This window comes from Neobacillus cucumis (assembly GCF_016908975.1).
GTDB lineage: Bacteria > Bacillota > Bacilli > Bacillales > Cytobacillaceae > Neobacillus > Neobacillus cucumis.
Genome location: NZ_JAFBEX010000028.1, coordinates 1 through 52,509, shown reverse-complemented (window position 1 = coordinate 52,509; position 52,509 = coordinate 1). Strand labels below are relative to the sequence as shown.

The 52,509-nt window shown below is 39.5% G+C and carries 46 protein-coding genes, 1 tRNA gene and 2 pseudogenes; 12 read left to right on the top strand and 37 right to left on the bottom strand.

The window, feature by feature from the left end; genetic code table 11:
* From JOC76_RS25490 to JOC76_RS25475, 4 genes are all read right to left on the bottom strand, one after another.
* Positions 1 to 212: hypothetical protein (locus JOC76_RS25490; RefSeq protein WP_205181614.1), on the bottom strand; the 212-nt coding region annotated here is incomplete at its 3' end.
* A gap of 166 nt (positions 213 to 378) precedes the next feature.
* Positions 379 to 564 carry a hypothetical protein gene (locus tag JOC76_RS25485; protein ID WP_205181613.1) on the bottom strand — a complete coding sequence of 62 codons (186 nt, stop codon included), beginning with the start codon at positions 562 to 564 and terminating at the stop codon, positions 379 to 381.
* 502 nt (positions 565 to 1,066) lie between these two features.
* Positions 1,067 to 2,077 (bottom strand): LacI family DNA-binding transcriptional regulator, encoded by a 1,011-nt coding sequence (locus JOC76_RS25480; RefSeq protein ID WP_205181612.1) that lies wholly within the window; start codon positions 2,075 to 2,077, stop codon positions 1,067 to 1,069.
* 220 nt (positions 2,078 to 2,297) lie between these two features.
* A complete protein-coding gene (locus JOC76_RS25475; RefSeq protein ID WP_205181611.1) occupies positions 2,298 to 3,920 on the bottom strand; it encodes a DUF1593 domain-containing protein in 1,623 nt (540 codons plus the stop codon).
* A 597-nt stretch (positions 3,921 to 4,517) separates the two neighbouring features.
* Between JOC76_RS25475 and JOC76_RS25470 the strand changes: the two genes are divergently transcribed.
* Complete coding sequence (locus JOC76_RS25470) at positions 4,518 to 5,393, top strand: YsnF/AvaK domain-containing protein (RefSeq protein ID WP_205181610.1); 876 nt, start codon at positions 4,518 to 4,520, stop codon at positions 5,391 to 5,393.
* A 230-nt stretch (positions 5,394 to 5,623) separates the two neighbouring features.
* Here the strand turns inward: JOC76_RS25470 and JOC76_RS25465 are convergent, their stop codons facing one another.
* Positions 5,624 to 6,925, bottom strand: coding sequence for an alpha-glucosidase/alpha-galactosidase (locus JOC76_RS25465; RefSeq protein WP_205181609.1), 1,302 nt, complete (start codon positions 6,923 to 6,925; stop codon positions 5,624 to 5,626).
* A 181-nt stretch (positions 6,926 to 7,106) separates the two neighbouring features.
* On the opposite strand from JOC76_RS25465, the gene JOC76_RS25460 reads away from it, so the two are divergent.
* The 3 genes and pseudogenes from JOC76_RS25460 to JOC76_RS30260 all read left to right on the top strand — a co-directional run bounded on the left by JOC76_RS25460 (position 7,107) and on the right by JOC76_RS30260 (position 8,562).
* Positions 7,107 to 8,012, top strand: coding sequence for an AraC family transcriptional regulator (locus tag JOC76_RS25460; protein ID WP_239557967.1), 906 nt, complete (start codon positions 7,107 to 7,109; stop codon positions 8,010 to 8,012).
* 67 nt (positions 8,013 to 8,079) lie between these two features.
* Positions 8,080 to 8,229, top strand: a pseudogene (locus JOC76_RS30625) (alpha-galactosidase); the annotation flags it as partial.
* Positions 8,230 to 8,295: 66 nt separating this feature from the next.
* Positions 8,296 to 8,562, top strand: coding sequence for a GH36 C-terminal domain-containing protein (locus JOC76_RS30260; RefSeq protein ID WP_239557971.1), 267 nt, complete (start codon positions 8,296 to 8,298; stop codon positions 8,560 to 8,562).
* A gap of 468 nt (positions 8,563 to 9,030) precedes the next feature.
* Here the strand turns inward: JOC76_RS30260 and sdaAA are convergent, their stop codons facing one another.
* From sdaAA to pdxR, 6 genes are all read right to left on the bottom strand, one after another.
* The gene (gene sdaAA, locus JOC76_RS30780; protein WP_205181608.1) at positions 9,031 to 10,593 is read right to left on the bottom strand and encodes an L-serine ammonia-lyase, iron-sulfur-dependent, subunit alpha; all 1,563 of its coding nucleotides are present in this window, start codon (positions 10,591 to 10,593) and stop codon (positions 9,031 to 9,033) included.
* Between the two features lie 82 nt (positions 10,594 to 10,675).
* On the bottom strand, positions 10,676 to 12,079 hold the full coding sequence (locus JOC76_RS25445; RefSeq protein WP_205181607.1) for an amino acid permease: 1,404 nt from the start codon (positions 12,077 to 12,079) through the stop codon (positions 10,676 to 10,678).
* 65 nt (positions 12,080 to 12,144) lie between these two features.
* Positions 12,145 to 13,122: an L-threonine 3-dehydrogenase gene (locus JOC76_RS25440; RefSeq protein ID WP_205181606.1), complete on the bottom strand. Its 978-nt coding sequence runs from the start codon at positions 13,120 to 13,122 to the stop codon at positions 12,145 to 12,147.
* Between the two features lie 108 nt (positions 13,123 to 13,230).
* Positions 13,231 to 14,421, bottom strand: coding sequence for a glycine C-acetyltransferase (locus JOC76_RS25435; RefSeq protein WP_205181605.1), 1,191 nt, complete (start codon positions 14,419 to 14,421; stop codon positions 13,231 to 13,233).
* Positions 14,422 to 14,624: 203 nt separating this feature from the next.
* Positions 14,625 to 16,952, bottom strand: coding sequence for a helix-turn-helix domain-containing protein (locus tag JOC76_RS25430; protein ID WP_205181604.1), 2,328 nt, complete (start codon positions 16,950 to 16,952; stop codon positions 14,625 to 14,627).
* 22 nt (positions 16,953 to 16,974) lie between these two features.
* A complete protein-coding gene (gene pdxR, locus JOC76_RS25425) occupies positions 16,975 to 18,393 on the bottom strand; it encodes a MocR-like pyridoxine biosynthesis transcription factor PdxR (protein WP_205181603.1) in 1,419 nt (472 codons plus the stop codon).
* A gap of 106 nt (positions 18,394 to 18,499) precedes the next feature.
* Between pdxR and pdxS the strand changes: the two genes are divergently transcribed.
* Positions 18,500 to 19,384, top strand: coding sequence for a pyridoxal 5'-phosphate synthase lyase subunit PdxS (gene pdxS / locus JOC76_RS25420; RefSeq protein ID WP_205181602.1), 885 nt, complete (start codon positions 18,500 to 18,502; stop codon positions 19,382 to 19,384).
* Between the two features lies 1 nt (position 19,385).
* Positions 19,386 to 19,985 carry a pyridoxal 5'-phosphate synthase glutaminase subunit PdxT gene (pdxT, locus tag JOC76_RS25415; protein ID WP_205181620.1) on the top strand — a complete coding sequence of 200 codons (600 nt, stop codon included), beginning with the start codon at positions 19,386 to 19,388 and terminating at the stop codon, positions 19,983 to 19,985.
* Positions 19,986 to 20,052: 67 nt separating this feature from the next.
* Here pdxT and JOC76_RS25410 read toward each other — a convergent pair whose 3' ends face one another.
* The 5 genes from JOC76_RS25410 to JOC76_RS25390 form a co-directional block, all read right to left on the bottom strand.
* Positions 20,053 to 21,810 (bottom strand): CocE/NonD family hydrolase, encoded by a 1,758-nt coding sequence (locus JOC76_RS25410; protein ID WP_307784773.1) that lies wholly within the window; start codon positions 21,808 to 21,810, stop codon positions 20,053 to 20,055.
* A 102-nt stretch (positions 21,811 to 21,912) separates the two neighbouring features.
* Positions 21,913 to 23,313, bottom strand: a complete 1,401-nt coding sequence (locus tag JOC76_RS25405) for a purine-cytosine permease family protein (protein WP_205181601.1) — start codon at positions 23,311 to 23,313, stop codon at positions 21,913 to 21,915.
* 169 nt (positions 23,314 to 23,482) lie between these two features.
* Positions 23,483 to 24,565: a tartrate dehydrogenase gene (locus tag JOC76_RS25400; protein ID WP_205181600.1), complete on the bottom strand. Its 1,083-nt coding sequence runs from the start codon at positions 24,563 to 24,565 to the stop codon at positions 23,483 to 23,485.
* A gap of 2 nt (positions 24,566 to 24,567) precedes the next feature.
* Positions 24,568 to 26,013, bottom strand: coding sequence for an aldehyde dehydrogenase family protein (locus JOC76_RS25395; RefSeq protein WP_205181599.1), 1,446 nt, complete (start codon positions 26,011 to 26,013; stop codon positions 24,568 to 24,570).
* Positions 26,010 to 27,092, bottom strand: coding sequence for an aromatic ring-hydroxylating oxygenase subunit alpha (locus JOC76_RS25390; protein WP_205181598.1), 1,083 nt, complete (start codon positions 27,090 to 27,092; stop codon positions 26,010 to 26,012). The genes JOC76_RS25395 and JOC76_RS25390 overlap by 4 nt, the downstream gene beginning before the upstream one ends.
* Before the next feature lie 396 nt (positions 27,093 to 27,488).
* On the opposite strand from JOC76_RS25390, the gene JOC76_RS25385 reads away from it, so the two are divergent.
* Positions 27,489 to 28,847, top strand: coding sequence for a sigma-54 interaction domain-containing protein (locus JOC76_RS25385; protein ID WP_205181597.1), 1,359 nt, complete (start codon positions 27,489 to 27,491; stop codon positions 28,845 to 28,847).
* Between the two features lie 505 nt (positions 28,848 to 29,352).
* Here JOC76_RS25385 and JOC76_RS25380 read toward each other — a convergent pair.
* From JOC76_RS25380 to JOC76_RS30955, 8 genes and pseudogenes are all read right to left on the bottom strand, one after another.
* Complete coding sequence (locus JOC76_RS25380; protein WP_205181596.1) at positions 29,353 to 29,982, bottom strand: fumarylacetoacetate hydrolase family protein; 630 nt, start codon at positions 29,980 to 29,982, stop codon at positions 29,353 to 29,355.
* 213 nt (positions 29,983 to 30,195) lie between these two features.
* Positions 30,196 to 30,498, bottom strand: a pseudogene (locus JOC76_RS30965) (hypothetical protein); the annotation flags it as partial.
* A complete protein-coding gene (locus JOC76_RS30960) occupies positions 30,434 to 30,685 on the bottom strand; it encodes a hypothetical protein (protein WP_372442008.1) in 252 nt (83 codons plus the stop codon). The gene JOC76_RS30960 and the pseudogene JOC76_RS30965, both read right to left, overlap by 65 nt.
* A gap of 1,151 nt (positions 30,686 to 31,836) precedes the next feature.
* Positions 31,837 to 32,799 (bottom strand): carbohydrate kinase family protein, encoded by a 963-nt coding sequence (locus JOC76_RS25370; protein WP_205181595.1) that lies wholly within the window; start codon positions 32,797 to 32,799, stop codon positions 31,837 to 31,839.
* Between the two features lie 76 nt (positions 32,800 to 32,875).
* A complete protein-coding gene (locus JOC76_RS25365) occupies positions 32,876 to 33,853 on the bottom strand; it encodes an ABC transporter permease (RefSeq protein WP_205181594.1) in 978 nt (325 codons plus the stop codon).
* Positions 33,850 to 35,412 (bottom strand): sugar ABC transporter ATP-binding protein, encoded by a 1,563-nt coding sequence (locus JOC76_RS25360; protein ID WP_205181593.1) that lies wholly within the window; start codon positions 35,410 to 35,412, stop codon positions 33,850 to 33,852. The genes JOC76_RS25365 and JOC76_RS25360 overlap by 4 nt, the downstream gene beginning before the upstream one ends.
* 104 nt (positions 35,413 to 35,516) lie before the next feature.
* On the bottom strand, positions 35,517 to 36,485 hold the full coding sequence (locus JOC76_RS25355; protein WP_205181592.1) for an ABC transporter substrate-binding protein: 969 nt from the start codon (positions 36,483 to 36,485) through the stop codon (positions 35,517 to 35,519).
* Positions 36,486 to 36,836: 351 nt separating this feature from the next.
* A complete protein-coding gene (locus JOC76_RS30955; protein ID WP_372442007.1) occupies positions 36,837 to 36,959 on the bottom strand; it encodes a hypothetical protein in 123 nt (40 codons plus the stop codon).
* A 401-nt stretch (positions 36,960 to 37,360) separates the two neighbouring features.
* Here JOC76_RS30955 and JOC76_RS25345 point away from each other — a divergent pair, with 401 nt between their 5' ends.
* Complete coding sequence (locus JOC76_RS25345) at positions 37,361 to 37,738, top strand: site-specific integrase (protein ID WP_205181591.1); 378 nt, start codon at positions 37,361 to 37,363, stop codon at positions 37,736 to 37,738.
* Positions 37,725 to 38,171, top strand: a complete 447-nt coding sequence (locus tag JOC76_RS25340) for a site-specific integrase (protein ID WP_205181590.1) — start codon at positions 37,725 to 37,727, stop codon at positions 38,169 to 38,171. The genes JOC76_RS25345 and JOC76_RS25340 overlap by 14 nt, the downstream gene beginning before the upstream one ends.
* Positions 38,172 to 38,351: 180 nt before the next feature.
* Here the strand turns inward: JOC76_RS25340 and groL are convergent, their stop codons facing one another.
* Positions 38,352 to 39,980: a chaperonin GroEL gene (gene groL, locus JOC76_RS25335; RefSeq protein WP_205181589.1), complete on the bottom strand. Its 1,629-nt coding sequence runs from the start codon at positions 39,978 to 39,980 to the stop codon at positions 38,352 to 38,354.
* Positions 39,981 to 40,051: 71 nt separating this feature from the next.
* Positions 40,052 to 40,339 carry a co-chaperone GroES gene (groES, locus tag JOC76_RS25330; RefSeq protein ID WP_205181617.1) on the bottom strand — a complete coding sequence of 96 codons (288 nt, stop codon included), beginning with the start codon at positions 40,337 to 40,339 and terminating at the stop codon, positions 40,052 to 40,054.
* Between the two features lie 378 nt (positions 40,340 to 40,717).
* On the opposite strand from groES, the gene JOC76_RS25325 reads away from it, so the two are divergent.
* Together JOC76_RS25325 and JOC76_RS25320 are read left to right on the top strand one after the other, a co-directional pair.
* On the top strand, positions 40,718 to 41,440 hold the full coding sequence (locus tag JOC76_RS25325) for a CPBP family intramembrane glutamic endopeptidase (RefSeq protein ID WP_205181588.1): 723 nt from the start codon (positions 40,718 to 40,720) through the stop codon (positions 41,438 to 41,440).
* On the top strand, positions 41,437 to 41,637 hold the full coding sequence (locus JOC76_RS25320; RefSeq protein WP_205181587.1) for a YdiK family protein: 201 nt from the start codon (positions 41,437 to 41,439) through the stop codon (positions 41,635 to 41,637). The genes JOC76_RS25325 and JOC76_RS25320 overlap by 4 nt, the downstream gene beginning before the upstream one ends.
* A gap of 49 nt (positions 41,638 to 41,686) precedes the next feature.
* On the opposite strand, the gene JOC76_RS25315 is transcribed toward JOC76_RS25320, so the two are convergent.
* The 6 genes from JOC76_RS25315 to moaC form a co-directional block, all read right to left on the bottom strand.
* A complete protein-coding gene (locus JOC76_RS25315; protein ID WP_205181586.1) occupies positions 41,687 to 43,198 on the bottom strand; it encodes an MDR family MFS transporter in 1,512 nt (503 codons plus the stop codon).
* A 13-nt stretch (positions 43,199 to 43,211) separates the two neighbouring features.
* Positions 43,212 to 43,922 carry a cytoplasmic protein gene (locus tag JOC76_RS25310; protein ID WP_205181585.1) on the bottom strand — a complete coding sequence of 237 codons (711 nt, stop codon included), beginning with the start codon at positions 43,920 to 43,922 and terminating at the stop codon, positions 43,212 to 43,214.
* A gap of 16 nt (positions 43,923 to 43,938) precedes the next feature.
* The gene (locus JOC76_RS25305) at positions 43,939 to 44,661 is read right to left on the bottom strand and encodes a polymer-forming cytoskeletal protein (protein ID WP_205181584.1); all 723 of its coding nucleotides are present in this window, start codon (positions 44,659 to 44,661) and stop codon (positions 43,939 to 43,941) included.
* A gap of 12 nt (positions 44,662 to 44,673) precedes the next feature.
* Positions 44,674 to 45,297, bottom strand: coding sequence for a YhbD family protein (locus JOC76_RS25300; RefSeq protein WP_205181583.1), 624 nt, complete (start codon positions 45,295 to 45,297; stop codon positions 44,674 to 44,676).
* Between the two features lie 106 nt (positions 45,298 to 45,403).
* On the bottom strand, positions 45,404 to 46,057 hold the full coding sequence (locus tag JOC76_RS25295; RefSeq protein WP_205181616.1) for a redox-sensing transcriptional repressor Rex: 654 nt from the start codon (positions 46,055 to 46,057) through the stop codon (positions 45,404 to 45,406).
* Between the two features lie 31 nt (positions 46,058 to 46,088).
* Positions 46,089 to 46,586 (bottom strand): cyclic pyranopterin monophosphate synthase MoaC, encoded by a 498-nt coding sequence (moaC, locus tag JOC76_RS25290; RefSeq protein WP_205181582.1) that lies wholly within the window; start codon positions 46,584 to 46,586, stop codon positions 46,089 to 46,091.
* Positions 46,587 to 47,372: 786 nt separating this feature from the next.
* Between moaC and JOC76_RS25285 the strand changes: the two genes are divergently transcribed.
* A complete protein-coding gene (locus JOC76_RS25285) occupies positions 47,373 to 49,289 on the top strand; it encodes an ABC-F family ATP-binding cassette domain-containing protein (RefSeq protein WP_205181581.1) in 1,917 nt (638 codons plus the stop codon).
* Positions 49,290 to 49,619: 330 nt separating this feature from the next.
* On the opposite strand, the gene tsaD is transcribed toward JOC76_RS25285, so the two are convergent.
* From tsaD to JOC76_RS25260, 5 genes are all read right to left on the bottom strand, one after another.
* A complete protein-coding gene (gene tsaD / locus JOC76_RS25280) occupies positions 49,620 to 50,645 on the bottom strand; it encodes a tRNA (adenosine(37)-N6)-threonylcarbamoyltransferase complex transferase subunit TsaD (RefSeq protein WP_205181580.1) in 1,026 nt (341 codons plus the stop codon).
* Positions 50,642 to 51,091 carry a ribosomal protein S18-alanine N-acetyltransferase gene (gene rimI / locus JOC76_RS25275; RefSeq protein ID WP_205181579.1) on the bottom strand — a complete coding sequence of 150 codons (450 nt, stop codon included), beginning with the start codon at positions 51,089 to 51,091 and terminating at the stop codon, positions 50,642 to 50,644. Before rimI ends, tsaD begins: the two co-directional genes overlap by 4 nt.
* Positions 51,092 to 51,112: 21 nt before the next feature.
* A complete protein-coding gene (gene tsaB, locus JOC76_RS25270; protein WP_205181578.1) occupies positions 51,113 to 51,811 on the bottom strand; it encodes a tRNA (adenosine(37)-N6)-threonylcarbamoyltransferase complex dimerization subunit type 1 TsaB in 699 nt (232 codons plus the stop codon).
* Entirely contained in the window at positions 51,812 to 52,264 is a 453-nt protein-coding gene (gene tsaE / locus JOC76_RS25265; RefSeq protein ID WP_205181615.1) for a tRNA (adenosine(37)-N6)-threonylcarbamoyltransferase complex ATPase subunit type 1 TsaE, read from the bottom strand.
* A 151-nt stretch (positions 52,265 to 52,415) separates the two neighbouring features.
* A tRNA-Asp gene (locus JOC76_RS25260) sits at positions 52,416 to 52,492 on the bottom strand.
* Between the last annotated feature and the right edge of the window lie 17 nt (positions 52,493 to 52,509).

Genomic DNA, 52,509 nt, shown 5'->3' with positions numbered 1-52,509 from the left:
ACGGATACAAGAAAGATAAAGACAGTAACGGATACAAGAAAGATAAAGACAGTAACGGATACAAGAAAGATAAAGACAGTAACGGATACAAGAAAGATAAAGACAGTAACGGATACAAGAAAAATAATAAGTATAAATAGGGATATCGAAGACATTAGCAAACGAAGTAAGATTTTTGAAGCGTCTGTCATCCCAAACGTCTTGATATGCATATTATAAAAACACAAAAAACCACTCCCTTATTTTTATAGGAAGTGGTTATTGCTGTTGATATAAATTAAGTTAGCTTGGATCAGAACCTTTTAGAGAGACACCAGGTGAAAGAATGGTTTTTTTGTTTAATAAGAAAAGATTACATTCTTTTCTCTAAGTGTTTTTTCAAGTCTTTTCAAGTCTTTTCAACTTTTGAATCGATTCTTCTGATGACCGTTTACCAATTTCTATTACCAATGCCTCAATCAAAGCAATAGTAGGTACTACTGAAAATTGTTCTTTGCTGACTTCTACTTTCAGCGTTGCGGATGCATATGAAATAATTGGGCATGAGATATAGTCTGTTATCAATCCTATTGACTGAAAATTTTTTAGAATATAATCGCATAACTGTCTTTGTTTTTTAGGTAAGGAGTCTTTAATATCAACTATTTTATTAATGGTTGTTTTTGGATTACCTTAACTCATTTAAATTACCTTTTCACCTTTTGAATTGTTGTAAACCACTTTTTAAAAAAAAGGGAATTTTTATTTTTGATATTCTAAAATTATATTGGGTTCAAATAATAAGGTCGTTAATTCTTCTCTTAAAAATAACAAAGGAGATACTACAAAAACGTAGTATCCCCTCCTATAGTTCTTAATAGAAAAAATGACCTTATTTTAAAATCATTAGAACCTTTTAATCAAATGATTAATTAATTATTTTGCTTAACATAAATTAGGACTTTTGTATATTTTGGAGAAAAAGAGTATAGATGTTTACCAGGGAGAAGGTACCACAGCGTGTTAATTTGCTAACAATAGGGGCAGGAGATTTACCTCGACTTCGAGTATTTTATAAGTCTTTAGGTTAAACTTTACGCTTAACACTTTCTCTCTCAATGAGTTCAGTATTTATCTCCAGCTTTAACTTTAGTTGATCTTTGTTAGAAATCTTCTCTAATAATCTTTTAACTGCACTTTTACCTATATATTGTTTGTAAACTCTAACAGTGGTTAATCTTGGATTACTTATCTCACAAAATGGCATATCGTCAAATCCAACAATAGAAACTTCTTCAGGTATCTTAATCCCTTTTTCAGTCATAGCTCTCATTGCAACTAAAGCTATAAAATCATTAAAAGCAAAAAATGCAGTTGGAAGCCTAAAGTTCTTATCATTAAGTCTTTCCTTCATATCCCTGTAGGCACCATCAAGAGTTGTTTCAAGCTCTATTACATACTCGTGGTGAATAGGCAATCCTTGCTGAATTAGCGCCTCTTTGAATCCTTCATATCTATACCTGAAATTATTAATGGGCTTTGTACTGCCAATACATCCAATTTCTTTATGGCCGTTTTCAACTAAATATTTCACAGCCTGATAGGCACCTTGTTCATTATTTATAAGAACATGATCAAAGTTTACTCCATTAAAATAATTATCTAAAAGAATTACCGGAATATTGAGTTTCTCAAAAGGATGTATGTCTATCTCATCCATCTCAGTGGCTAGCAACAAAACTCCCGCTGTTTGGTCTTCTTTAATTATTTCTTGAATATCTTCATCAGTATGCTCACTATGAATGATATGGGACACGATCAGCTCATAACCTTCTGCCCTGCATTCCCTTTCTGTTCCCTCAATTAAAGCAGAAAAAAATGGTGTATCAGCATCAACATAGCCTTGCTTTTTAAAAATAATAAACCTGATTATATTGCACTCTTCTTTGCTGCTTCTATTGTAGCCCAACTCTTCAGCAATCTTTAAAATTCTCTCCTTTGTTTCCTTTCCAACACCTTTTCTGTTATTCAGTGCATTAGAAACTGTTCCCGGAGATACTCCCGCTAATTTAGCAATATCTTGCATGATGGTTTTCATTAATCATTCACCTTACCTCTATATATCAAAAATAATAATTCAAAAAAAGTGATCAATCAAGTTTTACTAAATATTTATCTCCTTTTTCGAAAACTTATTTCATAGCTAACGATAATGCACTTAAAATGAAAGAAGAACTCCGGTAGACTACTAATGTACCCAACCGGAATTCTTTTTGTATGCCTCATGTTTTGAACTGCTTTGTTCTGGTGTTTTTATTTTATTGAACTTTGACAATTACTTGTGCATAACGAGTCATTGGCGCTTTTGCATTGTCGGAAACTTCCAGAACTATGTTGAAATAATCTCCTGAAACTGCATCCTTTGGAACTGTATACTTGGTTGTTAATTGATTACTATCCCATACCTGAAGTCCAGTGGCTGCTCCAGAGTATTCACTTGCATCTTTATAAACCCACCACTTAATATTTAAAGCATTACCATCGGGATCACTGGCATTCCCTTCCAATGTTACCACATCACCGGCTTTAGCCGTTATATCCTTTACTTTGGCACTTACTACAGGGGCATGATTGGAATCTTCATAGGAATTGACAGCCCAATCACTACGTGCTGCCCAGTCTTGCTGAAGCTGCAAAAGAAAACGCTTTGCACTAAAATCATCCTTAGTGCCAGTAACATAATCATCCTCAAGATACGATCCCGCTTTATTCATTGCTTTATCATTTACTTTTATGCGACCACCCCATGTCCCATAATTGGGGTTCTCAAGCCCGCGTAACCCAACAGGAATCAGTGGAAACCATGTGAGACTATCACCTTCCCCAAGCCATTCGTATTTATCAAAGGTATAATAAGCATCAGGATAACCTAGAGGGCGCCAATCGAGAGCAGCAGTTAATCCATATTGGAAATTATCTGGCTCACCAGGATAGTAGGTTCCATCTCCCATGGTATGATAGTTTGACATCATCTTTCCATGATCAAATATTATATTTTTAGTCAGCCATTCTGGTTGAAACGTATAGCGAGTCTCTGCGTTAGCCGTTCTGGAGCCAAAATATGCATAATCATTATACGCTCCATCGTAGGTCACAAGCCCCGGATACAAACCTGGAATATCGTAGTCGGTCCACGTATTATCTTGCGCATGAGCAAGAATAATAACTTTATTAACAACCTTATCCTGAATCGATTTCCACTGAGGAGTATTCTTGTACTCATCTGCAATGGATAATAATGCACGGGCCGTAGTGTTAAAGCCACCCCAGGTTTGAATATAAAGCTTGCGTGGATCATTATCCAAAATGGCCTTCTTTATCAACTCTGAACCCTCAGTCGCGTTACGAACGTCACCTTCGAATTCAACATTACCAACCTTTACAACACTCATGAGAGCATCTGGAGAAGGGTATTTTGGGTCATTCTTAACGAGATTCTTATAGTCCTTTGCGTACTCATTTTTAATTACGTCTTCAATCCATCCCATTGGCTGAGGGCGATAGATTTTAAGGTCACCTTCATTTGGCACCTCAGACTTATAACTTTTTGCGATTTCCTTCAAGGTGTGAACACCATCACCTTGCCAATGATACATTGACGAAGAATATACTATTCCGGCTATATCGAAGTCGTCTGCGTATAGCAACAAATGACGTAATGAGTTCTGATCATCAACTTCACCATCTGTAGTGATAATCATTCTTGTTTGAGAGCTTTTATCAGGTTCAGCATATTTTTTCTGTTTTGCCTGCACACTAGCAGGCTGCTGTTTTTCCTGTGCACTAACTGGCTGAATTCCATGGATTCCTGGTGCGACAACACCTGCTGTCAGTGCTAAGCTGGCTGTAAGCACAATTCTCCTCATTCTTTTCGACTTCATAAAAATTCCCCCTAAATATCTTTTATTATCAACCCTTATGGGTATCGACCATGGTTAATAAATATGTAATACACGGATTTATTACCTTATTAAGTGAGATGACTTTCTTGGCTTCCGCTTTACTACTTATATAAAAATTTGAATTTTCCTATGAAAGGCCTTTCATTTGTACCATACTGCGATTATATTGTAATACTATGAATATTTCAATCATTTATATAAATATTTATTTAATTTCATATAATTATTTATATAAAATTCCTTAATTTTTTTCTCGAACTTTTCTTTTTTTTACTAAAAACTCGAATACCATCCAATACTTCGGTTATATTTTTAGACAGAATCAAATGAATTTAAGTTGATTTTATTTAAATATTTATAAGTCCATCTCAAAATTTATCATAAATTGAAGTTATTTTTAACGAATGGTTTTATTTGCACTATTTTTCATGGGGAACTTTTTATGATTTCTTGGCTAGAAAGAGTCATTTTTTTATTTCAATTTGTGACCATAAGGGGAAAATTGGTTTCCAATGTTGATAAGCCGGGTAAGTATGATTTGTAAGCAAACAAAAAAACGAAATGGAGGCTATAACTATGAGTAAAGCAGTTTTAGGTGTTTATAATTCAAATGATGAAGTCGTTCGAGCCATTGAAGAATTCCAAAACGAAGGATATTCTGTAAACGACTTGTCGATTATTGCTAATACAGCAGTTGTCCCTTCCTCCATCGAAGAGGAAACAGGAGTAGCTTCCCAGGAGATAAGCACAAGTAATAACAACTACCAAACAGAGGAACACCAAGGGCTCTTAGCCAGTCTGTTTTTCCCGTTTGCGAATAGTATGACTCAAAATGATGAAAGAACTAACTATTATGATCATTTGATCGCCGAGGGTATCAGTGAGGTAGATGCACTTAAATACGAAGAAGATATCAATGACGGTAAAGTTCTGCTTCTTACTAATAAAGGATTAGGGAATGCTAGTGCTAGCGGCGGTGTCTCCATAGAAACTATGGATCGTGAACAGACTAGTCTAGAAGATCTCGACTCAGATAAGCAACGCACACTAAAGCTTCGAGAGGAACAATTGGATGTTAATAAACACCGTGTTCAGACAGGTGCCGTTGAGGTTAAAAAGGATGTCGTCGAAGAACAGGAAACAGTAAATGTTCCAGTCAGACGTGAAGAGGTCTATGTAGAAAGACGGACAGTAGACGAAACTGATGCAGACACAACCACACCTATAGGTGATGATGAAACTATTCGTGTTCCAATTGTCGAGGAAAGAATCGAAGTTAACAAGAAACCTGTCGTTACCGAAGAACTGGTGATTAACAAAAAGCAAGTTACAGAAAATCAAAAGGTAACAGAGAATGTGAAGCGCGAGGAAGCAAAAGTAAAGAAAAAGGGCGATGCTTCTATCAATGAAACTACTACTGACAGCGAGCGTGTGGATTCCGATAGATTTTAACATTTTTAAGATAAGGATGTAGTAAGCGTTTATTTTATAACACCTTTATTTATGTAGGGAAAAAAATTAAGATGATTTTTGTAAAACTGCTCATCCTTTTGCTTACTAGAGCTAAGGATGAGCAGTTATCTTTCTATATTGCAGGTGAAAATCCTATATTTAGGCATTATGATATTTATTACCTCATACCGCCCATTCATTAACTGCAACGTTATATGAACGATATTTGTTTACGAAAATTTTGGAATCCAATCACCATGTGCTTCAATTAAATCATCGCACATCGCAATGATGTCATTCATCGATAATTCAGCAGCCGTATGAGGATCGAGCATTGCTGCCTGATAAATGTGTTCCCTCTTTTTCGTAACCGCTGCTTCAATTGTTAAAAGCTGTGTATTAATATTTGTACGGTTAAGGGCTGCTAACTGTTCTGGAAGATCTCCTACATAGCAAGGATTGATTCCGCTTCGGTCAGCCACGCATGATACTTCAACAACAGCTTTTTCTGGTAAATTGCTAATTAAGCGCCCCGTATTTAAAATGTTTCCGCCAAATTTAAATGGAACATTCGTCTCAATCGCTTCAATAATACGCGAACCATATTCGTGAGAACGGGTATGATTAAGCTGCTCATTGTTGACAATCTCGTCACGCATTTTGTCCCAGCGTTCAATTTGCTCTATACAACGACGCGGATACTCATCAAGAGGGATATTGAATTTCTCGATTAATTCCGGATAATTGCGTTTAATGAAGTACGGATGGTACTCGGCATTATGCTCAGATGATTCTGTTACGTAGTATCCGAATTTGTCCAATAATTCAAAGCGGACCATATCATCATGCTTTGTTTGTTGTTTTTCTCTCGCACGGCGTTTAATTTCCGGATATAAATCTTTGCCGTCGCGTTTGATCTCAAGGAGCCAGGCCATATGGTTGATGCCGGCGATTTTTTCTTCCACTCCTTCATGATTCATTCCTAATGCTTTGAACAGGTGCTCGCTGCAAACTTGTACGCTGTGGCATAATCCGACTGTTTTAACATTTGTATAGCGCAGCATTGCTCCTGTTAATGTTGCCATCGGATTTGTGTAGTTTAAAAACAGGGCATTCGGACAAACCTCTTCGATATCCTTGGCGAAATCCCACAAAACCGGAATGGTGCGAAGTGAACGGAAAATTCCGCCAATCCCGATTGTGTCAGCAATCGTCTGACGAAGACCATATTTTTTAGGAATTTCAAAATCAATAACAGTACTCGGCTTATATCCCCCCACTTGAATAGCATTGATTACGTATTTAGCTCCAATTAATGCTTCTCTCCTATTTAAATAGGCTTTAATACTGATCGTTTTATTATAACGATCTCTTAGATTAGTCAGCATTGCTTCTGATTCTTTCAAGCGCTGTTCATCGATATCATGTAAGGCAAACTCAAATCCATCAAGGGCAGGCACCATCAAGCAATCTCCCAATACATTTTTAGCAAAGATGGTACTTCCAGCTCCAATAAACGTAATTTTTGACATAAGTTTCCCTCCTATAAAGTGAAACCGGGACTGCCTATCGAATTTTGAAATAGGATAAAAAATTGTTCCAAAAAACAATTGATGTCCCGTATTCAGCTTTGTATTTTATGTTGTTATAATAATATTAAAATGTATATACAATAACCTCAATGGTAAGTTTGTGTGATTGGAGGGTAAAATATTGTCTTTGACTTATAGGGGGAAACATGAGAAGGATTATGGAACGTACGGTTTTCGCTTTCAAGATGTTCTTCCTAACGATGTAGCAAACATATTCGTGCTTGGCCGGGAAGAGAAAATACCCGGTGAATCTTATGATTGGCATGGGTTAAAGCGAAGAGACGTTGGCACGTTTGTGTTTCAATACACTCTGTCAGGATCGGGAAGATTTGACATAGAGGATAAAAGTTATACAGTGAGGTCAGGAGAAGCATTCATTGCCGAAATTCCTAGCAATCATCGTTATTACTTTCCAAAGGATAGCGAGGGATGGGAGTTTATGTTTATTACATTAGTGGGAAGAGAAGCCGCCGATTGCTGGCGGTTTATGAAAGAACAGAGTGGTCCTGTCTTGAAAGTTCCTCCGGATTCAAAGTTGATTCAGCTTTTGCTGAAAATCTATCAAGAAACATATGATGAAAAGATTACAGATGCATATTATGCCTCTGCAAAAGCTTATGAGTTTATTATGGAGTGTTACCGTTTCATAAGGAATATAGAAAAAGCAACGAAAGGTTTCTCTCTCCAGATTACAGAAGCATTATCCTTTATCCAAACACATTTTCATGAACCAATCACACTCGACGAAATAGCGGCCGTATCCGGTTTCTCAAGATATTACTTTATTAAGCAGTTTCAACACCAACTTAATATGACACCTGTGCAATACCTTACCAAAATCAGAATTCAAAAGGCAGCGGAGCTACTTCGTTCAACGAAATCCTCTGTTACAGACATTGCTGCCCAGGTAGGGTATGCAAATGCCAATTATTTCAACAAAGTATTCCGCAAAGCTGTTGGTGTGTCCGCCGGCAACTTTCGTGAAAGTAAAGACGTTGTCGGAATTGATCGTTTAATCATTGATTAAGTTTATGGCAATATGAATTGACTGATATAAAAAGAAATAAACTTTTAATAGAGGCACACCAAACCACCAGACAAGAAGAATCACAAGCTTAGAGACAAGAGCAAATGTTGCCTATTTCGGCATGTTTGGTTATGAACTCGATCTTACGAAAATGACGGAGCAGGAAAAACAGATCGTTCGGGCGCAAATTGATTTTTATAAGCAGAATCGCAAAATCATTCAAAATGGGATCTTTTATAGGCTGCAAAACCCCTTTGTAGGTGATGGAAATGAAACAAGCTGGATGGTTGTGTCACAAGATCAAAAACAAGCAATCGTCGGCCACTATCAGGTGTTATCACGTCCAAATCCGGGATTCTCAAGGCTGCTGCTTAAAGGGTTGAAGTCGGATACTGAATACATCGTATCCGGATTAAGCAGCACTCATTATGGTGATAACTTAATGTATGCCGGCCTCCCGCTAAAAAATGAACATACAGGAATCGAGATTCCCGGTGTGGAAGAAAGCGTAGAATTTTCATCCCAGGTTTTTGTTATAAAGGAAAAATAATTATTTTAGTGCCTTAATTGTGCGCTTTGGGCACTTTTTTGGGTCATCAAGAAAAACCTAGCACTAAAACCCCTGGTCGTCTTAAAAAAATTCAAATCATTTTTGAAAAAAACGCTGAATATTCTCAGCGTTTTTTTATTATATTACTGCTCAACCAATCTGCCTTTTGTATAAGTACTTTATTTTCACGATCTATATCTTAGCTAATAACCCTTTTAAAAAAATGAATGAGCTGAGTCTTCTTTAGTATTGCCTTCCTTGTTAATATATTTAAAAACTTCTTCACCCTCAGTATCTTTTGGGAGATTATTTAGCTCAGCTACTTTCTCAATCATTCTAAATGCAAATAAGAATATCCGCTATACTCTTAGCTGCTAGATTTTAGGCTAAGTGTCTAAGAAGTTAAACAAGCCTATAACCATCACACGGTCACAGGCTCGCCTTAAGTTGAGGATACCATAAACATATTTATTTAGTTTGGATTAATAAAATTTCATCAATGATGGGAATTTCTCTTTGCAATATGGTTAAGAGTTTTTCTTCGACTTGATTGTCGATTTCACAAATCGTTATCGCCGAACCATTGACTTTTGAACGTTCATTCGCCATACGGGCAATATTTAACCCTTTTTGATAAATAGATCCTGATAGCTCGGCAATAACCCCTTTTCGATCGGTATGACGGATTACAAGTGTTGGTCGGTCTCCGGAAAATTTTAATGGGTAATCATCCAACTCCTGAACTTCTACTTTGCCGCCGCCTAAGGAACTTGCCAATACCTTTACAGTTCGCGTTGCCCCTGATAATTCTACTAGCACCGTATTTGGGTGGTAACTTCCAAGAACCCGTTTCGTAAACTCGTATTGTAAGCCATTTTCTTCGGCAATGTGTTTCGCATTTGGAATGCCTTGATCCAATGTTGTTAACCCAAGAACCCCTGCTAATAATGCTAAATCTGTCCCATGGCCCTGATAGGTCTCGGCAAAGGAACCCATCAGGGAGAACTTTGCAAATAATGGTTTTTCATTTAACAGCTGAAAGGCAATGTTGCCAATTCGGACAGCACCTGCCGTATGAGAACTTGATGGCCCAACCATGACAGGGCCGATAATCTCATAAGCACTTTGATATTTAGCAGGACCGCCGCCGCTTGTCTTTTCGCTAAAAATCTGCGTTTTCAGTTTTTGACCTGTCGGGGTACCGGCCAAACCGCCAATTCCGGTTTCTCTTAACGATTCAGGCATTTGCTGCCCTACTTCATGCATCACATGGATGACTTCATCAGGAGGGATAATGCTGACTACCCCTGCTAACGCCATATCTGCCGCAGCCTGGGCGGTAATTGCATGCAATCCGTTCCGAAGGATACAAGGAATTTCCACCAGCCCGGCAACTGGATCACAAACTAGTCCCAGTGAATTTTTTAAAGCAATCCCTACTGCATTTCCAACTTGGGTAGGTGTTCCACCGGCAAGTTCAACTAAAGCGCCGGCTGCCATCGCAGTTGCTGAGCCGATTTCCGCCTGGCATCCCCCGGCTGCTCCTGATATGGAAGCCTTATTGGCAATTACCAATCCAAGGGCAGAGGCAGTGAACATCGACAGTACGATCAGCTCCCGTGGGAATTTTCCGCTGTCCAGCGCGTGAACGAGTACTGCCGGCAAGATTCCCGCCGATCCTGCAGTCGGTGTCGCCACAATCCGCCCCATTGCTGCATTGACCTCTGATACTGCCAGCGCATTAGCTGCGGCATCTAATGTCATGGGATTGACAAAGGATTTTCCACTTTCAGCATATTGGTGAAGGCGGTACCCATCGCCGCCGGTCAAACCGGTACGGGACATGACAGCACTTCTCTTCCCGTTATGGACGGCCTCTTCCATTACCATAAATTGCTCGGCCATTTTTTCAATAAGAACTTCCCGTGGAATGCTCTTTTGCTGTATTTCAGTTTGAATCATTAATTCTGCAATTGTTATGTGTTGCTGCTCGGCCAGTTCAATTATTTCTCTTAAACTCGTAAAAGACATACTATCACTCCCTCAAAGAAGACGGTCCCCATGCACGAAGCATTAGAACCGTCTCCCTGTTTTATCCTTTGTTTTGTTTTTATTATACTGCTTTCGTTTTTGTGCCTTTTTCGTTTTCGGCCTCGTCTAACGGTACGCGTTTTTCCATTTTTAACAGATAGAAAAGGGCTGTCATAATGGCAAGAAATCCAATTCCCACGATTAATGGGATGCGCGTGCTTGGATTAATAAACATTCCAACAAGGACGACCAATAAAAATACTATAGTAGCATAGTTGCTGTAAGGTGCAAAGGGCATTTTAAATGGATGTTTTTCCATTGCAACAGCATTTACTTTTCTAAATTTAATTTCACTGATGAGCAGTACAAACCATGGAATCATTCCAGGAAGTACACTCGCGCTGTAAACATACACGAAGATGGATGGAGGTGCAATATAGCTCAAAACAACGCCAAGGACCAAGCCCACTAAAACCGTTAAAGTTGAATAAACAGGTACTTTATTTTCCGATAGTTTGGCAAAAATCTTTGGTGCCTGCCCATTTTTCGCCAATGTGTAAAGCATCCTCGTAGCACTGAAGATACCACTGTTACAGCCGCTCATTGCTGCCGTGATCACGACAAAATTGATAATGCCTGCTGCAGCCGTAATTCCAATTTTGGCAAAAACCGAAACGAATGGGCTGCCAATTTGATTAAGCTGGTTCCAAGGGTAAACAGTTACAATGACAAAGATCGCACCAATATAGAAAATTAAAATACGCCAAACAGTTGTTTTTACAGCATGGGTGATCGTTTTTTTCGGATTTTCTGCTTCACCAGCCGTAATCCCAATTAGTTCCACCCCTTGATAAGCACCGATTACGATGGAAAGGGCAAAGAAGAAACCTTTAAATCCGCCAGTGAAAAAACCGCCATTTTTCCAGATGTTTGAAAATCCAATTGCATTGCCTCCATTTCCGAACCCAAAGAGAATGATGCCAATACCAGCAATAATCATGAAGACAATCGTTAATACTTTAATTAACGAGAACCAGAATTCAAATTCACCAAAGTTTTTAACCGAAATCATGTTGGCAACGCCAAGGATCACCATCGCGACCACCCCAGGGACCCATGTTGGCAGATGTGGGAACCAATAATGCATATACGCACCAACCGCAATGATTTCCGACATGCCGACAGTAATCCATTGGAACCAATAGCTCCAAGCCGTTAAATAACCGGCCAAAGGATGGATATATTTATTGCCAAGGTCAGCAAATGAACCGGAGGTTGGTTCCAAATAAAGCATTTCCCCCATCGAGCGCATGATGAAAAATAAGAAGAGGCCGGCAACTGCATAGGCAATCATAACCGATGGACCCGTCCATTTAATTGTACTGGTCGAACCCATAAATAAACCAACCCCGATCGTACCACCCAAAGCAATCATTTGAATATGACGCGATTTAAGCCCCCGCTTTAATTCTTGGTTTTTTGACATAGACTTCCCTCTTTCCCCTTTGCACTTTTATAAACCCTTTTTCTTCTTGATCTTTTACTCTTTCCTTAAACCAATACAGGTTCCCCAAATGGAATACCCATTTTTTCGGCCAAGTTTTCGAGCATAGATTTTGTCATACGGTCTAAATCGTACCCCGGATTAAAATCCCATTCCTCTTTGGCAGCGGTCGCATCAATACTGTTTGGCCAAGAGTCGGCAATCTGCTGTCGGACTGGATCCACCTGATAATCTATCGTAAATTCTGGTATCAATTTCCTGATGGAAGCAGCGATTTCTTCAGGTTCAAAACTCATAGCTGTAATATTAAAGGCATTTCGATGTTTTAACCTAGATGAATCCGCTTCCATTAATTTAATAATCGAATCAACCGCATCCGGAATATACATCATATCCATGTAAGTCCCTTTCGCAATATATGACGTGTATTTTTTGTTCTTTAACGCTTCATAGTAGATATCAACCGCATAGTCTGTCGTTCCTCCGCCCGGAAGTGTTTTGTAGGAAATTAACCCAGGGAAGCGGACCCCGCGGGTATCGACGCCAAATTTTGCAAAGTAATAGTCACATAGCAATTCGGCGCTGACTTTGGTAACACCGTACATCGTGTTTGGCCGTTGGATTGTGTCCTGGGGTGTATTGTCTTTTGGCGTGGATAGACCAAAGGCGCCAATCGAGCTTGGTGTAAAGAATTGTGCATGGGAATTTTTTGCCACCTCGAGCGCATTTACCAATCCGCCCATATTTAAATTCCAGGCTAGAAGAGGTTTTTTCTCGGCTGTTGCTGATAGCAGCGCTGCCAAATGGATAATCGTATCAATGTGATGGTCATTGACCAGCTTCTGCATTTTCTCGCCATCCAGCACATCCAATGTATCAAATAAACCATCTTCTACCACTGAGTTGCTGTTAACATGGCGGATATCAGTAGCAAGGACATTTTTCTCTCCATAAAGCTCCCTAAGTCTCAACGTTAACTCTGAACCGATTTGTCCTAAGCTTCCAGTCACAAGAATTTTTTTCACCGTAAATAGCCTCCTAAGTATTTCTCTTAAATAATGAACATGGTATCTGATTGTATCAGAGAGGACCTAGTCTAAGAAACGAGGCCCTGCCCTTTTTATCTTCTAAACTTAGATGACACCCAGTTCCTTTCCAACTTTTTCATATACAGAAAGCACTTGATCTAGCATTTCTCTTGTATGAGCCGCAGTCGGCATATTGCGCACTCTGCCTGTTCCCTTCGGCACCGTTGGGAAGGTGATGGCTTTGGCGTAAACTCCCTCTTCCATTAGACGGCGGGAAAATTGCTGTGTTAATGTTTCTTCTCCGATAATACATGGCGTAATCGGTGTTTCTGAGTGACCAATATCAAACCCTAATTTTTTCAAACCTTCTTTTAAATAGCGGCCATTTTCCCATAGTTGATCGACTCTCTCCGTTGATTCCGTCATGATGTTAATGGCTTCAATGCTGGCAGCAGCAGCTCCAGGTGTCAGCGATGTTGAAAATAGGAATGGACGGGCGCGCACTTTTAACCAATCAATTAATTGCTGAGTACCAGCCACATAGCCGCCTACAACACCAATAGCCTTGGAAAGCGTTCCAATTTGAAAATCAATTTTATCAGAAAGGCCAAAATGTTTAACTGTGCCGGCACCATTGCCCATGACGCCTGAACCATGTGCGTCGTCAATATATGTAAGCAATCCATATTCTTCTGCAATCTCCACGATTTCCGGAAGCTTCGCTACATCTCCATCCATTGAAAAAACTCCATCGGTGATATACATAATTTTTTCATAAGCACCGCTTTCGACCGCTTCTTTTGCAGCCCGCCTTAGATCGTCCATGTCCTGGTGTTTGACGCGGATGATTTTCGCTCCGGACAAACGGCAGCCATCAATAATCGAGGCATGGTTCAATTCGTCGGAAATAATCGCATCCTTCTTTGTCATCACCGCCGAGATTGCGCCCATATTGCAATTAAATCCTGATTGGAATGCAATTGCCGCTTCTGTATGCTTGAATTCGGCTATCTCTTTTTCCAATTCAGTATGGATGGTCATCGTTCCGTTAATTGTCCGAACGGCACCCGCACCCACACCGTACTGTTTCGTGGCTTCGTTCGCCTTCTGAATTAATCTTTCATTGTTTGCGAGCCCAAGGTAATTGTTGGACGACATATTGATGATTTCTTTGCCCTTGATTACCACAATTGGGCCATTGGCTCCCTCTACTGTATCAATGTCGTTATATAGCCCTTTCTCACGTAGCTCTTGCAGCTGTGGAGTTAATATATCTTCTAAAACTTTTCTAGACATCGTACAAACCTCCTCAATAAACTTATCAGTATAAATTTCTTATCCGTTTCCGATTAGGAAAGATTAATTTGAAAACGTTTCCATGCACTTAGTTTAAATCGAATTTAGTTGATTTACATTCCCATCTTTGTTGTATGTACCTCCCATATTTGCCCTCCTTCATATCTTTGTCACATTTAACCACAAAAAAAGACCATTAAGTTTTAACTTAATGGCTTTATTTCAAAGAGATGAAAAGCGTTAAAGGTCAGTGTAGATTGTAAATAAAGCTCTGCTTCCACTTTTTCCTCATAAATTTGCAAATCAGGGTGGGTTCCCTGCTTGATAAAGGAAATGACCTCCTGGTCGTAAATATCCTGATGCTGCAAATTGATCCAGTTAATATAAAATTCGCCGTTATTTTGATCAAGAATGTGCTTGCGAATTTGATACCGTCCAGGCGGGAGACCTGAAATCACGACTTTCTTTTCCTTTGTGATGGATTGCAGAAAGAAACTCTCGACCGAATAAGAGGGATTGATATAAGAGGGGTTATAAACGGCCAACTGATAGCCGCCTTCCCCCATTGCCATTACAAAATCCTCGCCTTCAGCTATAATCCTCAAGTCCATTTTTTCCATCAGTTGAAAGTTAAAATAAGCAGGGCGTTTAATTTGATAGTAATACAGGAGGGCAATTCCATTCATGGCAATATGGTCTTTATTCAGATTATTTTTTTCCAGTGAGTGGGTATCAATCCAGAGCCCCAAACCGGAAACTTCCTTCATCGCATCCAACATTTCTTTAAAAATAAGGGCTGAACGGAAGAAAGTGCCGCTTAAATCCATCGTATTTCCATAAAGTGTATTCCAATCCGTTAGGAAAATCGGAACCTCCTCCAAACCCGCAGTCGATAAACTCTCCTTTAATCTGTTGCATGCTTTCCTTACATAATTTTTTACTCCTTCAAAAGTAAGATTATCCATATCGGTAAAATCCACTTCTTCATTCGGATTGCAGGTGAAGCAGACCAACTCGCAACGATTGGAAATTTGGTTTAAAAAGTCAGCAACAGGAACGGGTATAGCCTTTCCTAAAGAAAACGGCACATGAAGACCGATTTTCGCGGCAGAAGCCCATTTTTTAACTGTTTGATAAAAATCTTGATAAAAGATTCTTGCTGTTTCACCCCATTCCGGGAAAACCAATTCAAACCGCCATTTGCCTACAAAGGAACTGCCAAAATAACTAAGACTGTGCCGTAAGAATTCATCCAGCTTCCTAAGATATTCAGAGCTGCTTACCACTTCCCTTTCAACTTCCACGCGAATGAATGGAACCAACCCTAATTGTTGAAAACGGGTAAACAAGGCATCCATCTGATAAAATTGTCCGCCTATTTGATAGAGGGGCGTTGTCATCGCAAAGCTGTCCGAAAATAGATTCGTAAAATAGATATATTCAAACCCAAGTTCCTCTTGGATTAACTTTAAGTCTGCCTGCACTTCTTCATGCAAAGCATATTCAAGCTGCCCAATCACCAGTAACTTTGAGGCTTTTTCTTTGATAAAAATGGGCTCCTGAGGCAAGTCCACATACACCGCTGAAGCAGCCGGTTCCAACAGCGTAGTGCTCTTCTCATTTCCTGAAATATATTTACTGATTTCCATTAAAAAGTTAGGCGATTGCAGTAATGTATATTGTTCCGTTTCATGTTGCACTTCCTCAACATCCATCGGTTCCACTTTATGAAGGATGCGATATTCAGTAGGCGTTTGCTGGTAACTTTCTCTAAAAGCTTTATTAAATGCCTTCACATTGGGAAACCCATTATTAAGTGAAATCTGGGTAATATTATGGTCGGTATACAGTAGCTCATGAACCGCTGATTTCAAACGGACATTTTTGACATATTGGGAGAAACTAACCCCAACTTCCTGCTTGAAATACCGCGACAAATAGTAAATAGACAAATACCGCTGTTTGGCGATTTCCTCCAATGATATCGGTTTGCGATAATTTCTTTCGATAAAAGTCAGGATCTCTCTAATTCTTTCATCCTTCATTTCGGTGAATTGGTGACTCCCGAGATGTGCTGTTTTAAAATTTCGAATCAACAGTGTAACTAACTGGAAAATCAGTCCGTTAATCTCGATTTCACTTCCATCCTGCTTTTGGTAATAGGCAATTAGAATTTTCGCCATTAGTTGGCGAATTTGATCAAAAAGCAGATACATCCTGTTCCCTTCTTTGGATGAATTGCAGTCAAAATAACACTCATGAATATTCGGATAATAAGGCTCGATTAAATCCAAAGGAATTTGTAACGATAATACGACATTCTCCTTATTCCCCTTAATAAAGCGCAAATCATTGGCGTTAATAAGCAGTAGATCGTTTTCAGCTAATTGGAAGGAATGTTGATTGACCGTAAGTTCAATTTCTCCCCTTATGACAAGAAGAATCTCCATTCCTAATTGGATATGGTGTGAGGAATATTCAATGTTTTGTAAACTTATTTGATACGAATTATCTTTTATTGGCCGGTTCATGAACATTCACCTCAGGACTAGATTAAAAATGTGCCGCGCATTTTGTTTTTGGGATATCCCAACATTGCATTAATTGGTGGATGCCTTTTTCAATTTGATCGAGTGGAATACTGCCAAACCCTAAAAGAAAGGTTGGATATTGATATTCAATTGGCTTTAATAGATAATCACTAACTGGATAGATGGCAATATTGTTATTGGCTGCAATCTGTTTTAACTGATCTTCACCTTTTGACAGGGGGACAGAAATTAAAATGTGCATTCCTGCTTGGTCTCCAGTAATGATGACATCAGGATAATGCGTTTCAAATATTTGAGTTAATTTTTCATGCTTTTTACGATAAATTTTCCGCATTCGGTTTAAGTGTTTGGAAAAATATCCATCTCTCATAAAGTTAGCTAAGATATGCTGATCAAATCTAGGTACAGTTGCTGAGTAAAAACTAAAGGTCTCTTTATATTTTTGTAGTAAGGTTGTTGGTAATATAAAATAAGCAACTCGCAATGAAGGCATTAATGATTTGGAAAAAGTACTCATATAAATGACTTTATTGTTTTGGTCTAATCCTTGTAATGCAGGAATCGGTTTTCCAATATAACGAAACTCACTGTCGTAATCATCTTCAATGATATAGCGATTTTCACCTTTTGCAGCCCAGTTTAACAGGTTCGTTCTTCTTGTTGCCGATAAAACCGCACCCGTAGGGAATTGGTGAGAAGGTGTGATATAAACAACATTGGCATTTGTTTTTTCAAGTTCATCCACTATTAAACCATCTTCATCTACCCGAATGGGGATGGCTCTATTTTGCAATTGTATTTTTGGAATTGCTGAATATCCAGGATTTTCAAGGGCAAATTTTGAATCATTTCCAAGTAATCTTAGAATCATGGGAAGTAGATGCTCCGTTCCCGAACCAATGACAATCTGTTCTGGTTTAGATACAATCCCCCTTGATTGATAAAGATATTTTGAAATTTCTCCTCTTAATGCGAATTCTCCTTGATGATCTCCAATTTGTAACAACTCATTTGAACTATGATCATATAAACTTTTTGCATATTTTCGCCACATTGAAAAAGGGAATGAGTCCGTATCAATTTTTCCTGGATGAAAGTCAAATTGATAGATCTTTTTCTTGTCCACCTCTACACGAATGTTTAAAGGCTCTTTTTCAATATAGGGTAAATCATCGATCTCTTCTACATAAAATCCAATCCGAGGTTTAGATGCTACATAACCTTCTGCAATCAGTTGGGTATAAGCAATTTCAATGGTTGTTTGACTGATATTTAAAAATTCAGCTAATTTTTTTTTTGATGGTAATTTGGTTCCAACTTCAATTTGTTTATGGATAATGGCATCTTTAATACCGTTATAAAGCTGTTCATATAAAGGCATTGCATTACTTTTATCCAATTTAAACATAAGCATATCCATTCCTAATCCCCCCACTGACCACATACTTTTTTAAAAAATTGAACCTTTTCATAAAGTCAATTTCTATTATACTAATAATCATCATCAAATCAATGGAGGTTTTATTATGAAACAGGTAGGGACGGAAACCGTAAAACGTGGAATGGCAGAAATGCAAAAAGGCGGCGTCATTATGGATGTCATTAATGCCGAGCAAGCAAAAATTGCAGAGGCTGCAGGTGCAGTTGCGGTTATGGCTTTAGAGCGAGTGCCATCAGATATCCGAGCAGCTGGAGGAGTAGCCCGTATGGCAGACCCTCGTATTGTAGAGGAGGTAATGAACGCTGTAACGATTCCAGTAATGGCAAAAGCACGTATTGGCCACATTGTAGAAGCACGTGTATTAGAAGCAATGGGCGTCGATTACATTGATGAAAGTGAAGTATTAACACCTGCAGATGAAGAATTCCATTTATTAAAAAGCGAATACACCGTACCTTTTGTTTGTGGTTGCCGCGATTTAGGGGAAGCTGCACGCCGTATTGGAGAAGGAGCTTCCATGTTACGAACAAAAGGTGAACCGGGAACCGGAAATATTGTTGAAGCGGTTCGTCATATTCGCAAAGTGAATGCACAAGTTAGACGTGTTGTGAGTATGAGTACAGATGAATTAATGACCGAGGCAAAAATTTTAGGAGCACCATTTGAATTATTATTAGAAATCAAAAAATTAGGCCGCTTACCAGTTGTAAACTTTGCTGCTGGCGGCGTGGCTACACCCGCTGATGCTGCTTTAATGATGGAACTTGGAGCAGATGGTGTATTTGTAGGATCAGGTATTTTCAAGTCTGATAACCCAGAAAAATTCGCACGTGCCATTGTAGAGGCAACAACTCACTATCAAGACTATAAACTGATTGCTGAAATTTCAAAAGAGTTGGGTACACCAATGAAAGGTATTGAAATTGCAACTCTAGATGCAAGCGAACGTATGCAGGATCGTGGTTGGTAATATGCTAAAAATTGGTATACTGGCATTGCAAGGTGCAGTCAGAGAGCATAGTAGACAAATTGAAGAGCTTGGTTGTGAGGTAATTCCAGTTAAATCCGTTGAAGATCTAAAAGAAATAAAGGGTCTGGTATTACCTGGCGGAGAAAGTACGACAATACGTAAACTGCTGGACCGTTACGATTTACTAGAACCCATTCGTGCTATGGCTGACAAAGGAATTCCTATGTTCGGAACTTGTGCAGGCCTGATTTTATTAGCAAAAAATATCGTTGGCTATGATTCGCCCCATCTAGGGTTAATGGATGTAGTTGTGGAGCGGAATTCATTTGGACGCCAAGTAGATAGTTTTGAAGTAGATCTATCCGTTCAAGGTATTGGGGAAGATATTTCTGCTGTTTTTATCCGGGCTCCGCATATCGTCGCTGCAGGTGAAAATGTTGAAATTCTAGCAAAACATGAAGAGCGCATTGTTTTAGCTCGAGATGGTCAATTCTTAGGCTGTTCCTTTCATCCAGAGTTAACAGAAGATAGTAGGATTATGAAGTATTTTATTGAAATGGTGCAAGAGAGCACAATGGTTTTCGGAAAAATGGATCATTGATAAAAAAGATGCGAAACCTTTTGGTGTTCGCATCTTTTTCATGAGTGCCGGAAGTCTACTGGTTCCATTATCCTTCCTTAGCCGGAACGATTGGAAGGATTAGATGGGATGGATACTGTTTATTATGGTAGATTGTTTGCCTCGCCTTTATCCTCAGATCACTTTCAATTAAGGATTCTCCGGTATTTGGGTTCGGCAAGTAATGAGGAAAACTGCTTGAGGATATTTCCAGTGTTATCCGGTGTCCCGGCAGGAACACATTACTTGTTGCCCAAAGGTCAATTTCATATTCCACCACTTCCCCTGCCAATTCCTCTTCAGGAATGAAGCTATTCCGATATTTGGCATTGACAATTCCCTCGGCTAAAATAATGGCATTGCCATTGGAATCCGCATCGACGAGCTTAGCTGTAAAATCGGTATCTTTCGCGTCTGAGGAAGCCCATAATTTTACCTTCACGTTTCCTGTCACCTCAACAGGATCAGTTAATGGCGCAGATGAATAAACAAGCACATCTTCCCGCTCCTCAATTTCATGTTGATTCAAAGGGCCCATTGTCATTGGACCAAAAAACAATGTACGACCGCCTTTGGTAGGTACAGGATGATTTGGATTGTATATAAAGCAGTCCGTGGCTCCATCTGTTGGCTGAGTCAGAGAAAGTCGGCCATCACCATTTTTTATATTGGCTTTTCCGTTGCTTTGCAAATAAAAATTGGTATAAACAGTTCGTTTTAGCGGCCATTCCATTTCATCTCGCCATTGATTGATGCCCATGACAAAAATTTTAACCGGGGGCTCTGTTTCTAAGCCGATATCAATTCCTTTGAGCCAATGATTAAACCAGTGAATATGGAGATCCGTAATATCCTTTTCGAGATCAATCCAATCACCTGAGGCATGGACACCATAGAAGACTTCCCCTTGCACGGAGGAAAAATAGCCATGCCCCCATGGTCCGACAATTAGCTTTTGATGAGGTCCCGTTTTGTTCATTTCTATATAATTCGTTAAGGTCGGACCGATAAAGCAATCATGCCAGCCGCCTAAATGAAAGGCAGGAACCTGAAGGTCGCGATACTTGTCAGCTATGCTTGATTGTCCCCAATAATCCTCATTTTCAAGAGATTGGGACAATTCCTCAAAAAAATAGTCCGCAATTCCAAGTTCCTTTAATGGAGGCCATTGCTTAATCGGGGCAAATCCGTATAAATCATCTAATCTATTAAGATAATCGGCAATCTTCTGAATCTCCCTCTTTCTTTCCACCGGATTTTCGTATTTTCGTTTAAGCAAATCAGGGGCTATCGATTCAAGTGCCCATGTTTCCGTAAAACCCAGTTGATAAGCACCATTCCGGTAAGAAACACCATTTCTTTGGTCATTTAATGTCATCGCAGGAAAAATGGCAGCCAAGTGCGGCGGCTTTTTCGTTGCAGCCAAAAGTTGGGTATATCCATAATATGACAATCCAAACATACCGACTTTTCCAGTCGAATATGGAAATGCTGCTGCCCATTCTACTGTATCAAATCCATCATTGGCCTCTTGTCTGAATGGTTGAAAATCCCCTTCTGACTGAAAGCGGCCCCTCACATCCTGAATAATCACGATAAATCCATTTTCCACAAGCCGATTTGTATCTAAATAACGATGGGAATAATACGGAAGATCTTTACTATACGGAAGCCTTGTTAATAAAACCGGAAACCTCCCCTCCTTATTTGGTCGATAAATATCTGCATAAAGAATGACCCCATCACGCATCTTACATGGGACATTTTTTTCAACTATAATTTGAAATTGTTTAATTGCAGCCACCACATTTCTTATATCTTTTGTTCAAAAAATCTATCCCATGAGCTGCAAATCTCATGGGATAGTAAATTTTCTTATTTAGGTAGATAGTTAAGGCATTTACTCTGGTTATTCATTGACTGCTTTTGCAGCCTGAGTACGCTTGATTTCTTGCAGTTCACCAGTTGCTGTCAACTTTGCTTTCATCGCGTAGTAGTAGATGATGGCTGGTAAAATTAAGGCGACAGTCCACGAAATGTCTGCTCCGAGTGCCTTTGCAACGGGTCCTTGATAGATACCTTCCACATTCATGAAAGGAGTTTGTGCCACGATGCTGATTAAGTAGGCACCAATACACGTCCAGTTGAACTTACCATATTTGCCGTTTACATCAAAAATATCTTTGATACTATAATTCCCGCGGCGAAGCAGGTAGTAATCAACCAAGTTGATTGCGCTCCATGGCACCATGATGTACTGAAGCAATAACATGAAATCATTCATGATTGCTACAAGGTCACCTTGACCAACGATGCCAAGCCATGTGGCAATAATCGTGCAAATCGCTAAGATAGAAAAACGTTTCGTTGGTGTCACTTTTATTTTAGTGAATGGCTCAATGGACGTAACGGTAGCCATAAATGCACAGTAAAGATTCAGCACGTTAACGCCAAGGATTCCCATCACGATGACGATATAGATGATTGGAGCCAAACTGTGACCAACCATGTTGGCAAGAAATCCAGTTGGATCCGTCCCGAATTTAGGGGAAGATGCAATCAGGATAACCCCTAGCGCCATCGTCCAGCCTGTCCCAAGAACACCGCCGGCATATGTCCAGCCAAATGTCGCACGCGACGATGTGTTACGTGGCAAGTAGCGGGAGTAATCAGCAACATATGGTGCGTATGTCAAGAGCCAAGTGGTGCAAACACTTAGTGCCATCAAAAATGGTCCAGCTTTAAAACTGGAAACTGACCAGCTATGTGCGGGCAGTGGGAGTCTAAAGGCTTCCACCGTTATGATAATGAAAACGATTGCAAATACAATCGCGAAATATTTTTCAACTTTATGGATGAGGTCATATCCATAGGTGGTAACAATCAATGTGACTCCGTTTAGTACGATCATTGCAAGCCATACGGGAATGCCTGGGATTGCGCTATGGATGGCCTGTGCACCAAGTAAACCACTGTAGTATACAGATCCAATGTACATAACCATGACGAGAATCAATGGCAAGATAGCACCGATGACCCCAAACTGAGCCCTACTTTGAATCATTTGAGGTATGCCAAGCTTTGGACCTTGGGCAGAGTGTGTTGCCATAAATAATCCACCAATTAAGTTTCCGAGAATCACAGCAGTGAGCGCCCAGAAAACATTCAGACCGAGCGATATAGCAACTGCCCCAGTAATAACAGGTGTAAGCTGCATGTTACCGCTGAACCAGATATTAAATAAATCTCGTGCTTTGCCGTGCCGTTCCGAATCCGGTACATAATCAATACTTCGTTGCTCTACTTTCATTAATAACCGCCTCCAAATCCCAGGTTTTAGTAATTCCATTACAGCCCTTAATGGTTCAGCGTCCACTTTATTTATCTAGTACAAGTCCCCCCTCTTTTAATTGAACGACCAAAAGAAGGGGATGTATCGATAAATGATGTTACCGTTTTCTTTCAATCCGAATAAACACTTAAGCCAATTTTAATGAAAGTGATTCAATCACCTCAATAATGCGATCCCCGACTTCGGAAGTAGTGGCCGTTCCCTTCATATCGGGTGTCAAAACCTTGCCATCGACAAGCAGTACCTCGATTGCCTCCAACAAGAGCTTCCCATAATGTTCATATCCTATAAAGTCGAGCAGCTGGCTGGCAGACCAAATGGCCGCCAAAGGATTGGCCAGACCTTTTCCCGCAATATCCGGAGCTGATCCGTGAATCGGTTCAAACATCGAAGGGAAGGTTTTCTCCGGATTGATATTCGCCCCTGCTGCAAGACCGATGCCCCCGGCCAGGGCTGCACCTAAATCGGTTAAAATATCTCCAAATAAATTAGAGGTTACCACGACTTCAAATCGCTTCGGATCAGTAATCATTAACATCGCCGCAGCGTCCACGAGGTAGGACGCTATTTTTACATCCGGATACTCCTTGCTGACTTCACCAAAGATCTGATCCCAGAAAACCATTGAATAATTTAGTGCATTTCCTTTACTAATGCTCGTAAGAGATTTGCCTTCTCTTTTAGCCGTCTCAAACGCATAACGGATGACTCGTTCCGTCCCTTTTCGCGAAAAGACGCCGGTCTGCAGGACGACTTCATTCTCCTGGCCTTTATATAACCAATCTCCAGCCCCCGCATATTCACCTTCATTATTTTCTCGGATAAACAGCATGTCCACTTCTTCCCGCTTCACGTCTTTCAACGGGCATACAGCACCTTTTATTAACTTAATTGGGCGAATATTGATATATTGATTGAAGCTTTTTCTGATTTTTAAAAGCAAATCCCATAATGAAATATGGTCTGGTACACCTGGATAACCGACAGCTCCGAGAAAAATAGCATCAAAGTTTTTTAATTTTTCAATCCCGTCTTCATCCATCATCACACCATGATCAGTGTAATGCTCACAGCCCCATGGAAAGTATGTGTATTCAAAATGAAGGGAAGCGTCCAATGCTGCCATTTTATTTAAAACCTTAATTCCCTCTTGAAGCACTTCAGGTCCAATCCCATCTCCGGGAATGACGGCAATCTTATAGATGCTCATTACTATTCGCCCCTGTTCCATACCACTAATTTTAATTCTGTCATTTCCTCTACGGCATATTTGATCCCTTCTCGGCCCGTTCCGCTCTCTTTTACACCGCCGTATGGCATTTGGTCTACCCGGAAGGTAGGGATATCGTTGATTATAACTGCCCCTACTTCAAGAGCCTCACTTGCTAATAAGGCATGATCAATATTTTTCGTATAGATGCCTGCCTGAAGCCCAAATCTCGAATTATTTACATATCCGATTGCTTCTTCAACAGAGTTTACTTTATTAACAATCACAACTGGAGCGAATACCTCCTGACAGGAAACCTTTAACACCGGATCAACATTAACGATGACAGTTGGCTCCAATATACCAGCGGCTAGTTTTCCTCCGGCCAATACGACTGCCCCATTTTGTTTTGCTTCTTCAATCCAGCTTAAAGCACGCTCTGTTTCCTTTTTCGAAATTAAAGAGGAGATATAGGTCTCCGGATCTAAAGGATTGCCCACCTTTAATTGTTTCGCAGTTTCCACGAATTTCTCCACAAATTGATCGTACACTTCTTCATGGACATAAACGCGCTGTAAGGAAATGCAAACTTGCCCTTGATTCGAAAAAGCCCCCATAATACAGCGGTCAATGACCTGATCAACATTAGTATCTTTATCCAATATGACGGCTGCATTTGAACCGAGCTCTAAAGTGGTTTTCTTCAAGCCGGCTTTATTACGGATACCAATGCCGACCGCCGGACTCCCTGTAAACGTAATCATTTGCACGCGGTCATCATTAATAATCGCCTCGCCAACAACCGAACCAGAACCCGTCACCACATTCAAGACTCCTTCCGGAAGACCTGCTTCTTTAAAAAGTTCTGCAATATATAAGGCGGATAGTGGAGTCTGAGAAGCTGGCTTTAAGACGATTGAGTTACCTGAGGCAATCGCGGGCCCTACTTTATGGGCCACAAGATTCATCGGAAAATTAAACGGTGTAATCGCGCCAATGACTCCTATTGGTTTGCGGACGGTATAGCCGATTCTTCCGACGCCACCGGGTGCGGCATCAAAAGGAATGGTTTCGCCATGAATTCGTTTTGCTTCTTCTGCTGCAAACTTATAGGTTTCAATGGTTCTGGATACTTCGCCTTTTGCGAATGTTATTGGCTTCGCCGACTCAAGAGCAATAACTTCTGCCGCTTCGTCAGCCTTTTCTTTCAATAATTCTACTACTTTTTCCAAAATAGCCGATCTCTCAAATGCTGGGATCTTCGAGATTACTTGGAAGGCTTCTTGGGCGGAGCCGATTGCCCTTTTTGTCAACTGCTCATCCGCCATGGCAATCTCGGCAATCAGTTCATCTGAATAGGGGGAATATAGAGGAGCATAAGCAGCTGCCTCTACATCACGGCCATTAATAAATAAATGTTTTTTTACTGCAACTTTTACATTGGTCATCGTCCTAATGCCTCCAATACAAGTTCGTGGAATTGAACAATCGCCTTCTCCGATTTTGAATAAACCCCTCTGTTGAAAGCACGTGAACGGAAGCCGATTTGCTCTAATTCTACTAATTCAACGTCTTCTTCTCTTACTTGCTCGGCAAAAGTAACTAAATCCTTTTCTTCTTGTGTAAGGTTTTCATCTCTAAAATAATAAGTATAAACTGCTAAAGTAGTCTCATGATCAATTGGAAGCATTTGAATGGTGGCCATATTTCCCGGACCCGGATAAATGGTGACCATCAGGTTTGGCCATAACCAGTAGAATTCTCCGCCCTGCATTTCAGCTTCATTTAAATCGTTACTGCCCATTGTTTTATCCGGCTTCACTACTGAACCTTGAATAGAATAGTTCTGACATGTAACAATTTGGTAATTTCTCATATCAAGAGTAGCTACAAAGCCAGGATGTGCCACATGGCAATGATCACATTCCAGATAGTTATCAATAAATGCTTTCCAATTGCATTTAAGCACCCTTGTTTTTTGGTTGACTCTTTTCAACTCGCCTAAGAAAGGAAACTTCGCTAAACGGTCAAAGAAATCTCCATATGTTTCAATTAATGATTTTGCATTTTCATCTAGATTAACAAATATCAATGATTCTAAAATTTCGATTCTAACTGGTCTTAAATGACAGTCACTTACACATGCAGCTTCTTCCCCAGTAAAGTTAGGAGCTTTATTTAACTTACCATCCAAATGGAAAGTCCAGCCATGGTAACTGCATTGAAAAATTTTCTTTTGGCCCTCATCCTTTTTCTCAAGCTTTGTTGCCCGGTGTGGACATACATTATAAAATGCACGAATAACCCCATCATTTGCCCGAGAGATGAGTAAAGGCTCACCCGCTACTTCAGCTGTGAAGTATTGCCCCGGATTTTCCAACTGGCTCACATGTCCAACCAATTGCCATGACTTGGCGAAAACATCCTCTATTTCTTGCTCATATACCTTTGGATCTGTATATAAATCATAAGTTAACGTTCTTTCAAAAGTCCGATTTGCATTATTTTTAACTTCATTATAAGCCATTTTTATTTTCCTCCTCGAATAATTAAAATGATTTTTTCAAATATGGGATTTTAACATGATTCTAAGCTTGCGAACATCATCCTCTCTCCTAAACCTGCCACAGACTCTCTCGAAAAATGAGTTGGAATCAATTCACATTCAAACTACTTATTGCAACCTAGCAATAATATGATTTAAGCGTTTACAAGTTGCGGAAGATTTTGTTTAATTAATTCAGTGAGATCTTTTTTCATGTCTAGCGACACTCATATTTATTTAATGCAAGTATTGTGCCAATATTGTAAATGCCTTATTTATTCACAAAAGTGTTAAAAATTTTGCGAATTTCGTTCAAAAATTGAGTCATTTTTAACTCGCTTGAATCGAAACCAACTCGATCCATGGAGGTAAGGTTAAATGATAACCGAAACACAAAGCCCTTTTGATATTACCGTAGAGACATTAAAAAAAATTCTTGATTATTCCTCTGATGAAATATTTGTGCTTGACGCCCAGCAGAGAGTTATTTACGTCAATAGCGTCTGCGAAAAACATTATGGGTTAAAACCGGAAGATGTTGTGGGAAAATACAACTCAGAACTCTATGAAAAAGGGTATTGGAAGCCTTCCATTGTACCTAAAGTATTTAAGGAGAAAAAAACAGTCACCATCAAGATGACCACTTATCTCGGTGCAGAACTGTTAACAACTGCGGTTCCTATTTTGAATGATCAAAATGAAATAGAATTCGTTGTGACAACTTCTCAGGAGTTACAAAACTATAAAAGTATTAAACCAGAAAAAGAAGAAGACTTACCTTCAAACTATCAACTCAGCGCAACTCCAATGACAAATTGCGAAAAAATGAAAAACATCTTAAAGGTTTGCGAAAAAATTGCCAAGGTCGATTCAACGATTTTAATCCAAGGAGAATCGGGAACAGGAAAAGGGGTATTAGCCGATTATATCCACAATATCAGCAAGCGTAGCAACAAAACGTTTCTAAAGATTAACTGCGCCGCCTTACCTGAGGATTTATTGGAATCGGAGCTGTTTGGCTATACGGAAGGAGCGTTTACGGGCGCAAGCAAAAATGGAAAAAAAGGCTTGCTTGAAATTGCGGATCAGGGTACGTTATTCCTCGATGAGATTGGCGAAATGCCTTTGTCGCTTCAAGCGAAGCTTCTGCAAGTAATTCAGGAAAAACAGTTTCTTCCGATAGGCGGACACGAGATGAAAAAAGTAGATGTCCGGATTATCGCAGCTACAAACCGCGATTTAATTGACATGGTAGGTAAAAACCAGTTCCGTGAGGACTTATTTTATCGCTTGAATATTATTGATATCCAGCTGCCGCCACTTCGGGAGCGGAGAGAGGATATCATTCCTTTAACCTATAATTTTTTATATAAATTTAATAAAAAATATGAAATGAATAAAATTATCTCACAGGAATGCCTGGATTTATTTTATTGGTATTCCTGGCCGGGAAACATCCGCCAGCTCGAAAATGTGATGGAAAGGCTCGTTGTCACTAGTGACTCAATTATCCAGCAAAACGATTTGCCAGATTTAATTTTAAAAAATATAAAGCCGCAAGCGCAATACTCGCTGCCATCCGAGCTTGATGAAGCCATTGAACATGTTAAGAAAAAACTGGTGATTCAAGCCTATAAAAAACATAAAAGTTCTAGAAGAGTTGCAAAGGATCTAAACATCAGTCAAACAAGAGCAGTGAAGCTGATTAGCCAGTATTGTGGGGATCAGGAAGAATGATAAAAGTCCTTCTCCCGCAGTTGGAAGAAAGGTATGCAACGAATTCAGTATAAAGGCAGTACTATCTTCTTCCACATTGGAAGTGGCTACAGGTTCGCATGTGACTCAACTTCTCAAAAGAATGTGATAAACATCTTGAAATGGTTGGGTTTAAAAAGAATCCAGTTATCATCCAAACCCCGATTCAGGAGCTATAACAATTCTCCACGGAGAAACATAAAGGGGGCTACTCAAAAGTCAAATACATGACAATTGGGTAGCCCCCTCAAATTCTTACATCATGGCGTCCATATTTTCGTATAATATAGAAAGAAATAGTGTATAAAAATCAAGATTTTAGGAGATTTAACTTAAATATTCTAAATATGATATAAAACATCGGAGGATAAGCAGGAGGAAACCAGTTTTGGACGACTTTAAGCAGAAAAGATACTTTGGGCGTCTTTACTTCGTTGTTACAATGCACTTCTGGCTAGTTTATCTCCTTCTTTAGCTTACTTGTCTATTATTTATTTAAAGAAACGGAAAACTCTCCAAGTGTATTTTCTCCCCATTTAAGAGCAAAATGATCACCTTCTGCAGCGGGTCCAACTCCTTCAGGTGTTCCCGTAAAAATGATATCTCCTTTCCCAAGACCAAAATGTAACGCGGTAAAATCAATTATGGTCTGTAAGTCGAAAATCATATTTTGAATATTCCCTCGCTGTACTTGCTCACCATTCTTCCAAAGAGCAAAATCGAATTGCTTGCATTTTTCTATACCCGGAAACTCAATAAATTGGGTTAATATAGCAGAGTTTGGAAAGCCTTTTGCTAGCAGCCAAGGATATGCCTTTTTCTTCAATTCGCTCTGCACATCTCTTAGAGTAAAATCAATCCCCAGCGCCATACGATCAACAAGTTCGTCAACCTTCATTCCCTTTTCATAAGCTTTAGCGATATGTACAACTAATTCTACTTCATAATGAATGGTTCCTCGATTACCCGGCAGAGTAACCTCTTGTCCGCATGCCTCCACCAAAGCGTGAGTTGGCTTAGAGAACAAAAAAGGCGAGGTTGGAATATCATTTTTCAATTCCTTTGCATGTGATACATAATTCCTGCCTACACAGTAGATATTTCGAATGTTTTCCATATATAAAACCCCTTCCACAAAATAGTTAAATTTTCACATGATTAATTTTTCTCTTATAATAATGCACCTAATTTAATATTCCTTCAATCAATTATCAGTGCCAATGGAAAGAGCTGCAGTGATTCTTTGAGAAATTCACTACAGCCCTAAGTTTAACAAATAAGATTAATATTTATAAAATGAAAAATGCCTAACAGAGAACACCTCGTTCTGTTAACAAGTTACCAAACTATTTATTAGTTGGTTTTCTTTCAATTCAATGTGAGCCAGACGAATTACGTCGCAAGCAATCATCACCTCTTCATTCGTTGGAATGATTATTACCTTAACAGGTGAATGCGAATAAGTAACAAATGCTTCTTCTCCTCTTACTTTGTTGAGAGCTGGATCCCAATAAACTCCCATAAATTCAAGACCTTTTAATATTTTCTCCCTAATCACATCGCTATTTTCACCTATGCCAGCTGTAAAAATAATCGCATCTACTCCACACATCCGTGCAGCATAGGAGCCAATGTTCATTAAGAGTATCAATAATTTGTAAAGCAGTTAGTTTATCCAAAAGCAATTTTACTGCAGCTTTATGGTTTGGAATATCCAATATTTCCTTTATTTTTTGGCTGCCAAATGTAATATTAAAAACCGAGTCATTTAAACCAATTCTTTCAATTAACCCTTTGGTTATAACTTCCTCATTTGACATTTCAAATAACTAAAACTTTAAAGAGGAACTGCCAGCTTTTATTACAATTATTTTTTCCATTTATTTACCCCTCCCTTTATAAACACAAGGATGTCTACGTTTAGGCTAAGATTAAATCCTTTTTATACGCTTTTATTGTATATTTATCTTACAAATAAATCATTGGACATTTTAATAATAATTTTTTTATCTTTTTGTGCAAATAACTCTAACCGAGATATCTTTTTTTAAAATGCAACCTTTATAAAAATAATTCGGGGCTTTCCAAAAAGCGACATGTTACACGTGAAACATGTCGAAGACCGTCGGTTGACTTATAACTCCAAAATCGGTTAGCAAAATACATATTCTGATAAATGCAGACACGTTGCCATACTAACTAAACGTTTGATTAAAAGTGCAATAAACCCTTTTAAACCAAGCTTTCACCCTACTTCTAGAAAAATTTATTGTCGAAGAAAAATCGTGTATTAGTACTATAGTCGATACGATTGTGGGACAAAATCTATGATTCAAAAATATTTATGGACAGACAGGAAGGCATACTCTCTACCTATCAATCTATTTAAAAATAAAATCGGAAAAAGGACAGGTTCTTTAAAAAATACTTTTACTTAATGGAAATCGAAATGGAAGAGGACCTATTATTTTTTTCTTTGCAGTAATCTTTGAAGTACTCTAATGAAGAAATCTATGGAGTATTTCCACGTGTCATACTGAATCGCTCCAAACGTAAGGATGATTGAATCAGCTAGGTCATTTTGTACTGATGCAGGATTCATAAAACCTGTCGTAACGAAGGGCATGAAAAAAGAGGCTTCTCAAAAGTTTGTTCAACTTATGAGAGGCCTCTTTTAGTTAGCATTTTATTAGCCAATCGCCTCAAACTCCTTATATTAAGGGGGGTGAGCGTTCATCACATCCTGTCGCCCCTTCATGTTGATGGGTTTACCAGCAGCTCTTTCCCTAGAATGGACTATCTAGCTATAGTTTTTCTGTAACAGCAAATAAATTCTCTTACGGATAAAAACTATTTACTTTGAAGCATCTGTTAATGTTTCGACTTCCTCTCATTCCTGTAATTCAGAATAGTTTTTGCACCGACAAAACCAATCAAAAAGTTGGATAAAAGGCAGCATGTAAAACAGTTACTAATTTTGATTATCCATTAGTTTTTTAACTTCTTCCATGCAAGGCATGCTTAATATTGCACCTTTCCTTGTTGTGACAATTGCTCCAACCGCATTTCCAAATATAATAATTTCTTGCATATCATCGATGTTTAAATCAGCAATGGGTTTATTTTTTTCTAAATATTTATATAAAACACCACTAAAGAAGCCATCTCCCGCACCTGTTGTATCAACCGGATTCACTTTAAAGGATTTAAATTTCCCTATGTTCTCACCTTTTCGATAAAAACAGCCTTCTGCTCCTAAAGTGACAAATATAAGTTCTGTGTTATACTGTTCAACCAGTTGTCTTGTTCCTTTTTCCAAATCTGCCTTTCCAGTAATGAATTCCAACTCTTCCTCCGAAAGCTTTACGATGTTTGCATATTTCAATCCTTCTTTAATCATTTTCTTTGCATGCTCTAAATTTTCCCAAAGCAAAGCCCTTAAATTAGGATCATAGGAAACAACTTTCCCTTGTTCTTTTGCTAATTGGACTGTCTTTAGAGTGGTAGTGGCAGCTGGTTCATTAGTGAGGGAAAGAGAACCAAAATGAAAAATTTTGGTTTGAGCTACGATATTTTCATTAATGTCATCCTCTGTTAACTTGGTATCCGCACCGGGATTTCGATAAAAGCTGAATGAACGGTCACCATATTCATCTAAATGAACAAATGCCAGCGTAGTATTTGCTTCTCGGGTAAAGGATAATCCTTCACAGCATATGTTTGTATCTAATAAAACTTGCTTTAAATAATGTCCAAATTGATCATCTCCTACCTTACCAATGAAACAAGTCTTCTTGCCTAATTTGGTTAAGCCCGCTAATACATTGGCCGGGGCACCACCAGGATTTCTTTCAAAGACAACTTTGCCAGGCTGAGAAGAGTTATAAGGAGTTAAATCAATTAATAACTCTCCAAGAGCTGTTACATCATACATTTGAACCTCTCCTAAATTCGTGAATTTTTTAAGCCAGAAGACTACTCTTCTGGCTTTTTATTTAAAAGGATCTAATTTAAGTTCTGCTTCGTAATCTATCAAGAAGGACGGCAATAACAATAACGATCCCTTTTACAACTTGTTGCCAGTAATAATCCACGTTAAGTAAGGTCATTCCATTCGTTAACACAGCCACAATCAAAACCCCAATGATCGTTCCTTGTATACGGCCACGTCCCCCTACAAAACTAGTACCACCTAGTACGACAGCTGCTATCGCATCTAGCTCAAATCCTATTCCTACCATGGGCTGCCCTGAGAACAAACGTCCTGCCATCACAACGCCACTAACACCGGCTAATAAGCCACTGATGGAATATACATTAATCAGGGTGCGATTAACTTTAATTCCTGTAAGATGCGCAGCTTCTTCATTACCGCCAATAGCATAAACATGTCTCCCGAACATCGTATACTTTAAAACAGTTATCATGATGATATAAACAATTGCCATCACATAAATAGGAGTAGAAATCCCCAGAATTTCACCTGCTCCAATGAACTTGAACTGCTTTGATGCCAAAACTACAGGATATCCGCCGGTTATAACATAAGCCAACCCCCTCAGGTAGGTCATACTTCCAAGCGTCACGATAAAGGAAGGCAACTTAGGTACAGCTGTTAAAAATCCATTAATAGCCCCGGCAACATATCCTACTGCAACTCCTACTAACATAGCGATAACAGGAGGAGTTCCGGCATTTGATAGTAATACAGATATAACACCGCTCAATGCAAGAGTTGAGCCTACCGATAAATCAATTCCTCCTGTTAATATAACTACAGTCATCCCAGCTGCCAGAATAGCCGTGATTGAACTCTGTTTTAGTATGTTTAAGATATTACTTGAGTCCGTGAAATTCGGTGCAACAATCATCATAACGATGATTAATAAGGCAAGAATTATTACCATGCCCAGCTGATTAAAAATCTGTTTTGACCGTTCCTTGAATGAAACTACGGATGGACTTGACGTTTGTAAGTTTATATTCATTGTTTAACCTCTCCTGTAGCATAGTACATAATTTTTTCTTGTGTAGCTTCATCACGAGATAGTTCAGCTCTGAGTTTCCCCTCATGAATCACTAAAATCCGATCACTAACTCCTAATACTTCTGGTAATTCAGAAGAAATCATCAATACAGCAAGCCCTTGTTCTGCTAATTTAGTTATGATTTTATGAATCTCAGTCTTGGCACCTATGTCTACACCACGTGTCGGTTCGTCTAGTAGCAGTATTTTAGGACTTATAGATAACCATTTAGCAATAACAACCTTTTGTTGATTTCCCCCGCTAAGACCCATAACATTTTGTTCCTTTGATGCCGTTCTTACTCCAAGTTCTTTAATGTATCGATCCGCATCACGATTCATTTGCTTATACTGCAGTAGTTTAAATTTACGATAGGTTGGCAATTGTGCCATCAGTATATTTTCTTTTACAGATAAATTTGGTAATAACCCCTGTTCCTTCCTACTCTCAGGAACATGAGCAATGCCAAGTTTTATTGCGTCAGTAGGACTTTTTATATGTACCTCCTGGCCATCCAAAATTATTTGACCCTCTGACAGTTCGGAAAGTCCAAAGATTGTTCTTACCAGTTCAGTCCGTCCTGCACCGACAAGGCCTGCTAAGCCCACAATTTCTCCAGGGTAGATTTTCATCGATATCCCCTTTACAAACTTCTTGTCAGAGACATTTTTTAACTCAAGGACAGGTTTTTGTTCAGACCTATCAATACTTTCGATTCTTTCTCTTACAAATAGCTCATTTAACTCTCTTCCTACCATAAGTTTTACTAGATTCTCGGGATTTGTAACCGAAATTGGTCCACTTGTAACCCATTGACCGTCTCTAAGAACTGTAAAGCGATTTGAAATTTTAAAAATCTCATCCATTCGATGAGAGATATAAACAATAGCTACGCCTTTTCTTCTTAATTCTTCAATGATGCCAAAAAGCTTTTCTATTTCTTTATCTGTCAGAGATGCCGTTGGTTCATCCATAATTAAAATCTCAGAATTAAGTGATAAAGCTCGAGCAATTTCTACCATTTGTTGTTGGGCCACACTTAAGGTGGAAACATCCGCTCGAGGATCCAAGGAAGATCCTATGGATTTTAAAACTTGGGCAGCATTTTCATAAATATCATTCCAATTTATTAGGCCCAGCCTATTTTTCTTAAATGTTGTCCCCATCATAATATTCTCACCAATGGACAAATTCGGTGAAAGGCTTATTTCTTGGTGAATAACACTGATCCCTTTATTTCTTGCCTCCATTGGATTATTCCAATGGACTTCTTGACTTTTATATTCAATCGTTCCTCCATCAGGCTGATACACTCCAGCCATGATCTTCATTAAAGTAGATTTTCCTGCACCATTCTCCCCCATCAAAGCATGAACTTCCCCTTTATAGAGTTCGATATTAACGTTTTGCAACACCTTGACACCGGAAAATTTCTTCGTAACTGCCTTCATCCTAAGGATGGGTAACTGACTCTCTGGTAAACGACGATTTATTTGTTCTTGAACCTGAAATACTGCCATTAGTGCCACTCCCTAAGTCTCTTTTTAAGCCCTATTTTACTAGGAAAGAAATATAGTGCTCCTGATAGAGCACCATATTTTACCTCCACAAGAGAGAAATTCAATTACCAGCCACTATAAGAAGAAACATTATCTTTAGTGATAAATTTAGTTGAAATAAGAACTTTTGAGTCAACTTTCTTTCCATTGATGATTTTTAATGCTGAGGCAACACCCTCAAGAACCATTTGATTCGGGAATTGTGCTGAAGTACCAGCAATGCTTCCGCCTTTTTTCATAGCATCAATTGCAGAAGGCGCACCATCGACACTTACTTCAAAGAATTCATTTTGTCTATTAGCTTGTTCTTGAGCAATTTGTACTCCAACAGCCTCTTCATCATTTATGGTAAATACTGCATCGATTTTCTTGTTTGCTGTTAGTATACCTTCCATTACGGAAAGGCCCTTTTCACGATTACCCTCACCATTTTGTTTAGCAACAACCTTGATATCTGGATATTTTTTAATTACTTCGTTAAAACCTTTAATTCGGTCTGTCACTGCTGAAACAGGAGGTCCATCAATAATAACAATATTACCTTTTCCATTAAGTTTTTTTACAAGGTACTCCCCAGCTAATTTACCTGCTTGAACGTTATCAGACATAACCACTGTGTCAATGCCACCTTGTGCAAATCCATCAAGAGCAACAACCGGAATACCCGCTGCTTTTGCCTCACTAACTGCACCGGCAATACCAGCAGAATCAAATGGGCATAATAATATTAAATCAACTTTTTGTGTGATAAAGTCTTCAATTTGTGAAGTTTGTTTAGCAAGATCTTGATCCGCACTTACAGTCGTTACATCAGCATTATACTTAGAAGCAACTTCTTTAGCCCCTTTAGACATCGCTACAAAGTATGGATTACTTAAATTTGGTACTGTTAAACCAATCTTTAGCTTTTTTTCAGTATTAGACTTGTTATCTGTTTTACTTGTATTAGAAGCGCTTTCATTATTGCTGCATGCACCTAAAAAGCATAAAGTTAAAATTAATAATACTATGTTAAAAATTTTAAAGTTTTTCATGGTTTGTAATTCCTCCAATATAGTTTTGTAAAGTAATAGATACTTCTAGCAAAACACAATCCTTGTAAAAAAATCTGTAATACCGTAGTATAAAAAATGAGTGCTAAAATTAGTATTAATTTTAGATATACTCAGGCAGGGTTATGATTTTGGGCTTTTTTCCATTTGGTCGTGGTTGCCCTGAATCGTAACCTTTTTTTGTGATTCTTTCATTTTTCTCCCCCGCAGAACAAGTTAATTAAAACGATTAAAATCTCTTCTATTATTTTTTCAACTCTATAAGCATCACCTCCTAAAAATGATGTGGATGTCTTTTAAAACGCTTTCATCCAAACTCCCTCATAATAAACCCTAAATTCCAGATATATCCTTTAATTGGTTGGCACATAATATTGAATTGGTAACCACCTGTAAGCTCGTAAAGTTTCTTAGTTCTTGAGCAAGATAATAAGTTGTCGTACCCGAACCTAGCAAGATACTTTTACCGTTCTTAATAAGCTTAGCCGCTTCCTTTGCAATAGCCCTTTTCTTTTTTTGAACTTAGCTGTTGTACATCTACTCTAGCATTCTTGTTTAGTAACTCTAGTATGGCCGACTTTCTTTCTATACCGTACATTGAATCGTTTTCTTCCAATTCATTTGAAATATGACGTTTGACCGTTTTAGATTACTTTTGAGTGAATTTGGTGTTTTATGCTCATTTTTGATTATATGTGTTAATTTACCATTTTACAATATAGATTTTAGAATAATTGTGAAAATTTTAAAATTAAGGGAGGAATACTCTGACTAAGTAAAACTGAGAAGTAAACACAATTTCGGGCTTCGAGTGGTATTAATTTAAAAGAAATGAAAGTAGTTTTGAAAAAGGAAAATTGAAGTATAACTTGGGAATCTCTGCCCGATGTATTAACAGAGGCACACATCGCACAATTCCTTTCCATCTCGAGAAAAACGGTATCAGGATAAATGACTTAAAAGAAAAGGGATATGCCGACAACACTCTGGATGGCGTACATCGCACTGGCAGAATGATTTTTAAGAAAGCCATTGAAATGAGGCTGATTAAAAATGACCCAATGGAGTTTGCTTACCTGAAGAAAGACAGAAAAACTGTTGAGGAATTAGAGGAACAGGAGATCCCTAAGTATATGGAAAAGGAGGACCTAGCTTTACTATTGCAAACAGCGCTCAAAAGATTTAGAGTATCTAATCTTTCTCACCCTTTCCTATACAGGGATGCGTGCTGGTGAACTGGTGGCTCTGAAGTGGAAGGACATCGACTTTGATGAGCAAACCATCAGCATCACAAAAACGTATTACAATCCTACGAATAACACGCTGGAGTATCAATTAGTGCCGCCTAAGACGAGGAAATCCAAACGAGCCATTGTAGTAGATAAAGAGGTCATTGCGGCTTTCAAAAAGCATATGCTAGCGCAGAAGAAAATGCAGGAGTACTATGGTGAAGCATACCTTGATGAAGGATTCATTTTCGCCAAGAAGGAGAAACAAGCTGGCTATCCTATTTTCATCAAGACCGTCGAAAACAGAATAGCGCGACTGCTGAAGCTGTCCGGCTTAAACCCAGAGCTTACGCCTCACTCCTTGCGCCACACATACATCGTTGTTAGCAGAAGCAAAGGTAAGCTTAGAAGAGATTATGGAGCGGCTTGGTCACTGTGACGACGACACAACTAAGAACGTCTATCTACACGTTACGAAAGAAATGAAAAAAGAGGCTTCCCACAAGTTTGTACAACTCATGAGAAACCTCTAATTTTAGGAGAGAAATGTTAGCAAGATGTTAGCATTCCGCTCCCCTCTTACATAAAACCCTCATATATCAAGGGGTTTGGGCGATGATTACATCATGCCGCCCATTCCACCCATGCCGCCCATGTCAGGCATTGCAGGACCAGCTGGTTCTGGCTTATCAGCCACAACTGCTTCAGTTGTTAAGAACATAGCTGCAACAGATGCTGCGTTTTGAAGAGCTGAACGAGTAACCTTAGTTGGGTCAACGATACCAGCTTGGATCATGTTTACCCATTCGCCATTAGCAGCGTTGAACCCTGTGCCAACTTCTTCACGCTTTAAGCGGTCAACGATAACAGATCCTTCAAGACCTGCGTTCTCAGCAATTGTGCGGACTGGTGCTTCCATTGCACGTAGAACAATGTTAATACCAGTTGCAATATCGCCTTCTGCTTGTAGCTGAGCTACTTTGTTGTATACGTTTAGAAGGGCCACACCACCACCGGATACGATACCTTCTTCAACAGCCGCACGAGTTGAGTTCAATGCGTCTTCGATACGAAGCTTACGCTCTTTTAATTCCGTTTCAGTCGCAGCACCAACTTTGATTACTGCTACACCGCCAGCTAATTTAGCTAGGCGCTCTTGTAATTTTTCACGGTCAAATTCAGAAGTAGTTTCTTCTAATTGAGAACGGATTTGGTTTACACGAGCTTGGATATCTTCAGTTGCGCCAGCACCTTCTACGATTGTTGTATTTTCCTTTGTTACAACAACCTTAGCAGCACGGCCTAGAGAATTGATAGTTGCAGATTTAAGGTCACGGCCAAGCTCTTCAGTGATCACTTCACCGCCAGTTAATGCAGCGATATCTTCAAGCATTGCTTTACGACGGTCACCAAAGCCAGGAGCTTTAACAGCTACAGCATTGAATGTTCCGCGAAGTTTGTTCACTACTAATGTAGATAATGCTTCACCTTCGATATCTTCAGCAACTAGTAATAATGGCTTGCCTTGTTGTACTACTTGCTCTAATACTGGAAGAATTTCTTGAATGCTAGAAATCTTCTTATCAGTGATTAAGATATATGGATTGTCTAAAACAGCTTCCATTTTGTCAGTGTTAGTTACCATGTAGGCAGAAACATAACCACGGTCAAATTGCATACCTTCAACAACATCTAACTCAGTTGTGAAGCCTTTAGACTCTTCGATTGTGATAACGCCGTCGTTACCAACGCGCTCCATTGCTTCAGCAATCAATTGACCTACTTCTTCATCAGCAGAAGAGATAGCCGCAACCTGTGCGATAGAAGCTTTGTTTTCGATTGGTTTAGAGATCGCTTTTAATTCTTCAACAGCAGAAGCAACAGCTTTCTCGATACCTTTGCGGATACCCATTGGGTTTGCACCAGCTGTAACGTTCTTTAAACCTTCGCGGATCATCGCTTGTGCAAGAACAGTTGCAGTTGTTGTACCGTCACCGGCAACATCGTTTGTTTTGCTTGCTACTTCAGCAACCAATTTAGCACCCATGTTTTCGAATGCATCTTCTAATTCAATTTCTTTTGCGATGGTTACACCGTCATTTGTGATCAGTGGAGAACCAAATTTTTTCTCAAGAACCACATTGCGTCCTTTAGGTCCAAGAGTCACTTTTACTGCATTTGCTAGAGCATCAACACCACGAAGCATTGCGCGGCGTGCATCTTCACTAAACATAATTTCTTTAGCCATTGTAAAAAAACCTCCTCGTATTTTTTACTCTGAATCTATTTTTTAAAACCTTAGCGCCAATACGCTTTTATTTACTCGCCAACAATAGCAAGAATGTCGTTTTCACGTAGAATTAAGTATTCAACACCCTGGTATTTCACTTCAGTACCAGCGTATTTTGAGAAGATAATACGATCGCCTTCAGCCACATCAAGTGCTACACGCTCACCGTTTTCAAGAACACGGCCAGTACCAACGGCAACAACTTTTCCTTCCTGAGGCTTTTCTTTCGCTGAATCTGGTAATACGATACCGCTTGCAGTTTTTTCTTCTGACTCGACAAGCTCAATAATAATACGATCACCTAATGGTCTTAACAATTCAAACAACCTCCTCAAATAGATATGTAGTTTTGTCATTATTAGCACTCTTCTCTAATGAGTGCTAACACAATTATTATAATAATGAATCTGAATTTTTTTTGCAAGTATGACGCATAAATTTTTACAAAGAAATTTTCTACTGACAACCTTATAAAGTATGTGAATTTGCAGACATTCTATACCTCTTTTTTTAAAGATTTTTCGCTTTGCTTTTTTCTTCTGGTAAAAGGGCTGTCCAAGCAAATTTCTTGAAAAGTACGTCTAAATTGAAACAATTACAGCTTTAAGAGTAAAATAAATATTAGTGCTTTAAGACCCGTTTAAAATCTTAGATTCTTGTTCCATCCTATAACTGTATTTAAAGGAGATTGTCATTTGAAAAAGGAATATTGGTGGGTCATTATTATTTATATTGCTATGCAGCTTTCAAGTCTTGTGGGACTTCCCATCTTACTTTATGGCTTTAAGCATTTCGATATTAGTCAGAAACTGGCTGTTCCTATTTATCTGATCGGTAGTTTCTCGATTGCTTTAATCATCATCCTTATTATTTTACGGAAAGAAATGAATACGAGGCGCCTAGACGAGAGAGGAAGTCCTTTTGGTTATTCGGCTATTTGGGCTGTTCTAGGGATATTTTTAGCTCTATTTGCGCAGTATGCAGCAGCCATGATTGAGAGCCTTTTAGGGGTGAAAATGGGGTCAGAGAACACTCAAGATATCCTAAAAATCATTGAAATCATGCCGCTCGCGATTATTGTTACGAGCATTATTGGTCCCATTCTTGAAGAAATCGTCTTTCGTAAAATTATCTTTGGTGCACTCTACAAACGATTTAACTTTTTTATCTCAGCATTAATTAGTTCGGTCGTCTTTGCATTAGCCCATATGGAGCCCGTACATATTTTGCTTTATTCAGCAATGGGCTTTACGTTTGCCTTTTTATATGTCAAAACCAATCGGATCATTGTTCCTATTTTTGCTCATGTATCGATGAATACAATGGTTGTGTTGGTTCAATACGTTTATAAAGATGATATAGACCGGCTAAGACGCGAGGCAGAAGCGGTTCAAAACTTTATCGGAGGCTTTCTATGAGACGTTCACCCTTGTTTTCCGGCTTTATCTACCTTCTGCTAGGCGGGCTGTTCACCTACTTTGCCATCGACCATGTCCAAACACATGGCTGGAGCATCTTCAGCTACCTGCTTGTTCTCCTAGCTACATTCGACTTTGGCTCCGGCCTCAAAATGATCCTATTTCATCTAAAGTATAAGAATAAAGTAAAAAGGTAAGAAAAGGTGACAGGCACCGTGTGAAACACGGTACCTGTCACCTTTTCTCTTATTTTGAGGGTGCTTCTTTGTGTATTCTAAGCCGGTCTTTGCCGAGGATGAAGATGAAGAGGAATGAGATGCCAGCTGGGACTAGTGCCCAGGTGAAGGTGTGAACGATGGAGCTTGATAGGGCATCTGTGATTTTGTCTAAGATTTGCGGCGGAATCTGGTGTCTTGCTCCTTCCGATAATAATGACCGTGAATCGCCAAACGGTTGCCCCTGCATCGCTCCCAATCCGGAAAAGGCATCACTCAGCCCCTCTTTCAGATCACTTCTTTGGATGGTACCAAAAATCGTGATCCCGATGGTCATTCCAAGCGACCGAATAAAGTTACTTGTCGAAGTAGCTGATCCCCGCTGCTCCATTCCAAACGGGTGGATGGCCGCCATACTTAAAACAGAGAAGGAGAAACCTACTCCTAAGCCAATCACAATCATATACACGGTCAACAAGGCCCTACTGGTATCAGGAGAAATACTGCTTAACAGCAAAAAGCCAATCATTAAGATGACACCAGACAAAAACATGATGTTTCGATAACTCGTTTTCGTCGTCAAGAATCCCCCTGCTTGAGCCGTTACCACTGAACCCAGCATCATTGGCAATAATATCAGCCCTGAATTGGTAGCTGTTCCACCATAGACCCCTTGCACAAAAATAGGAATATACACCGTAGCCGCCATAAAGGCTGCGCCGTAAAACAAGCTGACTAACGTACTCCCAGCAAACAAACGGTTCTTAAACATCGCAAAAGAAATGATCGGATCCTTCGCTTTCGTCTCAACATAGAGGAAGATGACAAATAATACAGCAAATCCGCCAAATAAGCTTAAGATGATACTAGAATTCCAATCATACTTCTGCCCGCCCAGTTCTAGGGCAAACATCAAACAAACAACGGCTCCAATTAACGTTACGGCTCCCCACCAATCGATAATCTGCTTTTGGTGAACCGGTGATTCTTTGTACGCCATTAATACAAACACTAAAGATAGAATTCCTAGCGGCAAATTAATATAAAAAATCCAGTGCCAGTTGATATGGTCGGTAATATAGGCTCCTAAAAGTGGACCAAAGATACTCGACAATCCAAAGACAGCACCGAACAAACCGCCCATTTTCCCACGCCTTTCAAGTGGAAATAAATCGAACATGATGGTAAAGGCAATCGGCACTAAAGCTCCGCCGCCAATGCCTTGAATCGCCCGGTAGATACTTAATTGGGTAATTGTTTCGGCAGTCCCGCATAGGGCTGAACCCACCATAAATAAAATCAGCCCAAAGACGAAGAACCGTTTCCGCCCATACATATCGGATAGCTTTCCGAAAATCGGCATCCCCGCCATCTCCGCTACCATATACGCCGAAACTACCCAGACAAAGCTCTCCAGACCGCCAAGATCGCCAACGATGGTTCCCATGGCGGTTACCACAATCGTATTATCCATTGAAGCCATTAGAATCCCCAATAATAAACCCGCAACAACCAATCCTAACTTACTTTCCCTTGCTTCCATCCCCATTCCCCCGTTACACTTTTGTTTTCGTTTTGATGGTAGAAGATGAGTCATCTTTTAACTCTGTTGTATACTCTATTAAGCCAATCTGACAGCCAGGGCCTATTTTCACAGTATTTCCACGAACAACTTCCGCGGTTGTATTCTCTAAATAAATATCATCCCCTTCAATCACTTTGGCTGTCAGCGTCCCTTCCTCTTTTCCAAACGGAAGAATCGAATTTTTCTTTCTTTTGACGATAATTTGTCCGCCACCAATTTCTTCAGCTGAGCTTTGCCCAAATCGGAGCGCAATTTTTACTTTGTCTGCCGTTAGCAGCCCTTTAATATCAAAACCACCGCTCGAATCAAAGGTTTCATATTCCACATCACCTTTAACCGATATACTTCCTTTAATCGTCGCTGCATCGCCACTAAGCTTTCCGCCCACTTCGAGCAGCCCTAATATCTTTATCTTTTTCAAACTAGCATTTCTGCCTACCATCATGGTTCCCATGACAAGTGTTTCGGCTGCCGCTAGATCTCCTTTTACATCCGCTTCACCCATGATTTTGACCGAGCCTGTTTTGACATTCTCGCGAGCCTCGCTGGTGCCATAAACATGGAAGACAGAACTTTCCACGTCATTTACAATCGTTCCTTCACCACGGATGCTGACTTTATCATATATGCCGCCTGGGTAACTTCCTGAACCATTAATAATTAAATTTTGACCTTTGCCCATTGCTCGCTCCCCTCCCCTATATCTTCTGAATATCGCCTACTATAGAGTTTTTATCTTGCGAAAACTCATCCGTATATTCGACTACACCAATATGACAATTGGGGCCAATCTTAACCTTGTGACCTCGAACAATCTTTGCCACCGTATTTTCTAATACAATTTGATTACCCTCGATTACATCTGTTACTAATTGCGTTTTATAAAATGGTTTCAATAGAGTCCCGATAAATGAACCTTTATGAGGCTTAACTGTAATGGTCTCTCCACCAATTTCTTTTGCTTTACAATCACCATAAATCTCCACATCGATTTGTTCGGCATTCAAGAGTCCACCAATGGTAAATCGGTATTTCCCTTTGAAATTCTCTGCTTCACAGTCCTCACCTACTGTGAAAATACCGTGAAGGTTCACCTCATCAGCTTTCACTCTTCCCTCAACATGGGCTTTGCCGGAGATCTTTAGTGATTTCACGGATAGATTTTGTTTAATCTTAATCGTCCCATCGACTTTTAACTTCTCGCCCTCTATATTTCCATGAAAGCGGAAAATTCCGCTAACCTTTGTACTTGTGGCAGCCACGTTTCCCTTCAAGGTCCCTGTGCCATTGCACTCTAATTCATCGCATTCGATGTCACTATTTATCGAACCATTCCCATTTAACGTTACTAAGTGAAATTGACCGCCATTTGATGAACCTAAACCATTAATAATCAGGTCTCCCCTTCGCGTCGTTTCCATTGTCATTCTCCTCTATAATAATTTCGCCTTTATTTCTTCCATACAGGCTAATAGTGATAAATCTGTAACTACCTTTGTGCCCTTATCAAAGAGAAATGTTTCTGGATTCATAAGGAGCAGACAGGAGGACACGCCAAGCTTTCTTGTTATCACCAATTCACATTTATTCTGTTTAATTAGCTGCGCATGATCATGTAAAACCTGAAGTAGCATTTTTCCTTCATCTAAATTTATTTCACCTGAATGCAAAAGTTTCTCTAATACATAAACCTCTAACATTCTTGAAAAAGTAAACTCATTGCTGCCTTTATCGATTTCCATATATATCTTCATCACCGAATCCGAAACAATGTTACGTTTTATTAATTCATCCTTTTCTAGCTTTAAATCACTAATATTTGGAGAAAACATATCGGCTAGTTCATCTAGAGACAAATTTTCCTTCATCATCTGAATTTTATGAATCCGTTCTAAGATTTTCTCTTTTGGAAAAAAGGTTTCCTGACCCGTAAAGGTGGATTTACGGATAAACCAGTCTTCAGGAATGAGATCCTTCCGCTTCCACCGATACAGCTGTCCGTACGAAATTCCCGCAAGGTCCAGCAGCTCTTTTTTGGAAATTAACTCGTCACTCATGTTAAATAACCCCTTTCTGCTATCAATGTAACATAACACTGTTACGTTGTAAAGTCAAAAAAAAAGCGTTTCACTTATTACTGGAAAGTGAAACACCTTTCATCCTTTATTCGTCTATTTCCACTGTTGGATAATGTTTTAAGAAATAAACCAAAGATTGCAGTTCTACTGCTAAATCAATATGATGTACTCGAATGGAAGGGGGAACATTTAATCGGGCCGGTGTAAAATTTAATATTCCTTTTACTTCTGCATTAGCAAGCCTGTCAGTTATAACCTGTGCGACAGGTGCTGGGACCGTAAGAATAACAACCGATATATTCTGGTCTAAAAGTACTTTTTCTAAATCATCCATGTGGTAAACCGGCACTTCACGGATTTTCGTACCCATTTTAGCCAGATCAACATCAAAGGCAACCTCTATTTTGGTATTGTTATTTTTTAAAAAATTGTAATTTAAAAAGGCAGTACCGAGATTACCAACACCAATTAAGGCAACCTTCGTCAATTCATCTTGGTCGAGTGCCTTTTGGAAAAAGGTTAACAGGTAATTCACATTATAACCGTAGCCTTTCTTTCCTAATGCACCAAAATAGGAAAAATCTCTGCGAATTGTAGCACTGTCTACCTTTACCGCTTCGCTTAGTTCCGCAGATGAAACCCTTTGTTTACCGGATGTATGCAGATTTTTTAAAAATCGATAATAGAGGGGCAGCCGTTTGGCTGTCGCCTGTGGTATCTTCATCGTTTCATTACCCATCATCTCCACACTCCATTCATATTTAATAAGTTTATTTTACTAGTTCTGTCCTTATAAAATCACCATTTTTGCCGCCTGTTTTTTCTACTAAATAGGTCGGTCCAATGATCATCCCTTTATCTACAGCTTTGCACATATCATAAACGGTTAATGCACAAGCAGAAGAGGCTGTTAGCGCTTCCATTTCAACACCTGTACTCCCTTTTGTTTTAACGGCTGCGGCAATATGCAGTTGGTAGGTCTTATTGTGTCCCTGTTCCCATGAGAAAGTGATATTGACCCCTGTTAATGGAAGCGGATGACACATTGGAATGATATCCCATGTTTTTTTGGCAGCCATAACAGCAGCAACCTGAGCAACAGCCAGCACATCGCCTTTTTTCATTTCATGGTTGGTTATTTTTAAATATATTTCTTCACTGACCGTAATACTAGAATGAGCAAGAGCTGTACGCACTGTTTCAGGTTTGTCACTGACATCCACCATTTTAGCTCTGCCTTCTTCATTAAAGTGTGTAAATTCTGCCATAAAAAAAATCCTCCTACAAAAAAATAATACACTATTTTTAACACTATGTGTGTGAAACTTTGAGCTTTCTACTATTTTTCTTGAAAAAAGTCCCATCAAACCTCCGTTTATTGCCGACAATCAGCATATACGGTACACTAATTATATACTATGGGCATACTTGCCCGTAATAATTAGTGAAAGATTTCACTATAAGAAAAACGCAAGGCGCCTAGATTTCGGCGACAAGCACAAGACGAGCCGGCCGAAAGCTTGTGGCTTTTAACCTTTTGCACGTATTGATCTAAAATAGAGGCGACTGTTCTGGGACTTTAGGCTAAGATGACCACTGTAAGAAGGAGCTTTTTACCTTCTTCAGGGGGCAGATTATGACTCGAGTCCTAAGGAGCCGTAACTGGATAAGCTTTTGGCCTGAAGCTAGACAATTCTCGAAGCCAAAATTAGGCCCTGTTATAACTTAATGTTGATTTCACTATGTTTGAAAATAAACGGGAAAATTCCGTTTAAATTGGGAAATACCAATATTTCCTTAAAAATAAAGGGAGTTTTTCCGTTTATATGATCCAAACCTTTGGATTTCGTCTTATTTAGAACAGTTAAACGGAATATCTCCGCCTATATTAGCTTCTTAAACTGTCTCTATATACATTAGCCGGAAATTCTCCGCCTATGAATTCTCATACCCACACGAAAATCAACAATGAATAATAACAGAGCCTATATTTAAAAAAAGAATGAATTACTATTAAAGGATTAACGTTTGGTTGTTAATAGAGGTGAAAATAAATGATTTTACTGCAAGTAAATCAACTGCAAAAATATTATGGTGCTGACCTTATTTTATCGAATATAAAGCTAGAATTACAAACCCGTGACCGAGTGGCCCTCGTCGGTCGTAATGGTGCCGGGAAATCAACGTTATTAAAGATTATAGCCGGCCACTTATCCCATGATGGCGGCGAAATTATTAAACCGAAAGATGTAACTATTGGCTATTTAGCGCAAAATACGGGTCTTGAATCCAACCTGTCGATTTGGGATGAAATGTTAACTGTCTTTAAACCACTTCAAGCCATGGAAAAATCGCTGCGACAACTCGAAGTGCAGATGTCCGACCCCACTATACTGGATGACACCGGTAAATACGAGCGCATTTTAAAAGAGTATGATCAGCTTCAGGTAAAATTTAAGGAGCAAGGCGGTTATCAATATGAAGCCGATATCCGGTCTGTCCTTTATGGATTAAACTTTCACAATCAAGCCCTAATGATCGCAAGCTTGAGTGGGGGACAAAAAACCCGGCTGGCCCTTGGGAAACTATTATTAACGAAACCTGACATTTTAATATTGGATGAGCCGACCAACCATCTCGACATTGATACCCTTTCCTGGCTGGAACAATATTTACAAGGCTATTCTGGAGCAATTTTGATTGTTTCCCATGACCGTTATTTCTTAGATAAAGTTGTCACACAAGTCTATGAGGTATCAAGGAGACAAATCCAGCGCTTTACGGGCAACTATAGTGCCTATCTTGAACTAAAAGCGGCCAATTATGAGCGCGACATGAAGCTCTATGAAAAGCAACAGCAGGAGGTTGCCGATTTACAAGATTTCATTCAGCGAAATCTTGCCAGGGCTTCTACAACAAAACGGGCCCAAAGCCGCCGCAAAAAACTTGAAAAGATGGAGTTAATGGACCGCCCACTTGGGGACGAGAAATCAGCCACATTCTCCTTTGAAATTGAAAGACAAAGCGGGAATGATGTATTGTCAGTCGAGTCATTAACGGTAGGCTATGAAGGTAAAAAGATCTCCGAGGACATCTCGTTTCGGGCCTATAAAGGGGAAAGCATTGCACTAGTCGGACCAAATGGAATTGGGAAATCGACACTCCTCAAAACGATCATCAAAAAACTGCCTGCACTGGGTGGAGACATCCGCTATGGAACCAATCTTCAAATTGGTTATTATGACCAAGAACAGGCAGAGTTAACCTCCAATAAGCGCGTGTTAAATGAACTCTGGGATGAATACCCTTTAAAACCTGAAAAAGAAATACGTACAGTTTTAGGGAACTTTCTATTTTCAGGTGACGATGTGTTGAAAATCGTCTCTACTCTAAGTGGTGGTGAAAAGGCACGATTAGCCCTTGCCAAGCTCATGTTAGAAAAAGCCAATTTGCTGATATTGGACGAGCCAACCAACCACCTTGATCTCGACAGCAAAGAAGTACTGGAGAATGCTTTAATTGACTATCCTGGAACCATTCTATTTGTGTCACATGATCGATATTTTATTAACCGCATCGCGACCAAGGTGTTGGAACTGAGCCCTAAAGGCAGCTTAGAATACTTGGGTGATTATGATTATTACGTAGAAAAGAAACTCGAACAGGAAGAACTCGCAGCTCTAGCTCAAGCGGCTTCTGTTAAGAAAACGGCTGAACAGGAGCTAGAGAAAAATAGTTATCAACAGGATAAAGAAAGCAAAAAATTAGAACGGCAGCGAAAAAGAAGACTAGAAGAGGTGGAGCTCCGTATTGAGGAACTCGAGGAGCAAATCCAAGAATTTGAACAGCAGTTATGTGATCCAAATGTTTTTCAGGATCATGAAAAGGTATTAGAGATTAATGTAAAAAGTGAAAAGGCCAAATCAGAACTTGAACAATTAATGGAAGAGTGGTCTGCACTTGCAGAATAATGACGAAACCGGGCGAAAATGCCCGGTTTTTATTTTGACAGAATTTCAGTTGTCCACAAGGTTACGCACATTTTAGATGGTATTTCCTTAAATGTTTATTGTAGTTTTCCACATTATCCACAATAAAACCTTCATTTATCCACATTATCAACAGAATGTGGATAACTATCCACAAATTGTGAATACTTTATTTACTTTTCTGAATTTTTTATCCACAGGCACGAAAAGTGCAAGGCGCTTAGATATCGGTGACAAGCACAAGACGAGCCGATGGCGCCTGGAGCTAGACAATTTTCGAGGAAAAAAAATAGCCCTTCTTAAACAGAAGGACTACTCGTTATATAATTCAATATCAAGACCAGGGTTGGCATTCAGATTCAATCCAGCTCTGATTCCTTTTTCGTACATCACGCTACCGGCAGCGGCAATCATTGCCGCATTGTCTGTACATAATGATAATGGGGGAATCACTAATTCCACTTCTGGATGTTTTGCGAACGTCTCCTCTAAAGCACTTCTTAGTCCTTTATTGGCTGCCACGCCGCCAGCTACTAATAGCTGTTTAACGTCATATTCGCCTACGGCCCTCTCCGTCTTTTTCACAAGGACTTCAATCACACTCTCCTGAAAGCTTGCAGCCAGATCCTCAGGTGTAATGACCTCACCGCGCTGCTCAGCGTTGTGAACGGTGTTAATAACGGCTGACTTTAAGCCGCTAAAACTAAAGTCATACGACCCTTCCTCTAGCCACGCCCTTGGTAAATCAATGGTTGGGCTCCCTTCATGTGCTAGACGGTCAATATGCGGACCTCCTGGGTATGGCATGTTCAACGTTCTTGCAACCTTATCGTAGGCTTCTCCTGCGGCATCATCCCGTGTTTCGCCAATCACTTCAAAATGACCATGCTCTTTCATATAAACAAGCTCTGTGTGACCACCTGAGACGACGAGGGCAAGAAGTGGAAATTTCAATTCTGTCACAAGTCTATTTGCATAAATATGTCCTGCAATATGGTGCACAGGGACAAGCGGCTTATTATGGGCAAAAGCTAGTGCTTTCGCTGCATTTACACCAATCAACAAAGCACCCACTAACCCTGGACCCTCTGTAACGGCGATAGCATCTATTTCCGCAAAGGTAAGATGAGCCTGACGCAATGCCTCTTCAACTACGATGGTAATTTGTTCAACATGATGACGGGAGGCAATTTCCGGCACAACCCCGCCAAACCGTTTATGACTCTCAATCTGAGAAGCCACCACATTTGCCGCAATTTCACGGCCATTTTTAATAATCGCAACAGCCGTTTCATCACAGCTTGTTTCCATTCCTAGTATATATATATCTTTTTTCATAAGTTCACCCACATAATTAGTGCATCTTCCTGATTATCGGAATAATAATTTTTACGGATTCCACCGTTTTGAAAACCAAACTTCCTATATAGAGACTGGGCAACATGATTAGTGACACGAACCTCGAGTGTCATACTCCTTGCCCCCATTTCACGTGCTACCGATATGAGCTTACTTAACAATGCATCGCCTAGTCTTTTCCCTCTATATTCCGGAAGGATGGCGATGTTGGTTACATGGGCTTCATCAATCACAATCCATGTACCGCAATAGCCAATAATCTTATTATCTTCCTCCAACACGATATAGACGGCAAATTTATTATTGTGTATTTCATTATAAAAAGCCTCTCGACTCCATGGCGTGGTAAAGGAGGCATGTTCAACTTCTAATACTTGGTCAATATCCTCTTCCCTCATATAACGAAAAACAAAAGAATCTACCATATGTCTTTATTCCTATCCATTTTATATTTTCCCATTTGCCTCCAGCCATTTCGCTTCAGCCTCAGCTAAGCGAATATAATTGGGTACAAAGGAATGTACGTCTTCCCCTGGTTTTTCCTGACCTAAAGCAGCCAGCTCTGCTGGTCGAGGATTATGCTCTGTTACACTGGCAAATATGGCTTTTGCTCCTAAAAATTCTTCTATTTTAACCTGATGAATCGGTAAATCATTTCCAACAAAAAGAATAGATTTGTCGATTTTTTGCAGTTCCACGACCCAATCAGCTAACATAATTAACTGATCTTGTTTGATGGCTTTTACCTCACCGTTCTGAAACTGATATAAAGCGGTATATACTTGTCCTCTTCTAGCATCAAATAGTGGTGATACATAACCATTGAAGTATCGTCCTGTTCCTGCCGCTAAAATTTCAAGACTAGACACGCCGACAAGAGGAATGTTTAAAGTCCAGGCTAATGTTTTGGCAATCGTTACCCCAATTCTCACCCCTGTGTAGGATCCTGGCCCTTTTGCCACGACAATTTTCGTTAAATCAGCAGGAGCCCTTCCACAATCCCTCATTAAAGTCTCGATTGCGGGCATAATTCGAACAGAGTGATTCTTCTTTAAGTTCGTAATATATTCACCGAGTACTTGATTTTCCTCTAACAGCGCTACTCCTAAAACATAGTTAGAAGTATCGATCGCTAAAATGGTCATTTAAAAAATCTCCTTACATAATTGCTCATATCTTTGTCCTTTAGGTACTAAGACCATTTTTCGCTGATCCTGTCCTTGATGATATAAATAGATGGTTAACAGTTCCTCTGGCAGCTGTTCCTTAATTAAATGAGCCCACTCGACTACTGTAACTCCTTCTCCCTCAAAGTATTCGTCAAAACCTAGGTCTTCATATGCATCAAGGACTCTGTATACATCCATGTGATACAATGGGAGCTTTCCTTTATATTCTTTTATTATTGTAAAAGTAGGGCTACTAACTGTTTTTTTTACACCTAATCCCTTGGCAAGACCTTTTGTAAAAGTTGTCTTTCCAGCACCCAGGTCTCCCTCAAGTGCGATCACGTCCCCTGGCTGTAGATGTTCTGCGAGTTTTTCAGCAAACTGAGAAGTTTCCCCATTATTTGATGTAGTTAATTCATATTCTTTCATCCAATCACCTAACTTTACCATAACGATTCTTTACTTTCATTTTACCCTTATTTAAGTATAAAAAAAACCTTAGGATGCTCCTAAGGATGGATACTTATGTAATTTTTACACAAAAAAAGACGAAACACCGTTTCGACTAGTTTTAAGAATATGGCGGTCTGGACGGGACTCGAACCCGCGACCTCCTGCGTGACAGGCAGGCATTCTAACCAACTGAACTACCAGACCAAATTGCGGGGACAGGA

Bases quoted from the DNA above. Each gene is read 5' to 3' on its own strand.
- JOC76_RS25480 (WP_205181612.1), bottom strand. From the start codon at position 2,077: ATGAAAACCATCATGCAAGATATTGCTAAATTAGCGGGAGTATCTCCG.
- JOC76_RS25475 (WP_205181611.1), bottom strand. From the start codon at position 3,920: ATGAAGTCGAAAAGAATGAGGAGAATTGTGCTTACAGCCAGCTTAGCA.
- JOC76_RS25470 (WP_205181610.1), top strand. From the start codon at position 4,518: ATGAGTAAAGCAGTTTTAGGTGTTTATAATTCAAATGATGAAGTCGTT.
- JOC76_RS25465 (WP_205181609.1), bottom strand. From the start codon at position 6,925: ATGTCAAAAATTACGTTTATTGGAGCTGGAAGTACCATCTTTGCTAAA.
- JOC76_RS30260 (WP_239557971.1), top strand. From the start codon at position 8,296: ATGGTTGTGTCACAAGATCAAAAACAAGCAATCGTCGGCCACTATCAG.
- sdaAA (WP_205181608.1), bottom strand. From the start codon at position 10,593: ATGTCTTTTACGAGTTTAAGAGAAATAATTGAACTGGCCGAGCAGCAA.
- JOC76_RS25445 (WP_205181607.1), bottom strand. From the start codon at position 12,079: ATGTCAAAAAACCAAGAATTAAAGCGGGGGCTTAAATCGCGTCATATT.
- JOC76_RS25435 (WP_205181605.1), bottom strand. From the start codon at position 14,421: ATGTCTAGAAAAGTTTTAGAAGATATATTAACTCCACAGCTGCAAGAG.
- JOC76_RS25430 (WP_205181604.1), bottom strand. From the start codon at position 16,952: ATGAACCGGCCAATAAAAGATAATTCGTATCAAATAAGTTTACAAAAC.
- pdxR (WP_205181603.1), bottom strand. From the start codon at position 18,393: ATGGATATGCTTATGTTTAAATTGGATAAAAGTAATGCAATGCCTTTA.
- pdxS (WP_205181602.1), top strand. From the start codon at position 18,500: ATGAAACAGGTAGGGACGGAAACCGTAAAACGTGGAATGGCAGAAATG.
- pdxT (WP_205181620.1), top strand. From the start codon at position 19,386: ATGCTAAAAATTGGTATACTGGCATTGCAAGGTGCAGTCAGAGAGCAT.
- JOC76_RS25405 (WP_205181601.1), bottom strand. From the start codon at position 23,313: ATGAAAGTAGAGCAACGAAGTATTGATTATGTACCGGATTCGGAACGG.
- JOC76_RS25400 (WP_205181600.1), bottom strand. From the start codon at position 24,565: ATGAGCATCTATAAGATTGCCGTCATTCCCGGAGATGGGATTGGACCT.
- JOC76_RS25395 (WP_205181599.1), bottom strand. From the start codon at position 26,013: ATGACCAATGTAAAAGTTGCAGTAAAAAAACATTTATTTATTAATGGC.
- JOC76_RS25390 (WP_205181598.1), bottom strand. From the start codon at position 27,092: ATGGCTTATAATGAAGTTAAAAATAATGCAAATCGGACTTTTGAAAGA.
- JOC76_RS25385 (WP_205181597.1), top strand. From the start codon at position 27,489: ATGATAACCGAAACACAAAGCCCTTTTGATATTACCGTAGAGACATTA.
- JOC76_RS25380 (WP_205181596.1), bottom strand. From the start codon at position 29,982: ATGGAAAACATTCGAAATATCTACTGTGTAGGCAGGAATTATGTATCA.
- JOC76_RS30960 (WP_372442008.1), bottom strand. From the start codon at position 30,685: ATGTCAAATGAGGAAGTTATAACCAAAGGGTTAATTGAAAGAATTGGT.
- JOC76_RS25370 (WP_205181595.1), bottom strand. From the start codon at position 32,799: ATGTATGATGTAACAGCTCTTGGAGAGTTATTAATTGATTTAACTCCT.
- JOC76_RS25365 (WP_205181594.1), bottom strand. From the start codon at position 33,853: ATGAATATAAACTTACAAACGTCAAGTCCATCCGTAGTTTCATTCAAG.
- JOC76_RS25360 (WP_205181593.1), bottom strand. From the start codon at position 35,412: ATGGCAGTATTTCAGGTTCAAGAACAAATAAATCGTCGTTTACCAGAG.
- JOC76_RS25355 (WP_205181592.1), bottom strand. From the start codon at position 36,485: ATGAAAAACTTTAAAATTTTTAACATAGTATTATTAATTTTAACTTTA.
- JOC76_RS25340 (WP_205181590.1), top strand. From the start codon at position 37,725: ATGCGTGCTGGTGAACTGGTGGCTCTGAAGTGGAAGGACATCGACTTT.
- groL (WP_205181589.1), bottom strand. From the start codon at position 39,980: ATGGCTAAAGAAATTATGTTTAGTGAAGATGCACGCCGCGCAATGCTT.
- JOC76_RS25320 (WP_205181587.1), top strand. From the start codon at position 41,437: ATGAGACGTTCACCCTTGTTTTCCGGCTTTATCTACCTTCTGCTAGGC.
- JOC76_RS25315 (WP_205181586.1), bottom strand. From the start codon at position 43,198: ATGGAAGCAAGGGAAAGTAAGTTAGGATTGGTTGTTGCGGGTTTATTA.
- JOC76_RS25310 (WP_205181585.1), bottom strand. From the start codon at position 43,922: ATGGGCAAAGGTCAAAATTTAATTATTAATGGTTCAGGAAGTTACCCA.
- JOC76_RS25305 (WP_205181584.1), bottom strand. From the start codon at position 44,661: ATGGAAACGACGCGAAGGGGAGACCTGATTATTAATGGTTTAGGTTCA.
- JOC76_RS25300 (WP_205181583.1), bottom strand. From the start codon at position 45,297: ATGAGTGACGAGTTAATTTCCAAAAAAGAGCTGCTGGACCTTGCGGGA.
- JOC76_RS25295 (WP_205181616.1), bottom strand. From the start codon at position 46,057: ATGGGTAATGAAACGATGAAGATACCACAGGCGACAGCCAAACGGCTG.
- moaC (WP_205181582.1), bottom strand. From the start codon at position 46,586: ATGGCAGAATTTACACACTTTAATGAAGAAGGCAGAGCTAAAATGGTG.
- JOC76_RS25285 (WP_205181581.1), top strand. From the start codon at position 47,373: ATGATTTTACTGCAAGTAAATCAACTGCAAAAATATTATGGTGCTGAC.
- tsaD (WP_205181580.1), bottom strand. From the start codon at position 50,645: ATGAAAAAAGATATATATATACTAGGAATGGAAACAAGCTGTGATGAA.
- rimI (WP_205181579.1), bottom strand. From the start codon at position 51,091: ATGGTAGATTCTTTTGTTTTTCGTTATATGAGGGAAGAGGATATTGAC.
- tsaB (WP_205181578.1), bottom strand. From the start codon at position 51,811: ATGACCATTTTAGCGATCGATACTTCTAACTATGTTTTAGGAGTAGCG.
- tsaE (WP_205181615.1), bottom strand. From the start codon at position 52,264: ATGAAAGAATATGAATTAACTACATCAAATAATGGGGAAACTTCTCAG.